Raw genomic sequence first — 57,671 nt, 5'->3', positions numbered from 1 at the left:
CGGTGACCATCTCAAGGCCGCCAGCGACCTCGGCGTACCGCTCATCGGCGTCGGGCTGCTCTACCGGCACGGCTACTTCCGCCAGTCCCTGTCGCGCGACGGCTGGCAGCAGGAGCACTATCCCGTCCTCGATCCGAACGAGCTGCCGCTCAGCCTCCTCAAGGAGGAGGACGGCAGACCCAGCCGCGTCGCGCTCACCCTGCCCGGTGGCCGGTCGCTGCGCGCGTGCGTCTGGCAGGCGCGCGTCGGGCGGGTGCCGCTGCTGCTGCTCGACTCGGACATAGAGGACAACGGGCCGTCCGAGCGCGAGGTGACCGACCGTCTCTACGGCGGCGGCAGCGAGCACCGGCTGCTCCAGGAGATGCTGCTCGGTATCGGTGGCGTCCGCGCCGTCCGCGCGTACTGCCGCCTCTCCGGCCACCCCGAGCCCGAGGTCTTCCACACGAACGAGGGCCACGCCGGCTTCCAGGGCCTGGAACGTATCCGTGAACTCAGCGACACGGGGCTCGGGTTCGACACCGCGCTGGAGGCCGTCCGGGGCGGCACCGTGTTCACCACCCACACCCCCGTGCCCGCCGGGATCGACCGGTTCGACCGCGAACTCGTCGCGCGCCACTTCGCCGAAGACGGCGAACTGCCCGGCGTCTCCACCGATCAGGTGCTGCGCCTGGGCAGGGAGACCTTCCCCGGCGGCGACCCGAACCTCTTCAACATGGCCGCCATGGGCCTGCGGCTCGCCCAGCGCGCCAACGGCGTCTCCACCCTGCACGGCGCCGTCAGCCGGCAGATGTTCGCCGGCCTCTGGCCGGGCTTCGACCCGCAGGACGTACCGATCACCTCGGTGACCAACGGCGTGCACGCCCCGACCTGGGTCGCGCCCGAGATCGCGCGGCTGGGCGACGGCGACGGTGGGGTGAGCGAGGTGCCGGACGCCGACCTCTGGGGCGTCCGGCGCACCCTGCGTGAGCGGTTGGTGTACGAGGTGCGGACGCGGCTGCGCGCCTCGTGGCACCAGCGGGGCGCGGCGGACGCCGAACTGGGCTGGATCGACGGAGTGCTCGACCCCGACGTCCTGACGATCGGCTTCGCCCGGCGCGTCCCCTCGTACAAGCGGCTCACGCTGATGCTGCGCGACCGCGACCGGCTGACGGAACTGCTGCTCCATCCCGAGCGGCCGATCCAGATCGTCGTCGCGGGCAAGGCGCACCCGGCGGACGACGGCGGCAAGCGGCTCGTGCAGGAGCTGGTGAGGTTCGCCGACGACCCGCGCGTGCGCCACCGCATCGTCTTTCTGCCCGACTACGGGATGGCGATGGCGCGGAATCTCTATCCGGGCTGCGACGTCTGGTTGAACAACCCCCTGCGCCCGCTGGAGGCGTGCGGCACGAGCGGGATGAAGGCCGCGCTCAACGGGTGTCTCAACCTGTCGGTGCTGGACGGCTGGTGGGACGAATGGTTCGAGCCGGACTTCGGCTGGGCCATCCCGACGGCCGACGGTTCGGCCGACGAGGACCGGCGCGACACGCTGGAGGCGAACGCCCTCTACGCGCTGATCGAGGACCGGGTCGCGCCCCGCTTCTACGACCGTACGGAGGCGGGAGAGGGGACGGGGACGGTCGACTCCCCGGCGCTTCCGGGGCGTTGGATCGAGATGGTCCGCCGCACCATGACCACCCTCGGCCCGAAGGTGCTCGCCGACCGCATGGTGCGTGAGTACGTGGAGCGGCTGTACACGCCCGCCGCCGACGCCCACCGCGCGCTGGACACCGCGACGGCAAGGGAGTTGGCCGACTGGAAGAACCAGGTCAGGGCCGCCTGGCCGGGCGTGGCCGTCGACCATGTGGAGGCCGTGTCGGCGACCACGGCGGGCGGCAGCGCGGAGCTGGGCTCGACCCTCGCGCTGAAGGTGCGTGTCACTCTCGGTCAACTCCGCCCGGACGATGTGGAGGTGCAGGCGGTCGCGGGCCGGGTGGGGGCCGACGACACGATCGCCGACGCGCAGATCTTCCCGCTGAAGCCGGCGGGCGGGCCCGATCAGGCGGGCCGTTGGGTGTACGAGGGTCCACTGGCCCTGGACCGTACGGGGCCGTTCGGCTACACCGTGCGGGTCATGCCCACGCATCCGATGCTGGCCGCCGCCGATCTCGGTCTGGTCGCGCTGCCGACCGAGGCGACGGGGGAGGGCGCGGGCGTGCTGATGCGCTGAGGTTGATATCCGTGGGGCCTGGCGGACATCGTCGACGCAGTTGGTTAATTCGGGCTCGTGCGTTTCGCCCCGTCGGATTTATCCGGCGGGGCGGAGTGCTGCGAAACCTGTTCGTCGCCTGGGAGTCGCTGACGCACGCGAACAACCCGGCGTGAACTGGTAGCTGGTCGTGAAGCTCTGACGATCCGTCAGGACTTCATCCAGGTGCCGGTCTCGTAGTTGTGTCGGTACAGGCCGTCGGAGCCCGACGCGCTTGTACGGAACGGCCGGCCGCCGCCGTCGATACGTGTGACGCCCGTACGGTCCCCGGCCGCCCAGCGCAGCTCCACGTACCAGTCGCAGTCACAGCCGTCGGTGCTCGCCTCGATCTTCAGCACGAGCGGTTCGCTCGACGTCACCTGATACGGAAGCCTGGGCGCCGGCAGCGGCCCCTCCTCGCTCGCACCGTCCACCGGCCGCGCGACCGGCCGCGACGCGTCCAGGTCGACGGTGAAGACGGCCGGAGTGATCGAGCCGCCGCAGCCGTTGCTCATGTCGTACGCGTTCCAGTCGAGCGGCGCCCGCCGCCCCACCACCCGGACGAACACCTCCTGGACGACGACCGGTCCCGCACCCGCCGCCGCGCGCACCGTGGCCTGCGTGATCGAGGAGTCGCCGTGCACCGCGTCGAGCGCTGTCGCCCACGGCCGCGCGTCCTGGGCGGTGGGCGGCGGCGGTACGGCGGAGGGGGCGCGGTTGATCAGATACGTATGGCCGCAGTCCAGCTGCCACTTGTGGCTGTCCGCGCTCCACACCAGCGGCTGCGTCCGGCCCGCTCCCGCCCCCGCTCCGGGCTTCGCGCCGGCCGCACCGGCGCCACCGTCACCGCCGCCCCCGGCCTCGCCGGAACCGGCGGACCCGGACGGCAACGCCTTCTTGCCGCCGGGGGCTGTTGTCGGGCTCGCCTTCGGGGACGGAGCGCCCGACCGGGCGGACGGCGCCAGGGGATCCGCCGGTCCGTCCGGGCCGGGGTCGGGGAGGCGCGGACCGCTGTTGTCGGTGCGCGCGTCGGGGCGCCCGAGGTCGGCCGCGACGACGACGGTGCCGCCGAGGACGGCGACGACGGCGATCGCGGCGCCGACGACCCGCCGACGGCGCAGCCGCGAGGCGCGGGGACGGGACAGGGGCGGGGGTGGGGTGGTGGGTGAGGTCGTGACGGCGGGCGGCGGATCCGGATCCGGATCCGGGTCCGGATCCGGATCCGGGTCCGGGTCGGGGTCCGGGTCGGGGTCCGGGTCGGGGTCGGGCTCCGGTTCGCGTACGGGATCCGGCTCACGTAACGGCTCACGTACCGGCGGCTGTTCGGCGACCGCGACCGCGACGGCAACCGCGTCCCCGTCCCCGTCTCCGTCCTCCGTACGCGCCGCGTGCGCCCGCAACCACAGGCGGTGCAGCTCCACGCGCTCGGCCGACGTCGCGCCGACCACCCGGGCCAGCCGCTCCACCGGGGCGTAATCGACGGGCAGCGCGTGCCCGTGGCAGTAGCGGTGCAGTGTCGAGGTGCCGAGGTGCAGTTGGGTGGCGAGCGATCCGTAACTGCGGTCGGTTCTCTCCTTCAGAGCGCGCAGCCGTTCCGCGAATTCGGCGGTCTCCGCCGGGATCTTCTCCGACCGGCCCATTGCACGTCCCCCTCCGGCCCGCCACGCCGTTCCGCGCTCGTTCCAGGCACTTGTCGTTCCCCCAGGCCAGCGTACGCGCCGGCGTTCCAGGCGTTCCGCACTTCAGCCGGGTTGTTGCCCGGGGACCGATCACCGCCCAACCTGAGATCACCGGCCGGGCAACCGGTGCACAGAGGACGACCAGGGGGATTCACTCATGACCACAGGTAGGAACAAGCGAAGAAGCACGCCCCGCCGGGCACTCACCTCGGTGACGACCGCCGCACTCGCCGGGGTACTCACCTCGGTGGCGACCGCCGCACTCGCCGGCGCACTCGCGCTCTCGGTGTCCGGCAGCGTCCAGGCCGTACCGAAGGCGGCCACGCCCGGCTTCCTCGTGGCGAAGGACATGCCGCAGGCCGCGGGCAACGTCTGGACCGCGGGCAAGGTGACCGCAGGCGCTCCGGAGTGGGACCCGTTCTGCCTGGAGAAAGTGCTGCCGGCCCAAGGAACCACCTGGCACCGGCAGTTCGGCACCGACCTCGACACCGGCGGCGTGCAGGTGAGCGTCCAAGCGGCGAGCGCCGCAGCGGCGAAGAAGCTCGCCGCGTCGGCCGAGGCGTCGGCGGCGGCCTGCGCCGCCGACTGGCTGCGCGCCACTCCCGGCGGCACGGCCTCGTGGGACGACTACGGCAGGATCGCCGTGGAGGAGGGCGCCCGGGTCATCGGTGTCGCCACCTCGATCCCGGACTCCGGCCCCGGCGTGCATCTGCTGGGCATCGGCCGGGACGGTGACACCGTCACGATTGTCACGTGGGGCCAGATCGGGAATCTGAGCCACGCTCCGGTCGCGGCGTTCAAGAAGACCACCACCACGGCGGTGAACAAGCTCCGTTAGGAGCTGACGCCGAGGTGGAGGGCGCGGGCGACGGGGGAAGCGGCGCATCGGGCCGGAGGATCGGTGGCAGTGAGGGAGCGGGGGAGCCGTCGCGACGTGGTCGGCGACGGTCGGTCTCGGCGCTGTCCACATTGACCACGATCCTCCGGTCCGCGAGCCGGTCGTCTGTGACACACCGCCGGTGGACGGACATCGTGACGCACCCCTTGACCGGGAGTGCACGGGGGAGAGTCCGCACCGGCCGGTTCCCGGTCCACCCCTTCGGGCGCGCCTTCGAGGGGGTGGCCGGGAATTCGCCCGACGAGACGACGCGGAACCGCCCGGGTCCTGGGGACCCGGGCGGTTCTCGTCAGTTCAACGCGTCGTCAGTTCGACGCGTCGTCACTTCACACGCGTTGGCGTGCCGCTCAAGGGAACGTGAGCTTCACGCTGTTGATGCGGCCGGTGTCCTGCGCCGCGACGTCCTGCACCCGCAGCTTCCAGGCGCCGTTCGCCGCCTCCGACGAGGCGTTGACGGTGTACGTCTCCACGACGTTGTCCGCCGAGTCGCCGCTGCTGGAGCTCTTCAGCGGGTAGACCGTCCCGTCCGGGGCGATCAGGTCGACGACCAGGTCACCGCGCCAGGTGTGCGTGATGTCCACGCCGACCGGGAGGGCGGCGGGCGCGTTGCCCGTACGGCCGGTGACGTTGACGGTCGAGGTGACCGCCGCGCCGTTGTCCGGGATCGCGACCGCCGCGGTGTTCTCGAAGACCGTGCCGCCGCTGCCGCCGGGGCGGGTGCCGACGGCGATGCCGGCCCACGCGTCGGCGACCGACTTGTACTCAGCGCTCGTCGTGCCGTACAGCTCACCGGCGACCGCGAGTGTGCCGGTGCGGGCCGCCGCGTAGTTGGTCGTGGAGGTGAACTTCGTGGCGAGGGCCTTGAACCAGATCTGCTCGGCCTTGGCCCGGCCGATGCCGGTCACCGGCAGCCCGTCGGACGTCGCCGAGTTGTAGCTGACGCCGTTGATGGTCTTGGCGCCGCTGCCCTCGGAGAGCAGGTAGAAGAAGTGGTTCGCCGGACCCGACGAGTAGTGGACGTCGACGCTGCCGATGCCCGAGTACCAGTAGTCCTTGGACGCCCCGTCCTTGCTCGGCTTGTCCATGTAACGCAGCGGGGTGCCGTTGCCGTTGATGTCGATCTTCTCGCCGACCATGTAGTCGCCCACGTCCTGGGCGTTGTTGGCGCTGAACTCGACGGCGGCGGCGAAGATGTCCGAGGTCGCCTCGTTGAGGCCGCCGGACTCGCCGCTGTAGACGAGGCCCGCGGTGTTGGCGGTGACGCCGTGCGACATCTCGTGCGCGGCCACGTCGATGGACGTCAGGGGCTTCGCGTTGCCCGCGCCGTCGCCGTACGTCATGCAGAAGCAGCTGTCCTGCCAGAAGGCGTTGACGTAGTTGTTGCCGTAGTGCACGCGTGAGTACGCGCCGACGCCGTCGCCCCTGATGCCGCTGCGGCCGTGCACGTTCTTGAAGTAGTCCCAGGTGAGCGCGGCACCGAAGTGCGCGTCGGCGCCGGCGGTCTCCGCGTTGGAGGCGGCGCCGTTGCCCCAGACGTCGTCCGGACCCGAGAAGAGGGTGCCGGTGCCCGAGGTGCCGCGGTTCAGGTTGTACGTCTTGTGGTTCCCGCGCGTGGTGTCCGTCAGGGTGAACGAAGGGGCCGTGCCGAGGGTGACCTGGCCGCTGTACTGGGTGTTGCCCGTGCCCTCGTGGACGGCCTGCCACTCGTACAGCTTCTCGCCGGTGGCGGCGTCGGTGACGACGTGCAGCTCGTTCGGGGTGCCGCCCTTCTGGATGCCGCCGACGACCGTCTCGTACGCGAGGGTCGGCTTGTCGTTCGCCATCCAGACGACCTCGCGCGGCGCGCGTTCGGTCGCGGCCTTCGTCGAGCCCTCGGCCTTCGCGGCGGACAGTGCCTGCTTTGTGGCGGCGGCGGCCGGGACGTCGGCGTTGGTGTCGACGGACCTGAGGTCCGCCTTGGACGCCTTGCTGACGCCCTCGGTGACGCCCGCCTTCGTGGTGGCGACGACAAGGTCACCGCCGAGGACGGGGAGGCCGGCGTAGGTGCGCTCGTAGCGGGTGTGCGTGGTGCCGTCGCGGTCCTGGACGACATCGCGTACGACGAGCTTCTCCTGCGCGCCGAGGCCGAGTTCGCCGGCCGTCGCCGCCTTGGTGGCGTTGGCCTCGCGTATCAGCTCGGCGCGCTGGGCGGGGGAGAGCGCCTTGGGGAGCGCGCCGGGGTCGGCCTTGCCGGCGACCGGTGCCGAGGGTGTCGCGGGTGCCGCGTCGGGCGCGGCGGCGGCGCTGCCGGCCTGGACTCCGACGGCGAGAAGGGCGGTGACAGCGATCAGAGCGCCGGTCGCGGTGGTGCGACGGCTGGGCTTGGGTCTCACGCGAACTCCTTCTGCGAGGGGGGTACCGGACCGCGCTCGGGTGGGCGGCCCGGACAGTGCGGGAGCAAGGTGGAGCACGAGCTGCGGTGTGGGTGGTGCGGTGGAGCGGGTGGTGCGGTGGAGCGGGTGGTGCTCAGAACGGAGGAAGAGTCGCAGGAATGCGGCCTTCCTGTCAGGAGCGCGTCAACAAGTTGGCCGGAAATCGTCCGCTGCGCGAACTGCCGTGTTCGTTAAGCGAAATCCACGCCCCTGTTGCGGCCGTGTTACTCGGGCGCGCGCCGGGCCATGACGATGATCTCCGGGCTCGCGTCGGTCGGCGGGCCGCCGTCCCAGTCGCCGTACCACTCGTCCACGGCCAGCCCCGCTTCGGTCAGGAACGCGGTGAGTCGGTCGGCGCCGAGGAACCGCAGAGTGCTGTCGCCGTGCTGCGGGGCGCGCTCGCCGGGGAGGTCGAGGGTGGTCCGGAAGGAGACCGTCTCGCCGTCCACAGAACGGACTTGACGGGTCATCCGCACCGTGGCCGCGCTGCCGTGTGCGTCCGCCGGCGCGGGCACGTCGACGGGTACGTCCGTCGTCCACGACTCCCACGCCCGCGCGAGCGGATTGCGCGTCTCGAAGCCGAACCGTCCGTCGTCGGTCAGCGCCGCGCGTACGGCGGCCAGCGCGGCGCGCAGTTCGGCGTCCCCGAGCAGCTCCTGGAACGCATGCCCGGTCATCACCACGAAGTCGAACTCACGCTCCCAGGAGGTGGATTCGAGATCCCCGAGAATCCACTCGATGTCCAATTCCGGCCACCGGCGGGCTTGTTCCAGCATCCCGGCACCGGGATCAAGACCACAGAGCCGCCCCTGATGCCCGGCCTCCCGCGCGAGGCGCAGCAGAGTCCCCGTACCGCAGCCGACGTCGAGCACGGACCGCGCGGACATGAGGTGGGGCAGATAGAAACCGAAGTCGCTCCGCTCGTCGGTGGGGCACAGCACGTCGTACCAGGAGGCGAGCGCCGGATCGGCGAAGAGACGGTCGACCATCGCCCGACTGTAGGACGGCCGTCGCTGGGGGCGCATCCCCATTTCGACCGGTCCCCCGAGGTGGTGATTGTTCAAGCCCGGAGGCCATGTCGGGGAAGACCCTGGGCCAACCCCGAAGTCGGGCTCGCGGCCTGTCGCCGACGCTGTCGCGGTGCCAGCCTCAGGTTCGTGCCCTGAAGGGGGTGGCCCCGCGCATCGGATAGCCGCCCGGTAAGGACTCGCGCCCGGGCTGTCGTGCGGGCTGTCACCCGGGCTCTCGCGTGGACGTCGATGGCCCCGTCGCCGATGCCCGGTACTGCCCCGGGGTCGTACCGAATTCCCGGCTGAAGGCATGGGAGAGGGCGTACGGGGTGCCGTAGCCGGCGCGGCGAGCGATGGTGGCCAGCGGGTCCAGGGTGTCGCGGAGCAGCTTGGCGGCGAAGGTCAGGCGCCACCAGGTGAGGTATGTCATCGGCGGGCGGCCGACCAGGGTGGTGAAGCGGCGGGCCAGGGTGGCGCGGGACACGCCCGCCTCGGCGGCCAGCCGGTCGTTGGTCCACGGGGCGGCCAGGTCCGAGTGCAGCGCCCGCAGGGCGGCGGCCACCACCGGGTCGCCCAGTACGGCCGGCCAGGTGCCGCTGCCACGGGCCGCCCAGGCGCGGATCATGTAGACGAGGAGGAGGTCGAGCAGGCTGGGCACCGCGATGCAGGCGCCGGGCCTCTGTGCGCCCAGCTCGTGGCCCAACAGGTCGACGGCGGCGCGCAGTTCGGCATGCGCGCCCACGCGGTTCGGCAGGTGGACGACCTTCGGCAGTTCCGCCATGAGCGGGTGTACGCGGCTGCGGTCGAGCCGGTACTTGCCGCACAGCATGTCCACGTTGCCGGAGCCGGCTCGGGTCCGCAGTGGCTCATGCCCGGCGAACCACCGCTCGAACGACACCGCCTGCGCCACGGTCGCCGCGTCGGCGGGGGTGTCGGCGATCACATGTCCCGTGCCGTGCGGCAGCAGCACCACATCACCCGTGCCGAGCGAGACCGGGGCGCCACCGTCGGGCAGCAGCCAGCAGCTGCCCTCCAGCACCACATGGAAGCCCGCACCGTCGTACGGGGCGAGCCGCGTGCACCAACTCCCGCTCACCTGCATCCGGTTCGAGAAAGGCCGCCCGATGCGTACGGCCGAGACCGCGTCGCTCACCACATCCATCCAGCCAGGGTATCCGTGGCATCAGCGTTGAGACGCAGACGTATTCGAACGAGCTGAACAGGCATTGAGAGGCTCATCTGCCCTTCCTAGAGTCGAGCGCATGAAGAACGAGAGCAGGCAGAGCACCAGCACCAGCACCAGCACCAGCACCAGCACCAGCTTCGTGCTCGGCGATGTCGAGGTCACCCGAGTCGTCGAGTGGCAAGGGGCGTTCGCGCCCGCTCGCGGGCTGGTTCCGGAGTCCGGTGCCGAGGTGTGGAAGGGCAACGAGGACTGGCTGGCGCCGGATCACTGGGAACCGGACGGCGACAGCGCGGTGGGGGTGGTGCAGACCTGGGTGCTGCGCAGCCGTGGGCGGACGGTCCTGGTCGACACCGGGGTGGGGAACGGGCGCGAGCGGCCCGGCATGGCGCACTTCCACCACTGGCGTGGTGACTTTCCGGTTGCGCTGGCGAGGGCCGGCGTCCGGCCGGAAGATGTCGACGTCGTCGTCAACACCCACGTCCACGCCGATCACGTCGGCGGGAACACCGTGGGTGTGGACGGAGGGTGGCAGCCGGCGTTCCCCAACGCCCAGTACCTCGTCCCGGCCGCGGACGACTTCCACTTCGGCCCGGACAACGCGTACGGGAACGGTCACCAGGAGGATGACCGGCTGATCTACCAGGACAGCGTCGCGCCCGTCCACCGGGCCGGGCAGAGTGTCCTGTGGGACGGCACGCACCGCATCGACGAACACCTCACTCTGGAGTCTGCGCCGGGCCACACGCCCGGCTCATCCGTACTGCGGCTCGTGTCCGGGAGCGACCGGGCGGTCTTCGTCGGCGATCTTGTGCACAGCCCGGTGCAGATCCTCGCCCCCGCCGCCAACAGCTGCTTCTGTCTGGATCCGGAACAGGCGGTGGCCAGCCGCCGCCGGATTCTCGAACGTGCCTCCGAAGAAAGGGAGTTGGTCGTCCCAGGGCACTTCGGCGGGGCAGGTGCCGTGGAAGTGCGGCAAGAGCGCGACGGCGGGTTCACCCTCGGACCGTGGGCGGCCTACGGTACGGAGCGGGTCGCGTCGGCCGTAGCGGCACCCGTCCCGCCCTTGGCGCCATGAGCCGCAGCCCGCAGCCCGGTGGCCGTCAGGCCAGGCTGTCCCGCCACGCGCGGTGCAGGCCCGCGAACCGGCCGACGCCGGCTATCAGTTCGGCCGGGGTGCCGTCCTCGACCACGCGGCCGTGCTCCATCACCAGCACCCGGTCGGCTATCTCCACCGTCGACAGGCGGTGCGCGATCACCACCGCCGTACGGCCGTTGAGCACCGTGTCCATCGCCCGCTGCACAGCACGCTCGCCGGGGATGTCGAGGGAGCTGGTCGCCTCGTCCAGGATCAGTACGGACGGGTCGGCGAGCAGCGCGCGGGCGAAGGCCACCAACTGGCGCTGGCCGGCCGATATCCGGCCGCCCCGTTTCCGTACGTCCGTGTCGTACCCCTCCGGCAGACCACTGATGAACTCGTGCGCGCCGATCGCCTTCGCGGCCCGCTCGATGTCGTCGCGCGACGCGTCGGGACGGCCGATCGCGATGTTCTCGGCGACCGTGCCGGAGAACAGGAACGCCTCCTGGGTCACCATCACGACACCACGCCGCAGTTCGGGGGTGTCCAGGTCGCGCAGGTCGGTGCCGTCGAGCAGGACGCGGCCCTCGGTGGGGTCGTAGAACCGGGCCAGCAGCTTGGCCAGGGTGGACTTGCCCGCGCCCGTCGAACCGACGACGGCGACGGTCTGGCCGGCCGGGATCGTCAGGTCGAAGCGGGGCAGGATCTCGCCGCCCGTGCGGTACGAGAAGCTGACCGTCTCGAACACGACCTCCCGGCCCGGGTGCCCGCCCGTCAGCTCCGGCAGCGGGCGCGGGGCCGTCGCCTCCGGCACGGACGGGGTCTGGGCCAGCAGACCCGCGATCTTCTCCAGCGAGGCCGCCGCCGACTGGTAGGAGTTGAGGAACATCCCGAGCCGGTCGATCGGGTCGTACAGCCTGCGCAGGAACAGCACCGACGCGGCGAGCACCCCGAGGGCGAGTGTCCCGTCGGCGACCCGGAAGGCGGCCCACACCACGATGGCGACCAGGGCCACGTTCGCGGTCAGCCGTGAACCGACCACGTAGCGCGCCATTTCGAGTATGGCGTCGCCGTTGGTGCGCTCGTGGTGGTGGTTGAGCGCGTGGAAGTCCGCGTCGTTGGCGGCCTCGCGGCGGAACGCCCGTACGGGCCTGATGCCGTTCATCGTCTCCGCGAACTTCACGATGACCGACGCGATGGCGGTGGAGCGCCTGCCGAATATGGCGCCCGCGCGGCGCTGGTAGAGCCGCACCAGCGCGTACAGCGGTACGAAGGAGAGCACCGCGAGCCCGCCGATGCCCAGGTCCAGGTAGAGCAGCATCGCCGAGATGTAGACGAAGGCGAGGATGACCGCGATCAGCTCTTGGAGCCCCTCGGCGAGCAGTTCGCGCAGAGACTCGACATCCGTGGTGGAGCGGGAGATCAGCCGGCCCGAGGTGTAGCGCTCGTGGAAGTCCACGCTCAGCGCCTGGGCGTGGCGGAAGATCCGGCCGCGCAGATCGAGGAGTACGTCCTGGTTCACCCGGGCCGACGAGCGGATGAAGGCGTACTGGAAGATCCCGGCTCCGGCGGCGCAGAGCAGATAGCCGACGGCGACCGCGATCAGCGGGCCGTTGTCGTCGGCGCGGAAGGCGGGCACGCCCCGGTCGATGGCGTACGCGACGAGCAGCGGGCCCGCCTGCACGGCGGCCTGCTGGAACAGCAGGAACAGCGCGGCGAGCGCTACCCGGCCGCGCCGGGCGCGCAAAAGCGACCGCAGCAGCGCGCCGGTGGCCCCGCGCGGGGCGGGCAGCGCGTCCTGCGCGAAGGGGTCGTCGTCCGGGGACGCGGGCCGGTGCTCGACGGGGGAGCGGGGGGCGGGGGGCGCCGCGGCCGGCGCACCGGTGGGCGCCTCGCCGACCGCACCGACCGCGCTGTTCGCACCGACGGCCCGGCCTGTCTTCAGCCCGGCGCCCGTGCCCGCGGCAGGTCCCGTATCCGTGCCCGCGGCAGCAGTTGGTCCCCGTACGGCGCCGCGGTTCGTGTCGTCGTCCGCGGCCGTACGTGTGCTCGCGTCCGATCCCGGTCCGGCGTCCGCTCTCGTGCCGGACCCGGTACCGCGTCCCACGACAGACCCGGCCTCCGGCCGGCGGTCCTCGGCGGCCGCCGCGCCCCGTTCCGTCGGGTCGTTCCTTCTCGTCGGTGGATACGACGTCACCGCATGCTCCCCTCGACGGTGTCGGCCGCCATGTCGCTTCCCGCTTCACCGTCGGCCCCCGACATCAGCCACGCGTACCGCGCGTTGCCCCGCAGCAGTTCGTGGTGCGTCCCCACGGCTGTGATCCGCCCGTCCGAGATCAGCGCCACCCGGTCCGCCAGCAGCACCGTCGACGGCCGGTGTGCCACGACGAGCGCCGTCGTCTCCTCAAGAACCCGGCGCAGGGCCGCCTCGACCAGCGCCTCCGTGTGTACGTCGAGTGCGGACAGCGGATCGTCGAGCACCAGGAAGCGCGGTCTGCCGACCACCGCCCTGGCGAGCGCGAGCCGCTGCCGCTGGCCACCGGAGAGGCTGAGCCCCTGCTCGCCGACCTGCGTGTGGACACCGTGCGGCAGGTCTTGGACGAAGTCGGCCTGCGCCACGTCCAGCGCCCGCAGCAGCGCCACGTCGTCGGCGCTCTCCGCGCCCATGCGGATGTTGTCGCCGACGGTCGCGGAGAAGAGCGTCGGTTCCTCGAAGGCCACCGACACCAGTTCACGCAGCCGCTGCCGGGTCATCAGCGTGATGTCCTCGCCGTCGAGCGTGATCCGCCCGCCCGTCACCTCGTGCAGCCGGGGCACCAGCGCGGTGAGCGTCGTCTTCCCGGAGCCCGTCGCCCCGACGAGGGCCATGGTCTCGCCGGACCTTATGTGCAGGTCCACCTCCGCCAGTACGGGCACGGACCCGGCCTCGGCGTCGGGATACCGGAAGGACACGCCCTCGAAGCGCAGCCCGTCGGGCTCCCTCCGTACGGCGGTGCCGTCCGCCGCCACGGCCGGGTCCGCCGTCTCCTCCTCGGCGTCCATCACCTCGAAGTACCGGTCCGTCGCGGTCGCCGACTCCTGGCTCATCGCCAGCAGGAAGCCGATCGACTCCACCGGCCAGCGCAGCGCCAGCGCCGTCGACAGGAAGGCGACCAGCGTGCCCGTGGACAGGTGCCCGTCGGCGACCTGGATCGTGCCGAGCACCAGCGCCGCGCCGATCGCCACCTCGGGGATGATCATGATCAGCGCCCAGATGCCCGCGAGCAGCCGGGCCTTGCCCAGCTCCGTGGCGCGCAGCCGCCGGGCCAGCGCCCGGAAGGCGAGAGCCTGGCTGCGGTGCCTGCCGAAGCCCTTCACGATCCGTACGCCGAGAACGCTCTCCTCGACCACCGTCGTCAGATCGCCCACCTGGTCCTGCGCCTTGCGCGCGACCAGTGAGTACTTCGCCTCGAAGACCGAGCAGAGGATGACCAGCGGCACCACCGGCACCAGCAGCACCAGCCCCAGCGTCCACTCCTGCATCAGCAGAATCAGGAATCCGACCAGGATCGTCGTCCCGTTCACCAGCAGGAAGGTCAGCGGAAAGGCCAGAAACATACGGAGCAGCATCAGGTCAGTCGTGCCGCGCGACAGCAACTGGCCGGAGGGCCACCGGTCGTGGAAGGCGATCGGCAGCCGCTGGAGATGCCGGTAGAGATCGGCCCGCATCGCCGCCTCGACCCCCGCCAGCGGCCTGGCCACCAGCCACCGCCGGAAGCCGAAGAGCACGGCCTCGACGATCCCGAGCAGCAGCAGGAACAGCGCGCCGAGCCAGATGCCGCCCCTGTCGCCGTCCGCGATCGGGCCGTCGACCATCCACTTCAGGACGAGGGGGATGACCAGGCCCAGACACGAGGCCAGCACCGCGACGAACGCGGCGCTGAACAGGCGCACCCGCACCGGCCGCACGTACGGCCACAGCCTGAGCAGCGAACGCACGGCGGAGCGGTCCTGGACGGTGGCGGGCTCCTTGGCGGAAGGGTCCTTGGTAGTTACATCTTCGGAGGTCGACATCAGGGCGAGCCTACGTATCAGCACTGACAGCGCCCACCGATTTCCGGCTGACGTCCACATCGGCCGAGGTCGGCGTCGGCGTCGGCATCGGCATCGGCCGGAGTTGACGTCGGCATCGGCCGAGGACGACGTCCGCATCGGCCGGGGTTGACGTCGGAATCAACCGATCGGCTGATACGAGGTCGAGCGCGATGGCCGATGCCGCTCCCGACCACGGGCAGCCATGCTGCTGCCATGGCGATCATCGAAGTACACGGCCTGCGCAAGGCCTACGGGGGCAAGCCCGCCGTCGACGGTGTGAGTTTCGCCGTCGAGGAGGGCGAGATCTTCGGGATCCTCGGTCCCAACGGAGCGGGCAAGACCACAACCGTCGAGTGTGTCGAGGGGCTCAGGATCCCCGACGCCGGCACGGTCCGCGTCGCCGGACTCGATCCGGTCGGTGACCACCACCAGGTCACCCAACTCCTCGGCGCACAGCTCCAGGAGAGCGAACTCCAGCCGAAGCTGACGGTGCGCGAGGCGCTGGAGCTGTACTCCGCCTTCTACCCGAAGCCCGTCGACTGGCGTCCGCTCGCCGCCCGCCTCGGACTTGAGGCCAAGCTCTCGACGCCGTTCGCGAAGCTGTCCGGCGGGCAGAAACAGCGGCTGTTCATCGCGCTGTCCCTGATCGGCGGCCCGCGTGTGGTCGTGCTCGACGAGCTGACCACCGGTCTGGACCCGCGCGCCCGCCGTGACACCTGGGGTCTGATCGAGGAGGTCAGGGACTCCGGGGTGACCGTGCTGCTGGTCACCCATTTCATGGAGGAGGCGCAGCGGCTCTGCGACCGGATCGCCGTGATCGACCGGGGGAAGGTCGCCGCGCTCGACACCCCGTCCGGGCTGATCGCACGCTCGGCCGCGTCCACCGTCATCTCCTTCACCCCGTCGCCGCCCCTGCGCGACGAGGATCTGGCCGCGCTGCCCAAGGCGGTGTCCGTCGAGACGAAGGGCGACCGGATCGTCATCAACGGCACCGACGAGACCGTCAACGCGGTCATCACGCTGCTCGCCCGCCACCGCGTCACCGCGCACCAGCTCCGGGTCACCGAGGCGACGCTGGACGACGCCTTCCTCGACCTCACGGAGACCGCCATCGGTACGGACACCGGTACCGGTACGGACGCCAGGACCGATGCCGACGTCACCGCCACCGCCACCGCTCCCGCCTCCGCCTTCCAGCCCGAAGAAAGGGTCTGACATGGCCTCCGCGTCCACCGCCGTCCTCAAGGCCGAGGCACGCCTGCTGACCCGCGAGCCGGGGACGCTCTTCTGGATCACCGTCTTCCCGACCCTCCTCATGGTGATCCTCGGCCTGATCCCGAGCTTCGGCGAAGCCGACCCCAAGCTCGGCGGCCGGCGGGTCATCGATCTGTATGTCCCCGTCGCCGTCCTGCTCGCCGTGATCATGGCCGGACTCCAGGCCATGCCGCCGGTCCTGATCGGCTACCGCGAGCGCGGCATTCTGCGCCGTATGTCCACGACGCCCGTGCGGCCCACCACACTGCTCGTCTCGCAACTCGTCCTGCTGGGCGGTGTCGCGCTCGTCTCGGCCGCGCTGGTGATCGCGGTCGGCAAGATCGCCTTCGACGTGGCGCTGCCCGAACAGATCGCCGGATACCTGCTGGCGCTGATCCTCGCGACGGCCGGCGCCCTGGCGCTCGGTGGCCTGATCTGCGCGGTGGCCGGTACGCAGAAGTCGGGCCAGGCCATCGGTTCGGCGCTGTTCTTCCCGTCGATGTTCACGGCGGGCGTGTGGCTGCCGGTCCAGTCGATGCCCGGCCTGCTGCGGGACATCGTCGGCTACACGCCCCTGGGCGCCGCGTCCGAAGCCCTCGACGCCGCCATGCGCGGCGGCTGGCCGCACTGGGCGGACCTGGGCGTGATGGCCCTGTGGTCGGTCGTGCTGACCGCCTGCGCGGCCCGCTGGTTCCGCTGGGAATGACCACCGCCGGGCGGACGCCGGGGCGGGACGAGGAGTCCGGGGCGGGTGTGGACCACGAGGGAGTCCGCACCCGCCCCGGGCGCCTTCGGGCGCCTTCGGGCGTCTCCGGAGACGGGGCACACTGTGGGGATGACGACAGCCAGGGCGCCGCGCGGGCCGGTCTCCGTGGAGGAGCGGTGGGACCAGTTCTTCCGGTGGGGCCCGTACGCACTGTTGGCGCTCGCCACCGCGATCTCGGCCGTCACCGTGCACGCCTTCGCCATGAGCCGCACCGAGCAGACCGCCGCCGGGGCGCTGGTCGTCGTCGCCGTCGCCGTCCAGCTGTGCTGGGGCCGGATGGTGCGGGCCCAGCCGCGGCGCGCGAGCGAGCCGTCGGCCGGCGGACTGGTCTACTACGTCCTGCGGACCGTCCTCACCTTCGTCCTCACCTGGCTCAACCCGCTGTTCTCCATCTACGCCGTCATCGGCTACTTCGACACCAACGTCATCCTGCCGAGACGGGCCGTGCGGGCCGGGCTTCTCGTCACCTCCGTGACCATGGCGGGCGCGCAGTCGGGCGGTCTGCCGCCCGACGGCACCCTCCAGTGGACCCTGTTCAGCGGGGTTCTGCTGCTCAACGGATCCCTCACCCTCGGCTTCGCCCATATCGGCCGCAGAGAGGTAGAGATAGCCGCCGAGCGGGCCGCGACCATCATCGAGCTGGAACAGACCAACGCCCGCCTGGAACAGGCCCTGGAGGAGAACGCCGGGCTGCACGCCCAACTCCTCGTCCAGGCGCGGGAGGCGGGCGTCGCCGACGAACGCCGCAGACTCGCCGCCGAGATCCACGACACCATCGCCCAGGGGCTGACCGGCATCATCGCCCAGCTCCAGGCGGTCGCCGCCACCCCCGACCCCGAGCTGGCCGGCGAGCATCTGACGCGCGCCGCCGGCCTCGCCCGCCACAGCCTCGGCGAGGCGCGCCGCTCGGTACGCAACCTCGGCCCGTCGGCGCTGGACCACGACACCCTGGCCGAGGCCCTGAAGAAGACCGTCGCCGAGTGGTCCGAACGCAGCGGTGTGGTGGCCGCGTTCACCGTCACCGGCACCGAGGAGCCCCTGCACGACGAGGTCGCCGCCACGCTGCTGCGCATCGCCCAGGAAGCCCTCGCCAACACCGCCAGGCACGCCGCCGCCCGCCGGGCCGGCGTCACCCTCTCGTACATGGGCCACGAGATCACCCTCGACGTACGGGACGACGGCCGCGGCTTCGACCCCCTCGTGCTGCCCCCGCGCTCCGGCTCGAACGGCTTCGGACTCGACGGCATGCGGGCCCGCGCGGAGCGCATCGCGGGCACCGTCACCGTGGAGTCGGAGGCCGGCGGCGGCACGGCCGTCTCGGCTCGCGTACCTTTGGTGCGTCATGCCACAGCGGACCATCACCCTGATCGTCGTCGATGACCATCCCGTCGTACGGGACGGTCTGCGCGGCATGTTCGAATCGGCCACCGGCTTCGAGGTGCTGGGCGAGGCGTCCGGCGGCGTCGAGGGCGTCGAGCTGGCGCTCCGCCTGGACCCGGACGTGGTCCTGATGGACCTGCGGATGCCGGACGGCGGGGGAGTCGACGCCATCGCGGCGCTCACCCGGCACGGCGCCCGCTCCAAGGTGCTCGTCCTCACCACGTACGACACGGACTCCGACACGATCCCCGCGATCGAGGCGGGCGCCACCGGCTACCTCCTCAAGGACGCGCCGCGCGAGGAGTTGTTCACGGCGGTACGGGCGGCGGCCGAGGGACACACGGTCCTCTCGCCGGCGGTCGCGTCCCGGCTGGTCTCCCGTGTCCGTACGCCCGTCGCCGGCAACGAACCGCTCTCGGCGCGCGAGCGCGAAGTCCTCGAACTCGTCGCGCGGGGCACGTCGAACCGCGGGATCGCCGCGGAGCTGTTCATCAGCGAGGCGACGGTGAAGACCCATCTCACCCATATCTACGCCAAGTTGGGTGTCAAGGACCGGGCGGCGGCGGTCGCCGTGGGATACGACCGCAAGATCCTGGGCTGAGCCCTCCACCTCCTTCAGGAGGGCGCGCGGCTCACCCCCGTACCCGCAGCAGCAGCACCGACCGCGCGGGCACCGCCGCGACCGTGTCCCCGTCGAACACCGTCCCCGGCTTCTCCTGCTGGTCCTCCGACGAGGTGTCGACCACCAGCTCGTACGACCGCGCCCACGGCTCGCCGGGCAGCGCGAAGTCCACCGGCTCCGCGCCCGAGTGCAGCACCGCGAGGAAGCTGTCGTCGGTGATCCTCCGCCCGCGTGCGTCGCGCCCCGGGATGTCGCGCCCCGACAGGAACAGTCCGAGCGTCGAGGCGGGCGCGTACCAGTCCCCCTCGGTCATCTCCTTCCCGTCGGGCCTGAACCACGCCAGGTCGCGCAGCCCGTCGGGGGCCTGTGCGCGGCCGGAGAAGAACGCGCGGCGGCGCAGCACCGGATGGGCCTGCCGCAGTGCCAGCAGGCGCCTGGTGAGCCGGTGGAGGCCCTGGGAGCCGGGCCGGCCGAGCAGGGACCAGTCGAGCCAGCTGGTCTCGTTGTCCTGGCAGTACGCGTTGTTGCTGCCGCCCTGCGTACGGCCCAGCTCGTCGCCCGCCACCAGCATCGGCACACCGGTCGACAGCAGCAGGGTGGTGAGCAGATTGCGCTGCTGGCGCCGCCGCAACGCGTTGACCTGGGGGTCGTCACTCTCGCCCTCCACGCCGCAGTTCCACGCGCGGTTGTCGTCCGTGCCGTCCCTGTTGCCCTCGCCGTTGGCCTCGTTGTGCTTGCGCTCGTAACTGACGAGGTCGCGCAGGGTGAAGCCGTCGTGCGCGGTGACGAAGTTGACGGACGCGTACGGCCGCCGGCCGCCCCACGCGTACAGATCGCTCGACCCGGACAGCCGGTAGCCCAGATCCCGTACGTCGGGCGTGGCGCCGCGCCAGAAGTCGCGTACGGCGTCCCGGTACCGGTCGTTCCACTCGGTCCACAACGGCGGGAACGCCCCCACCTGGTAGCCGCCGTCGCCGACGTCCCACGGCTCGGCGATGAGCTTCACCCGCCGCAGCACCGGGTCCTGCGCGATCACCGCCAGGAAGGGCGACAGCATGTCGACGTCGTGCATGGAGCGGGCGAGCGCCGCCGCCAGGTCGAAGCGGAAGCCGTCGACGCCCATCTCGTTGACCCAGTACCGCAGCGAGTCCGTGATCAGCCGCAGCACCTGTGGCTGGACGACGTGGAGGGTGTTGCCGCAGCCCGTGTAGTCGGCGTACTTGCGGGCGTCGGGCTGGAGGCGGTAGTAGCCGCGGTTGTCGATGCCCCGCAGGGACAGCGTCGGGCCGAGTTCGCCCGCCTCCGCCGTGTGGTTGTAGACGACGTCGAGGATGACCTCGATCCCGGCGTCGTGCAGGGCGCGCACCATCTGCTTGAACTCGCCGACCTGCTGTCCCCGGGTGCCGCCCGCGGCGTAGTCGGCGTGCGGGGCGAAGTAGCCGATGGAGTTGTAGCCCCAGTAGTTGCGCAGCCCGCGCCGCAGCAGATGGTCCTCGTGCGCGAACTGGTGCACCGGCAGCAGCTCGACCGCGGTCACCCCGAGCCGTACGAGATGCTCGATCGCCGCCGGGTGGGCGAGGCCCGCGTAGGTGCCGCGCAGCTCGTCGGGGATGCCCGGGTGGCGCATGGTGAAGCCGCGTACGTGCAGCTCGTAGATGACCGTGTCCGCCCACGGTGTCTTGGGGCGCCGGTCGTCGGCCCACGCGTCGTCGGGGGAGTCGTCGTGGACGACGACTCCCTTGGGGACGTACGGCGCGGAGTCGCGCTCGTCGCGCACCGTGTCGGCGACCTGCTGCTGAGGCCAGTCGCGCACATGGCCGTACACCTCGGGCGGCAGCCGGAAGTCGCCGTCGACGGCGCGTGCGTACGGGTCGAGCAGCAGCTTCGCCGGATTCCAGCGGGCGCCCGTCCAGGGGTCCCAGCGGCCGTGCACACGGTAGCCGTACCGCTGTCCGGGGCGTATGCCGGGAACGAAGCCGTGCCAGATCTCGTGCGTCAGCTCGGTCAGCGGGAGGCGGGTCTCCACTACACCGCCTCCTACAGAGGCGGTGTCGGAGGCGTCGTCGAAGAGGCACAGCTCGACGGCCTCGGCGCCGCCCGCCCAGAGGGCGAAGTTCGTCCCCGCGACTCCGTCGGGACCGACCCGGAACCGGGCACCCAGCGGTGTCGGGGCTCCCGGCCACACCTCGTGCGGGGGAGCGGCGGAGGCCGCCTCCCCGACGGCCTCCGCCGCACTCCCGACCTCATGCCCGACCTCATGCGCGGCGTCCGTCCGGACGTCCGTCCCGGCGTCCGTCCCGACCCCTGACTCGACCTCTTCGACCGGATCTCTCACGTGATCCATCATCGGATCCGGGACCCGTTCCCGCACTGTCTCCCGCTCGGCTGCGCTCGCCACCTGTCAGGCCTCCCGGCTCTTCGGCCTCGCGCGTCCGGCAGCCGCGGCGTCCCGGCCGTGGCTGTCCCCCCGCGTGGTCCTCCCACGGGTTCTGCCCGCCGGACGGCCCGCACTCACGTTTCCCCCGTAGGGGGGTCGTCGTTGGGCGGTCGTGACGCATGTACTGAAGCGGGCAGGGACCGGCATCGCCGCCGCCCTGACATGGGCAGGACTGATGGCGGGGCTGGCCGGACTGACGGGATGCACCGTCGGCGAGACCTTCACCGAAAGCAAGTCCCGGGCGCCTGGGGACACGATCCGGATCAGCCCCGACGACGGGGCCAGGAACATCAAGCGCGGCGACCGGATCGAGGTGAGGATCCCGGACGGCCGGCTGGAGCGGGTCGAGGTCGCGCAGGTCGACAACGCGCAGCGCACCGAGCTGCCGGGCCGGATCTCCGACGACGGGCTCGTCTGGACGCCGGGGGCGGACACGCGTGTCGTGCTGGCCGCCAAGTACAGCGTCGACGTCGTCGCCGTGGACGGCGAGGGCCGCCGCTCGGCCCGGCACTCCACCTTCACCACCGCCGTACCGAAGCACCGTTTCATCGGCTACTTCAAACCCGAGAACCGCTCGACCGTCGGCACCGGCATGATCGTCTCCTTCGACTTCAACCGGAAGATCGAGAACCGCGCCGCCGTCCAGCGCGCCGTCCGTGTCACCTCGGTCCCGCCGGTCGAGGTCGTCGGCCACTGGTTCGGCGACCAGCGACTGGACTTCCGGCCCCGGGAGTACTGGAAGCCGGGCACCAAGGTCACGGTCGACCTGCGGTTGCGCGACGTCCAGGCGGCGCCGGGGGTCTTCGGCATCCAGGAGAAGACCGTGGGCTTCACGGTCGGCCGCTCCCAGGTGTCCCTCGTGGACGCGGAGAAGCACACCATGGAGGTACGGCGGGACGGTGCGCTGGTCTCGACGGTGCCGATCACGGCGGGGGCGCCCAAGACCACCACGTACAACGGGAAGATGGTCGTCACCGAGCTGTACGACGTGACGCGGATGAACGGCGCGACGGTCGGTTTCGGCGGTGAGTACGACATCAAGGACGTGCCGCACGCGCTGCGGCTGACGACGTCGGGGACGTTCCTGCACGGCAACTACTGGGCCACGCCGGACACCTTCGGTTCGACCAACGTCAGCCACGGGTGCGTCGGTCTGCGCGACGTCAAGGGTGGCAGCGCGGACACCCCGGCGGGCTGGTTCTTCGACAGGACGCTCGTCGGCGATGTCGTGGAAGTGGTCAACTCCCGCGACAAGACAGTCGATCCGGACAACGGACTGAGCGGCTGGAACCTCGACTGGCGCAAGTGGACGGCGGGTTCCGCGATCACCGGCTGACCCGCGGGACCCGCGCGGCCGACGCCCAGGAGCCGCGCGGTCTCCCCGCACCCACCCCCACCTGCGTGGCCGTCCCTGATTCCGGGAGACGTTGGAACGGAACAGTGACAATCCCGGGGAGTCCGGGACGGCTCGCGGTGTGATTATCTAGCGCCGTGCGCGCGAGCAAAGCGCGCGGGGGTGTGGAGCCCGGTCGTGCGTCGTTCGCACCCGGCTCCGAGGCCGAGGCGGGGCCCGGCCGTGTGAGGGGAGACGACCATGAACGGGCAGCCGGTATCGGGGACTTCTGCGGGAGCCGGCCGTCGACGGGGCAGCGGGCTGACGGCGTTCGCGCTGGGGGGCCTGCTCCTGTTCGTGACGGCGTGCGGCGGTGGCGGCGAAAGCGGCGGCGGGGGCGGTGACGGGAAGGGCGACAAGGGCAGCGGGAAGGTCGAGAACGCCGCCTCGCGGGCCGTCGTGACGGTCGCTCCCAAGGACGGCGCGAAGTCGGTCGCCACGAGCGGCGCGCTCAAGGTGACCGCGAGCAAAGGCAAGTTGACGACCGTCACCGTCGAGGACGGCAAGGGCAACACGGTCGACGGCAAGATAGCCGCCGGCGGCACGGCCTGGGAGCCGGCCCGGCATCTGGCCGGTGCCACCAAGTACACGGTGCACGCGATCGCCAAGGACTCCGAGGGCCGGGTGTCGGCGAGGGACACCACCTTCACCACCCTCGTACCGAAGAACACCTTCATCGGCCACTACACGCCCGAGGACGGCTCGACGGTCGGCGTCGGCATGCCGGTCTCGCTCAACTTCACGCGCGGGATCACCGATCCGGAGGCCGTGGAGAAGGCCATCAAGGTGACTGCCGAGCCGTCGGTCCCCGTCGAGGGGCACTGGTTCGGCAACGACCGGCTCGACTTCCGGCCGGAGAAGTACTGGGCCGCCGGTACGAAGGTGACCGTGGAGCTGAACCTCGACGGTGTCGAGGGACGGCCCGGGGTGTACGGCGAGCAGACCAAGAAGGTGGAGTTCACCATCGGCCGCTCCATGGTCTCCACGGTGGACGCCAGGGCCAAGACGATGAAGGTCGTCAAGGACGGCAAGGAGATCAAGAAGGTCGCGATCACGGCGGGCGCGCCGTCGACCACGACGTACAACGGCGAGATGGTCATCAGCGAGAAGCACAAGGTGACGCGGATGAACGGCGCCACGGTCGGCTTCGGCGGTGAGTACGACATCAAGGACGTGCCGCACGCGATGCGGCTGTCCACGTCGGGCACCTTCCTGCACGGCAACTACTGGGCGTCCGCCGGGACGTTCGGCTCGGCCAACGTCAGCCACGGGTGCGTCGGACTGCGCGACGTGCGGGGCGGCTACGACAAGAACCTGCCGGCCGCGTGGTTCTACGACCAGTCGATCATCGGTGACGTGGTGATCGTGAAGAACTCCGACGACAAGAAGATCGCCCCGGACAACGGCCTCAACGGCTGGAACATGTCCTGGGCCGAGTGGACGAAGTAGTCCGCCGCGAGAAGCGCTGGCCGGCCCGGCACACCCCGACCAGGTGTGCCGGCCCGGCCTTCCGCGTACGGCGCCCTCGCGGGAGCAGGATCTAACCTGCCTGGTATGTCATCTGTGAATCTCGAAGTCTCCGGCGGCGTCGGCACCATCCGGCTGGACCGCCCGCCCATGAACGCGCTGAACATCGCGATCCAGGACCGGCTCCTCGAACTGGCCGCGGAGGCCGGCCGCCGCGACGACGTCAGGGCCGTGATCCTGTACGGCGGCGAGAAGGTGTTCGCCGCGGGCGCGGACATCAAGGAGATGCGCGACATGGACCACGCGGCGATGGTCGTACGCTCCCGGGCACTCCAGGAGTCGTTCACCGCCGTGGCCCGGATCCCGAAGCCCGTGGTCGCCGCCGTCACCGGCTACGCGCTGGGCGGCGGCTGCGAGTTGGCGCTGTGCGCCGACTTCCGGATCGCCGCCGACAACGCGAAGCTCGGCCAGCCCGAGATCCTGCTCGGCCTGATCCCGGGCGCGGGCGGCACCCAGCGCCTCGCCCGGCTGATCGGCCCCTCCAAGGCCAAGGACCTCATCTTCACCGGCCGTCAGGTGAAGGCGCCCGAGGCGCTGGCGCTGGGGCTCGTCGACCGCGTCGTACCCGCGGAGGAGGTCTACGAGCAGGCGCACGCGTGGGCCGCGAGGCTCGCCCGGGGGCCGGCCCTCGCGCTGCGGGCGGCCAAGGAGACCGTGGACGCGGGTCTGGAGACGGATCTGGAGACCGGGCTCGCGCTCGAACGCAACTGGTTCGCGGGCCTGTTCGCCACCGAGGACCGCGAGCGCGGCATGCGCAGCTTCGTGGAGGAGGGGCCGGGCAAGGCCAAGTTCCTCTGATCGCGCGGCGGTTGGACGACCGGGCCGGGTGCGTCAACCTGCTGCCCGGCTCGGCTCCGCCTTGGGGCGACCCTGAGGCGGAGCTGTCGATCACGGCTGGTGATCACCCGTGTGTGACGTGTTATCGCAGATCAGGGTGGGTAACAGAGGCGGCGCCCTGCCTCTGTCATATGCCAAACCCGCCCGTGCGGGTGCGCCGTTCGGGGGTGCCGATTCCCCGGGAACGCCCCCGAGAGCCCGTCTGGGCAGCCATGATGTACGCATGGCGGGCCTTGAGGGTGTGGAACAACCGCGGCACGGCGGCGACGTGGCCGCTACGCGATTGACGCCGACCGTCGAGGACGAACAGGCGCGCGGAGTGCTCGAACTGTTCGGCAATCCGGCGGACGGGGAAGTCCGCCTGGCGTCCCGCCCCGAGTCCGCCCTGGCGGCGCGCAGACTCACCCATATCGTGGTGCTGCGCCAGTGGGCGCTGTCTCCGCAGATGGCCGAGCACGCGGTGCTGCTCGTGTCCGAGCTCGTCGGCAACGCCGTACGGCACACCGGCGCACGCGTCTTCGGCCTGCGGATGCTGCGCCGCCGCGGCTGGATCCGCGTCGAGGTGCGGGACCCCTCCCGCGGCCTGCCCTGTCTGCTGCCGGTGCGCGAGCTGGACACCAGTGGGCGCGGGCTGTTCCTGGTGGACAAGCTCTCCGACCGGTGGGGCGTGGACCTGCTGCCGCGCGGCAAGACGACCTGGTTCGAGATGCGGGTCGCCGACCGCCGTCCCTGAGTGCTTCGCCGGGCCGCCGAGCGGGCCGCCGACCTGACCGCTGGGCGAGCTGCCGAGCGGGCTGCCTCCGAGGTGGCGGAGCCGTGCCGATAATCTGACCTCTGTCAGTAAGGCACGAGAAGGGGCGGAAGCAGTGGCGGACAACGAAGAGGCGCGCAAGGCGTTCGACCGTTTCGACGCGAACAGCGACGGGCTGATCACGGCGGCGGAGTACAAGAGCGCGATGGCGCAGCTCGGCGACTTCCATGTGACGGAGACCGTGGCCCAGGCCGTGATCAACGCCCACGACTCCAACAACGACGGCCAGCTCACGTTCGAGGAGTTCCTGGCCTCCCGCTCGCGCGGCTAGGCCCTGTCCGGCGGGTCTTCGGGGGTCCGGGGCGCCTGGCACGGCGCCTCGCTTCGTTGTCGGCGTTTTCGAAGGCATCCGAGTACGTCCAGTACGAGCACGATCCTCCGCCTTGCGACGCACCGCACCGGACGCCCCGAGCCGATCCCCGAAGATCCGCCGGACAGGACCTGGCTCTGAGCGGAAGCCTGTCCGGCGATTGAGGACGAATCGGCCACCGGGTGGACCCGGTCGAGCGAACCGGCCACACCGAATGGACCCGCCGGGAGGGGGAAAGGTGCCGACACGGGCCATGGCTCTGCGCACCGGCGGCGCCGTACTCGCGCTGCTCGTCGTGCTGTACGGCGCCGGCGTCGCCTCGCGCGGTACCGGCGAGCTGCGCATACCCGCCGCCGGCACCACCTCCCTCCTGCGCGCCGCGGTATTCGCCGCGCTCGCGCTGCACCTCGGCGAACTGGCCGGCGCCGCGCTCGCCCGCGCCGGCCCGCTGCCCCGCGCTCTGGCGCTCCCCGCCGCGCTGGCCGGAGCCGCGGCGTCGGCCGGGCAGATCGTGGTTCTCGCGGCGGTGAGTGACCTCGACATCCCGGCGACGTACGGCACCCGCGAGGGCGGTCTGCTGCTCGTCATGGCCAACGGCTTCCTGCTCGCCGCCGGATGCGTCGGCGTCGGCCGCCCCCGCTGGGCGCTCGTCCCGCTCGCCGGGGTGGTCCTCGCGGAGGCGCTGCGCGCCCACCCGGAGCCGTACTCCCCGGAGTGGGGCACGGCCCTCACCGTCGTCCATCTGACCGCCGCGTCCCTGTGGGCCGGCGGCCTCTGCCACGTCCTGCGCACGATGTGGCTGCGCCGCGCCGACCCGGCGGACGCCCGCGCCGTGCTGGCCCGCTACGCCCGCGGCGCCGTCTGGCTGCTGGTCGTGCTGGCCGCCACCGGCACGCTGTCCACGCTGCGCCGGCTGCCCGCCGACGTGGTGCTGACGTCGGCGTACGGCCGCGTCCTGATCGCCAAGCTCGGCCTCGTCGCGGTGGCGAGCACGCTGGCCCTGCTGGCGCGCCGGCGCCTCCTGCGCAGCCGCGACGCGCACGCGGCGGCCCGCGTCGAACTGGCCGTCCTGGCGGCCGTGGTGCTGCTCTCGGCCGTCCTCACGGTGGTCCCCGACCCGCACTGGCTCAGCACGCGCTGACCGCGGTGCCGTCGCGGCCATGTTCCCGATCCGGCCGGGCAGGCTGAAGCGGGAGGCGTCGGCCGCTACCTCGGTGCGGCATCCTCTGTTGGACGACGTGGACGAGTACGAGATGAGCGGCACGGCGAGGGAACACGGAACGTGAAAGCAGACAACACAGACATGCTGGCTTTTGTCCGGGCGCGCCTGGACGAGGAGGAACAGGTCGCGCTGGCGGCCGGCGGGGAGCGCTGGCGGTGCCCGCCCGAGGCGCCGGGCGAGGTCCACGACCGGTCCGGCGGGATCTCGTTCAGCGTGCGGACGCAGGGGTACGACCGCCATATCGCGCTCCAGGACCCGGCCCGTACGCTGCGCCGTATCGAGACGAGCAGGGTCCTGCTCAGCGAGTACGCGGAGGTCGCGCATCTGGACGTCGACCGCCCCGAGCACGACTTCCCCTCCGGCCGCGCAGTGGGGCTGGGCTTCGTCGTGCGGCAGTTGGCGGCCGAGCACGCCGGGCACCGCGACTACCAGGCGAGATGGCTGCCGCGTTTCGCACGGTAGGAAGCGTGCGGCAGGAAGCGCATGGCAGGAAGCGTGCGGTGAACGGCCCCCGGACCGGCCGCCCCGGCCCGGCTCGGGTCAACGGCCCCGGTCAACGGCCCCGGTACGAAACGGGCAGGTCACCGCCCGTGCGCGAGAAGCGACCACCCCCTTATGGTGATCGGATATACGATCAATCAACAATGTCTGGCACGGGGGTAGTTGACGAGCCATCCGCATAAAGGGCACCCGCCCACGAACCGCCGCGGACAACGCACCGCCGGACATTCGACTTCAGCCAACTCGAAGGTTTCCCATGGTCCGATCCCCCACCACCCCCGCATCCCCGCCGCGCGACCGCGCGGCACGGCTCCAGTGGCCGGCCGCGCAACTGCTGGCCCTGCTCGCCTTTGCCGCAGGCGTGGTGCCCATGGCCGACGTACACACCGGGGCGGCGGTGGCGTACGGCGCGGTCGCCCTGCTGGTCCTCGCCACGATGGAATCCCTGCGCAGAAAGCACCGTGACGCCGTGTCGGGCGCCGCGTCGGACGCCGCCGGGCGGCGTACCGAGGTCGAGCGTGTCCGCGCCGAGTCGGGCAGCCGCGAGGCCCAGTGGCACAACTACGTCCGGAGCCGGACCGAACTGGTGCGCTCGGAAGTCGAGTTCATCGTGACGAAGCGACTGCCCGCCGCCCTCGCCCGGACCGAGATCCCGCAACCGCAACACAGCGCGGACGAGTTGGGCGCGGGCATCGGCGAGTGGTTCGAACGGCTGCTGACCACCGTCACGGAGGCGGCCGACAACCGCGAGGAGTCGCAGCGGCTCGCACTGGTCGAGCTGGCGAGCCGGGTACAGACGTCGGCGCACCGGATCCAGGCGACCGTGACCGGTCTGGCCGACCGCTACCCCGGCGACGCGGACCTGCTGGAGACCACCATGCTGGTGGACCACGCCGCCACCCAGCAGGCCCGGCACGCGCAGAGCCTCAAGGTGCTGTGCGGCGAGTGGCCCGGCCAGCAGTGGCAGCGACCGCTCGCCCTGGTGGACATCGTCCGCGCCGCGTCCGGGCGTGTGGTGGCCTTCAAGCGCGTCGAGGTCAGCGGTGACCCCGACGTGGGCGTCACCCCGTCCGTCGTCGAACCGCTGATCCACCTCGTCGCCGAACTGCTCGCCAACGCCACGGAGTACTCGCCGCCGAAGACGGGCGTGCCCGTGACCGTCCGTACGGTGCAGCGCGGCGCGGTCATCGAGGTGGACGACGGCGGACTCGGCCTGGACGAGTACCGGCTCGCGGAGGCGCGCGAGATCGTCTCGGGCCGCCGGCTCCTCGGCGTCGGCGACGTCGGCGAGATCCCGCAGACGGGCCTCGCGGTGGTGGGCCGCTTCGCCGAACGGCACGGCTTCCAGGTCGACCTCGGGCCCTCGCCGTACGGCGGTGTGCGGGCCGTGGTCCTGGTGCCGGTGGACGTACTGGAAACGCTCGCGCCCGCCGGTACGCCGGCCGGGCGGGTGCTGCCCGCGACACAGCCGGTCCCGGAGGTGCCCGCGCCCGCCCCCGCGCCGCCGGCCACAGCACCCGAGGCCCCCCTCGCCCCCACCGAAGCGGCCCCCACCGCCCAGGTCACCCCGACCGCCCCGACCGCGCCGACCGCCCCCGCACAGGACGCGACTCCCGCCCCCGCGCCGGTGATCCCCCCTCCGGCCACCGCCCCCGTCCCGCCGCGCACCGGCCGGCGGCTCCCGCAGCGCCAGTCGCGGCGCGACGAGTACGCCTCCGGCTCCGCGGCGGTGCCCCCCGCCCCGTCCGCCGTCACCCCGCCGGGCTCACCGGAGCAGGCCGGCGACTGGATGGAGCAGTTCTTCGAGGGTGGTCGCTCGTGGCCGTCCCCCGACGAGTCCACGGCCGCGGACACAGCCGCGGACTCCGCCAATCCCCTCCCCTCAGAAGGACAGACGTGAGTATGAGCTACGTGGAGAACCCGGAGCAGCGCGGCTGGATGATCGCCGAGGTCGCCGTCGTACCAGGGGTCCGGTGCGTGATCGTCTTCAGCGCCGACGGACTGCTGCTGGCCAGTTCGGACGGCATGGACCGCGACTCCGCCGAGCGCCTGGCGGCCAGTTGCTCCGGGCTCCAGTCACTCGGCCGCAGTCTCGGCCGGGAGTTCGGCGAGGACGGCGGAGCCGTACACCAGCAGATGGTGGAGTTCAACGGCGGGTTCCTCTTCATGCGCAGCGCCAACGGTGCCCATCTCGCCGTCGTGACGGGACCCGTGGTGGACCCGAAGCTCGTCGCCAGACAGATGCAGGCGCAGGTGATGAAGATCGGTGCGGCCAACCTGAGCAGTCCGCCGCGGCAGGGCTCCGTATGACTGGGCGGGGAGAGGAGTACGACTCCGGCGCCGACACCGGCGCACTACGTCCGTACGTGATCACCAAAGGGCGCTCCCGGCCGACCCGCAACACCATAAGCATCGAGACGCTCCTCGTGGCGATCAGTCCGCCACGCGCCCTGCCGGTCTCGGCGACCAGAGAAGAACGCGCTCTGGTGCGGATGTGCGAGCGGCTGCTGTCGGTCGTGGAGGCCGCCGCCCATCTCGACCTGCCGGTGAGCCTGGTGAAGGTACTGGCGTCCGATCTCGTCGACAGCGGCCATCTGTCCGCCCGTTCGGGTGTGCCCAAGGCCGCACTGCCCGACCCGCAACTCCTCCAGGAGGTACTGGATGGTCTCCGTCGGCTCCGCTGACCGCTACCTGCCCGACACGGTCCAGCAGGCCGTCAAGATTCTCGTCGTGGGCGCGTTCGGCGTCGGCAAGACCACGCTGGTCGGTTCGGTCAGCGAGATCGAACCGCTGCGCACCGAGGAGGTCATGACGCAGGCGAGCGTCGGCGTGGACGACCTGGCCGGAATGAATACGAAGACCACGACGACCGTCGCCATGGACTTCGGCCGTATCACCCTCAACTCCCGCCTCGTCCTCTACCTGTTCGGGACTCCGGGACAGCGCCGCTTCTGGGATCTGTGGGAGGGGCTGGCGGAGGGCGCGCTCGGCGTCCTCGTCATCGTCGACACCCGCAGGCTGGAGGACAGCTTCGACGTCCTCGAACAACTGGAGCTGCGCGGGCTGCCGTTCGCGGTCGCGGTCAACCAGTTCCCCGACAGCGAGCAGTACGGCGCGGACGAACTGCGTGGCGCGCTCGACCTGTTGCCCGATACGCCGGTGGTGGTGTGCGACGCACGCAACCATGTGTCGTCCGTCGACACCCTGATCAGCCTCGTCGAGTATGTGTCGGCCGGCTCGGCACGCACCCCGGAGACCACCTCATGAGTTCCGCCCCGCAGCCCGCCTCCGCGTCCGACTTCCCGTCCGACTTCCCGTCCGACTTCACGTCGGATCCCATGTCGGGTTCCGTACCCCCGCCGCAGTGCCCGGCGCACCAATCCCACGGCGGCGGTACGGGGCTGCTTCCGCTCTCCGCCGCCGTGAGCGCGCCCGATCCGCGTGCCGTCTACCGCCAACTCCGCGCGGAGTGGGGCAACGTGGCCAAGGTGGAGCTCGAACCGGGCGTCCCCGCCTGGCTCGTGATGGGCTACCGCGAGCTGCTGACCATCACCCGGCAGGAGCAGATCTACTCCCGCGACGGCCGTAACTGGCGCCATATGTACGACGGCGTCGTCTCGGCCGACTCCGGCCTGCTGCCCATGATGGGCTGGCGCGCCAGCGTCATCGGCTCGGACGGCCCGGAGCACCGGCGGCTGCGTAAACCGCTGGACGACGGCATCGCCCAGATCGACCAGCGCAGGGTGCGCCGCCACGTCGAGGAGATCTGCACCGACCTGATCGCGAAGTTCTCCGAGCGCGGCAGCGCGGATCTGGTGAACGAGTACGCCACGATCGTCCCGATGCTCTCGCTGGCCTCGCTCTTCGGCCTCGACGCCATCGAGGGGCGGGAGTTGCTGGACGCGCTGATCGCGCTGTTCGGCAGCGCCGACGACTCGCAGGCGGGCAACAGGCACTTCGAGCAGATCCTGCTCGACACGGTGCGCGAGCGGCGGCGCAATCCGACCGACGACATGACGACGGTCTTCATCAACCACCCGAACCTGCTCAACGAGGCCGAGCGCCTTCAGTCGATCGTGGTGATGATCTCCGCCGGCAACGAGACCGTCACCGCCTGGATCGCGCACACGCTGCGCCTGATGCTCACCGACCCGCGGTTCGCCGCCCGGCTGCACGGCGGCCGGCTCGGGGTGGACGACGCGCTCGACCAGGCCCTGTGGCGGGACCCGCCGATGAACAACATGCCGGCCCGATACGCCCTGCACGACACGGAGTTGGGCGGCCGGTTCATCCAGCGCGGCGACTGCCTCATCCTCGGGCACGCCGCCGCCAACGACGACCCCGCGATCCGCGCCGACGACGGCGACGAGGAGTCGGGCAACCGCGCCCACCTCGCGTTCTCGGCCGGACCGCACGTCTGCCCGGCGCAGGTACCGGCACGGCTCATCACGCGTACGGCCGTGAACACCGCGTTGAACCTGCTGCCGGACATGAAGCTCGCCATCCCCGCCGAGGAGGTGGCCTGGCGCCCCTCACCCTGGACGCGGGTCCCCGTCGCGCTCCCCGCGGTGTTCTCCGCCGCACGGATTCTGAACCGCACCGGGCGGGGACGGTCCACAGTGTCCTGAACACACACGGAATACAGCGCGAAGACGGCGCGAAGACAGCGCGAGGGCAACACAGAAGACAGCGCGACGGCAGCGCGAGGACAGCACGAAGACAGACGGAACTTCCCAGAGATCCGCACACACCAGCCCGAGTTCTGGAGAAGCAACATGACCTTGCACGTGTCAGCCTCGTCCGAGGCGGAGATACCGGTCGTCACCCTCGACCCGCACGGCAGCGACCACCACGGCGAAGCGGCCCGGCTCCGTGAACTCGGCCCCGTGGTCCGTATCAAACTGCCCGGAGACGTCATGGCGTGGTCGGTGACCGACCACGCCCTGCTGAACGACATGATCGCCGACCCGCGCTTCAGCAAGGACTGGCGCAACTGGAACGCCATCCTGCGCGGCGAGATATCCGACGGCTGGCCGCTCATCGGCATGGTGAAGGTCACCAACATGGTCACCTCGGACGGCCAGGAACACCGCAGGCTGCGGAAGTTGGTCACCCAGACCTTCACGCCCCGCCGGGTCCAGGAGCTGCGCCCGCGTATCGAGCAGATCGTCAACGAGCTGCTGGACGCGCTCCCTTCGCACGCGGACGCCGACGGCAGCGTCGACCTCCGGCGCCACTTCGCCCACCCGGTGCCCATGCGGGTGATCTGCGAACTGTTCGGCGTGCCCGAGCACGAGCGGCCCCGGCTCAAGGAGTTGATGGACAACATCTTCCGCTCCGACCTGGCTCCGGAGGAGGTGACGGCCAGTCAGATCGAGCAGTACCAGCTGCTCGCCCGGGTGGTCGACACCTGCCGCAAGAATCCCGGCGGCGACCTGACCAGCGCGCTCATCGCGGCCCGCGACGAGGACCCCGACTCGCTCAGCGAGGAGGAACTGGTCGGCACGCTGCTGCTGATGCTCTCCGCCGGTCAGGAGACCACCCTCGGCCTGATCACCAACGCGGTACGCGCCCTGCTCACCCACCCCGACCAGCGGGCCCTCGCCGAGCGCGGCGACGAGGCGGTCTGGGCGGCCGTGGTCGAGGAGACCCTGCGCTGGGACGCGCCGATCGGCAACTTCCCCTTCCGCTACCCCCTTGAGGACGTCGAGATCGCGGGCGTACGTATCCCCAAGGGCGAGGCGATCATGGCCCCGTACAGCGCCGTCGGCCGCGACAGGGCCCAACACGGCGAGGCCGCCGACGCGTTCGACATCACCCGGGAGCAGCGCAAGCACCTGGCGTTCAGCCACGGCCCGCACTTCTGTCTCGGCGCCCCGCTGGCCAGGCTCGAAGCGGCGCTGGCCATCCCGGCGGTGTTCAAGAGGTATCCGGAGCTGGCGCTGGCCGTCGACCCGGCCGGCCTGATCCCCGTACCCTCGCTCTTCTCCAACAGCTCGGCCACGCTGCCGGTGCGGCTGGAAGCCTGACCGACCGGACACCGGCGCGCGCCGGTACGGCTGCCACGTAGCGCGTGACGCGTGTGGCCGCTGTACAGCCGTACCGGCGTGCCGACCGGCCGCGCGGCGCCGTTGGCGCGTGCGCGCCGAGCCGCGCACGCGAAGGCGCCGGCATCGCCGCCCCGACACGGATCATCAGCCCCAGGCCTCGCGGTCCTGGGGCTCCGTGCGTCCCGCGATCCGGTCAGAAGCCGTAAAAGAAGATCATTCTGCGTGCGTGGTCGAGGTGAGCGCCCCCATGCCCCACGAACGTGTGAACCCGTGCCCGCTGCCCGCTTCTGTGTGAGTCTCCGCAACCGGCATGCCATACATTGCGGGCGTAATCATCTTTTTCTGTCTGGGTTTGCCCTGCCGGCATGCGTGGGTTCGCGTCGGCGGTCGGTGACTGAACTGGAGTTGGTGTGGCAGCACAGCCCGGGTTTGAGGTCGGCGCCTCGCAGGAGAGCGACGACGACTCGTACGCGAACGAGCTGCCGGTACGGCGCAAGCGGCCCGGCTCCGTCGTCATCAAGTGGCTGACCACCACGGACCACAAGACCATCGGCACGCTCTACCTGATCACGTCATTCGCGTTCTTCGTGATCGGCGGAGTGATGGCACTGGTCATGCGCGCCGAGCTGGCGCGTCCCGGCACGCAGATCGTGTCGAACGAGCAGTTCAACCAGGCGTTCACGATGCACGGCACGATCATGCTGCTGATGTTCGCGACGCCGCTGTTCGCCGGATTCACCAACTGGATCATGCCGCTCCAGATCGGCGCGCCGGATGTGGCGTTCCCGCGGCTGAACATGTTCGCCTACTGGCTCTACCTGTTCGGCTCGCTCATCGCCGTGGCCGGCTTCATCACGCCGCAGGGCGCCGCGGACTTCGGCTGGACCGCGTACTCCCCGCTGTCGGACCCGGTCCGTTCGCCGAGCGTCGGCGCCGACCTGTGGATCATGGGTCTGGCCTTCTCCGGCTTCGGGACCATTCTGGGTTCGGTCAACTTCATCACCACCATCGTCTGCATGCGCGCGCCCGGCATGACGATGTTCCGGATGCCGATCTTCTGCTGGAACGTGCTGCTGACCGCCGTACTGGTCCTGCTCGCCTTCCCCGTCCTGGCCGGTGCGTTGCTCGCGCTGGAGGCCGACCGGAAATTCGGTGCGCACATCTTCGACGCCGCCAACGGCGGCGCGTTGCTGTGGCAACACCTGTTCTGGTTCTTCGGGCATCCGGAGGTGTACATCATCGCCCTGCCGTTCTTCGGCATCGTCTCCGAGATCATCCCGGTCTTCAGCCGCAAACCGATCTTCGGCTACATCGGTCTGGTCGGCGCGACGATCGCCATCGCCGGTCTGTCGGTGACGGTGTGGGCGCACCACATGTTCGTCACCGGCGCGGTGCTGCTGCCGTTCTTCTCGTTCATGACGTTCCTCATCGCGGTGCCGACCGGGGTGAAGTTCTTCAACTGGATCGGCACGATGTGGAAGGGCTCGCTGTCCTTCGAGACACCGATGCTGTGGTCGGTTGGCTTCCTGGTCACGTTCCTTTTCGGTGGTCTGACGGGTGTGATCCTGGCGTCGCCGCCGATGGACTTCCATGTCTCCGACTCGTACTTCGTCGTCGCGCACTTCCATTACGTCGTCTTCGGCACGGTGGTGTTCGCGATGTTCGCCGGCTTCCACTTCTGGTGGCCGAAGATGACCGGCAAGATGCTCGACGAACGGCTCGGGAAGATCACCTTCTGGACCCTGTTCGTCGGCTTCCACGGCACGTTCCTGGTCCAGCACTGGCTCGGTGCGGAAGGCATGCCGCGTCGCTACGCGGACTACCTGGCCGCCGACGGATTCACCGCGCTGAACACCATCTCCACGATCAGCTCGTTCCTGCTCGGCATGTCGATGCTGCCGTTCTTCTACAACGTCTGGAAGACCGCCAAGTACGGGAAGAAGATCGAGGTGGACGACCCCTGGGGCTACGGCCGGTCACTCGAATGGGCGACATCGTGCCCGCCGCCCCGGCACAACTTCCTCACCCTGCCGCGGATCCGCTCCGAATCCCCGGCCTTCGACCTGCACCACCCGGAGGTCATGGCTCTTGAGGACGCGCACAGCGCGGGCCGGCGGGACGCCGCGGACCCCGAGGCGGGCGCCGTCGCTCCACTGGGGGACGACAAGGGCCGGTCGTGACCGGCGAGTCCGCACCGTCGTCGGGCGAAGCCGCCTCCGGTATCCAGCAGTTGGAGGGCTATCTGTTGGCCCAGAGCCGGGTACGGGAGGCCCGTACGCACGCCGCTGTCTTCGCCGACCGCATGCCGTGGCTGACCAGCGCGCAGCACGAGGAAGTCGTCAGCCTCTACACGCAGGACCACATCGCCATGTCCCGCCGGGCGCTGGAGGCGGTGGTGGCGCGGGCGGGTGAGCTGAGGGCGGAGTACACGGCGCGGTACGAGCTGCTGAGGCGGCGGCTGTTGTGCGCGAGCCTCACCGCTCTGCTCGCCTTCGGCTGTGTGTTCCTGTGGCACGTCCCCCGCTGACGGGGACCGGGCAGGCGGGGGATCAGTGGAGGGAGTGGACGACGGCGTGGCCCTTGCCGCGGCCGATCATCCACTTGTTGACCGGCGTGGTGATCAGGAACGCGACGGCGAATCCGCCGAGGAGCGCGTACCAGAACAGCCCGTCGGACAGATGCGCGTCCAGCGCTCCGGGGGTGAGGGCGATGATGCTGTTGTCGACGATCTCCATGACGGCGATGGACAGGGTGTCGGCGGCCAGCGCGATCTTGATGGCGGACTTCCAGTCGACGCCGGCCCTGCGGACCGCGAACAGGGTGAACGAGTAGCCGAAGACGAAGGCCAGGAAGATCGCCAGGGCCATGGTGGGCACATTGCCCCACAGCAGGGCGGTGCCGATGACCATGCCGAGGATCTCGCCGATGGCACACCCGGTCAGGCAGTGCAGCGTCGCCTTGACCGCCATGCTCCAGGACGCGCCGCCCGCGTGGCCCGCGTCGGCCTCGCCGCCCGCGTCGGCCTCGTCGGCCGACATGTGCCCCGCGTGGTCCGTGTGGTCCGTGTGGTCCATGGATCTCGACCTCTCTCCGCTTCCGTAGGGAGGCCACAGCGCGGCCCGACACCGCGCACGATATGCCCCTCCGGGGTATCTGGGTGATATCCCGGAGGGGAGTGGCGTCCGTACGGACGGATCAGAGCCGGTCGAGGATCGTGTTCAGCTGCTCGATCTCGGCCGTCTGCGCCTTGATCACGTCGGCCGCGAGCTTCTTGGCCGTGGCGTTCTCGCCGTTCTTCCGCTCGTCCTGGGCCATGGCGACCGCCCCGTCGTGGTGGGCGATCATCAGCCGCGCGAACTTCTTGTCGAAGTCGGCGCCCTTGGCGGTGGTCAGGTCCCGCATGTCCTGGTCGGACATCATCCCGGCCGCGCCGCTCCCGCCGTCCTCGCCGCTCCCGCCGCCCGAGCCGTGGTCCATGCCGGGCATGCTCCCGTCGGCCGACTCCGGCTCGCCCCACGCCGTGAGCCAGGAACGCATGGTCGTGATCTCCGGGTCCTGCGCCTTCTCGATCTCCGCGGCCAGGGCCGTGATCTCCGCGTCGGAGGCGCGGCCGTCGGCCAGTTCGGACATCTCAACGGCCTGCTGGTGGTGCGGGATCATCCCCTGGGCGAAGGCGACGTCCGCGTCGTTGAACGCGCCCGGTGCCGGGTCGGCGCCGTCGCCGGCCTTCTTGGAGGCGGTGGGGGAGGGTTCGCTCCGGTGGTTCATGCCGTCCATGTCGTCGCTGCCGCACGCGGCGAGCAGCAGGGCCGTGGCGGTGATCGCGCCCGCGACCGCGAGGCGGCGCTTCAGGGAGCGGCGGGCGGCGTGCTTGATGGAGCTCATGTCGGTACACCTTGTGTGGTCGGTCTTACGGATGTGTCGTACGCGGCTTCGGGTCCGTGAGGACGGTTCGGCCTATATCCGCAGGACTGACAGCAGCGTCAACTCCGGGGTACGGGGCGGGGAGTTGGACCTCGGCGTGACGGAACCGCCCGCGAGCCGGTCGGTGAGCCGTCCCGGCCGCCGGGCGAGCGCCGACAGCAGGAGCGTCACGAAGGCCCAGGTGGTGAGCACCGCCACGCACAGCGAGGCCATGTCCATGCCCATGCCGTCCAGGCCCACGAACGGCCCGTCCGCCGGGGCCGGGTGGGGGAGGGCCTTGTCCGGTGGCGGAGCCGGTTCGGCGGAGGCGTGGGCCATCGAGCCCGCTCCCGCTCCCGGACCCGCCGTCGCGCCGTACGCCTCGTCGGGATGTCCGACCGTATGCATGGCGAACACGCCGAGCGCGACCACGACGACCAGCAGGAGGCGCGCCACGGCGCTCCCCACCCGTCCGTACCCGCTGGCGTCCATCACGGCTCTCCCCTCCCGCTCGGCTCTAGGGCGTGTTTCGAAAGTCCCGCCTGGCCGACGACGCCTGGCACGCGCACTCGCCGCGTTGTCGGAATCATCCAAGTACGTCCAGTACGAGAACGATCCTCCGCCTTGCGATCGCACGCACCAGACGCCGTCGGCCCCGCCCTTCGGGCGGACGGCGCTACTTTCGCAACACGCCCTAGAGCCGTACGCCCCACATGAACGGCATGCCGCTGCGCGCGATGGACTCGTAGCGCACATTGGCTCCCGGCTTCGGGGCGTGCAGGATCTGGCCGTTGCCGGCGTAGAAGCCGACATGGCTCAAGTCGGTGCGCATGATGATGAGATCGCCCGGCCGCAGGTCGCCGAGGGAGTTGATCCGTGTGCCGACCTCGGCCTGCTGCTGCGACGTCCGGGGTATGGAGATCCCCGCCTGCTTGAAGGCCCACGAGGTCAGCCCCGAGCAGTCGAACGAGTTCGGGCCGGACGCGCTCCACACGTACGGCATGCCCACCCGGCTCTTCGCGGCGCTGAACGCGGCGGCGCCGCGCGACGAGGCGCTGGCCTCGTTGCCCAGGTCGACCCGCTCACTGCTCCGGTCCGCGCGCTGCTCCTCCTCGGCCATCTTCGCCCGCTCCTCGGCCGACAGGGTGTTGAGGAGCCGCTGTGCCTCGGCGAGTTTGCCCTGGATCAGACGCTTCTTGGCGGCCAACTCCGCCCGGCTGTCGGCCAGTTCCCCGAGTTTCGCGGTGGCCTGGCGGCGCTGCTGGTCGAGGGAGCGCTGCTTGGCCTGGGCCTGGCGCATGACGCCGGCCTGCCGACTGCTCACCCGCTCCAGGTTCGACGCCTTGCCCAGGTAGTCGTCCGGTTCGGAGGACAGGAGCAGTTGGAGGGAGGGATCGAGGCCGCCGCCCCGGTACTGCGCGCTCGCCACCGACCCCAGGCTGCTCCGGAGCGAGTTCAGCTCCTCCTGGCCGCGAGCCACGCTGTCCTGGAGTGTGTCGGCCTGCTTCCGCAGAGTCTTCTGCTTCTCCTTCGCCCCGTTGTACGTCTCCGTCGCCTGCGTAGCTTGTTCGTAGAGCCGGTCGACCTGTGCCTTGACGCCCTTCTTCGTGGGGTCGGGCAGGGGGTCGGCCTGCGCGGACTGCGCGGAGATCGCCAGAGCCGCCGCCGTGGCGGCGAACACGGTCGGATACGCACGTTTCTGCTGCTGAGGACGGCGGTGGGACGCCACGGGATGAACTCCTTCTGCTTCCTCCGCCCGCCACCGCGATTCGGCGGCCGACCGCCGCGAAGGGCGAAGCCAGAGCCTAACTGCTAAGCAGTTTAGTGACAACGTGAGGAGGTAAGGGAGACATAGGATGGGCGGTCGCGGTCACTGACGACACAGGGCCGTACGGCCTCAAGGCCGGGGTGAGAGGAGCGGGGTTTGCGTCAACTGGGAGAGCTGGAGGCGGAGATCATGCACCGCCTGTGGTCCTGGGGACGCCCCACGACCGCTCGCGACGTGCTCACGGACATCAACACACAGCGGCCCATCGCCTACAGCACCGTCAAGACCGTGGCCGACATCCTGTACCGCAAGGGCATGCTCCGACGCGAGAAGGAGGGGCGGGCCTGGCTGTACGAGCCGACCTGCACGCGCCAGCAGTACACCGCGGCCCTCATGCAGGAGGCGCTCGGCGGCAACCCGGACCCGGCGGGCGCCCTCCTCAGCTTCGTGGAGCAGATCTCACCGGGCGAGGCCGACGCGCTGCGCGAAGCCCTTCGGGTGGCGAAGCGCCGGAAAGGCACGCCGTGACCACGGCCGCCGTACTGGCCGGCTACACCCTCCTGATCGGGACCGCGGCCCCGTACCTCCTCGTACGGGCGAGCTGGCTCCACCGCGCCCCGACCGCCGCGATCACCGCCTGGCTCGCCCTGGCCGCGACGTTCGTCGTCTCCGGCGCCCTGGCCTGCTACCACCTGCTGCTCTCCGAACCGCACGTGCACGACGGCCTCGTCGGGCTGCTCACCGCCTGCGGCCTGATGACGGGCGGCCCGGCGCGGGACACGCCGCCGACCCCCGGCGACCTCGCGGCGGTCCTGCTCCCGGCGGCTCTCGTGCTGCTCCCTGCGCTCTGCCTGGTGCGGATCTCCTGGCGTACGCACCGAGCCCGGCGCCGTCAGCGCGACATGCTCACCCTGGTCGGCAGCCCCGCGCCCCGGTACGGCGCCACGGTCGTGGACCACGCGGTGCCGGCCGTCTACTGCCTGCCCGGCCGTGCCCCGCGCATCGTCATCACCAGCGCCGCGCTGCGGGCCCTGTCCGACGGCCAACTGCGCGCCGTACTGGCACACGAGCACGCCCATATCGCGGGGCACCACCACCTGGTGCACGCCGCCGCGGAGGCCTTCGCCCGCGCCTTTCCCGGCCTTCCGCTCGCCCGGCTGGCCAAGGAGCAGACGGCGCTCCTGCTGGAGATGGCGGCGGACGACCGGGCGCTGCGCGGCCACCCGCGCGAGGTGCTCGCCGCGGCCATGTACGAGGTCGCGGCCGGACAGACCCCGCGTCTCGCGATGGGAGCGGGCGGCTCGGGCTCGCTCATCCGGATCCGCCGTGTCCTCGACCCGCCCCCGAAGCCCCGCCGCGCGACGGCACCGGCCGTCGTCCTAGCCTCGGCCGCCGCACCGCTGCTGCCCCTGCTGATCGCCTGCGGGCCGCTGGCCTGACCCGGCGCGCAGCCCGCGTCCGCGTCCGGGGCCGGGTCCGCCTCCGGCGTCCGGACCTGGCCCCGTCAGCACTCGATGATGTTCACCGCGAGCCCGCCCCGCGCGGTCTCCTTGTACTTGACCGACATGTCCGCGCCGGTCTCCTTCATCGTCTTGATGACCTTGTCCAGGGACACCTTGTGGCTGCCGTCGCCCCGCAGCGCCATCTTCGCCGCCGTCACCGCCTTGACCGCCGCCATGCCGTTGCGCTCGATGCACGGGATCTGTACGAGGCCACCGACCGGGTCGCAGGTCAGGCCGAGGTTGTGTTCCATGCCGATCTCGGCGGCGTTCTCGACCTGTTCGGGGCTGCCGCCCAGTACCTCCGCGAGGGCGCCCGCCGCCATCGAGCAGGCCGAGCCGACCTCGCCCTGGCAGCCGACCTCGGCGCCCGAGATGGAGGCGTTCTCCTTGAAGAGCATGCCGATCGCGCCCGCCGCGAGCAGGAAGCGGACGATGTCGTCGTCCTTCTCGGCGTCCGTGTGGCCGGCCGCGGCGAAGTTCAGGTAGTAGTGCAGAACGGCCGGGATGATGCCCGCCGCGCCGTTGGTGGGGGCGGTGACGACCCGCCCGCCCGCCGCGTTCTCCTCGTTGACCGCCATCGCGTAGAGGGTGATCCACTCCATCGCGCGGGCCGCCGGGTCGCCCTCGGCGCGCAGTTGCCGGGCCGAATTCGCCGCGCGGCGGCGGACCTTGAGGCCGCCGGGCAGGATGCCCTCGCGCGCCATGCCGCGCGCCACGCACGCCCGCATGGCGTGCCAGATCTCCAGCAGGCCCTCGCGGATCTCGGTCTCCGTGCGCCACGCCTTCTCGTTCTCCATCATCAGCGCGGAGATCGAGAGCCCGGTCTCGCGGGCCAGTCGCAGCAGTTCGTCACCGCTGCGGAAACGGTACGTCAGCACCGTGTCGTCCAGCTTGATGCGGTCCTCGCCCACGGCGTCCTCGTCCACGACGAAGCCGCCGCCGACCGAGTAGTACGTCTTCTCCAGGAGGGTGGAGCCGTCGGCGTCGTACGCGAAGACCGTCATGCCGTTCGCGTGGTACGGCAGCGCCTTGCGCCGGTGCAGGATCAGGTCCGCGTCGAAGTCGAAGTCGATCTCGTGCATCCCGAGCAGACTGATCCGGCCGCCGGTGCGGATCGCGTCCACCCGGGCGTCGGCGGACTCGATGTCGACCGTACGGGGCGACTCGCCCGCGAGGCCCAGCAGCACCGCCTTGGGCGTGCCGTGGCCGTGTCCGGTGGCGCCGAGCGAGCCGAACAGCTCGGCGCGTACGGAGGCGGTGTGGGCCATCAGGCCCTCGTTCTTCAGCCGCCGGGCGAAGAGGCCGGCCGCGCGCATGGGGCCGACCGTGTGGGAGCTGGACGGGCCGATGCCGATCGAGAACAGGTCGAAGACCGAGATGGCCACGAGGGACTCCTAACTGGTGGTAGACGCCGTTGTCTGCCGGGGTGGTGCGGGTCTGCCGGGGTGGTGCGGAAACCGCAGGTGTCAGGTGTGGCGGTACGGGGCACCGCACGCGCCGGTCGGGTGCGCGCGGTGCCCCCTGGCACGGCCTACAGGCCGGGGTACAGCGGGTGCTTCGCCGCCAGCGCCGTCACGCGCGCCGCCAGGGCGTCACGGTCGAACTCGGGCTTCAGCGCCGCCGCGATGACGTCCGCGACCTCGGTGAAGTCCTCGGTGGTGAAACCGCGGGTGGCCAGCGCCGGGGTGCCGATCCGCAGACCGGACGTGACCATCGGGGGGCGCGGGTCGTTCGGGACGGCGTTGCGGTTGACCGTGATGCCGATCTCGTGGAGCCGGTCCTCGGCCTGCTGGCCGTCCAGCTCCGAGTTCCGCAGGTCGACCAGGACCAGGTGCACGTCCGTACCGCCGGACAGGACCGAGACGCCGACCTTCGTGACGTCGTCCTGGACCAGGCGCTCGGCGAGGATGCGGGCGCCGTCCAGCGTGAGCTGCTGGCGCTGCTTGAACTCCTCGGTCGCCGCGACCTTGAAGGACACCGCCTTCGCCGCGATGACATGCTCCAGCGGACCGCCCTGCTGCCCGGGGAAGACCGCCGAGTTGATCTTCTTGGCCAGCTCCCGCGTGGACAGGATCACGCCACCGCGCGGACCGCCCAGGGTCTTGTGCGTGGTCGTGGTGACGACATGCGCGTGCGGCACCGGGCTGGGGTGCAGCCCCGCCGCCACCAGACCGGCGAAGTGCGCCATGTCGACCATCAGATAGGCGTCGACCTCGTCGGCGATCCGTCGGAACGCGGCGAAGTCGAGCTGACGCGGGTACGCGGACCAGCCGGCCACGATGAGCTTCGGGCGCGACTCCTTGGCCAGGCGCTCGACCTCGGCCATGTCGACCTGACCGGTCTCCTCGTCGACGTGGTAGGCGACCACGTTGTAGAGCTTGCCGGAGAAGTTGATCTTCATGCCGTGCGTCAGATGACCGCCGTGGGCGAGGTTCAGGCCCATGATCGTGTCGCCGGGCTTCAGCAGCGCGAACATCGCCGCGGCGTTGGCCTGCGCGCCGGAGTGCGGCTGCACGTTGGCGTGCTCGGCGCCGAACAGCGCCTTCACACGGTCGATCGCGATGTTCTCGATCACGTCGACGTGCTCACAGCCGCCGTAGTAGCGGCGGCCCGGATAGCCCTCGGCGTACTTGTTGGTGAGGACGGAGCCCTGCGCCTCCATGACGGCGACCGGGGCGAAGTTCTCCGACGCGATCATTTCGAGCGTCGACTGCTGGCGGTGGAGTTCGGCGTCGACGGCGGCGGCGACGTCGGGGTCGAGCTCGTGGAGAGAGGAGTTGAGGAGCGACTTCGAAGACATCACAGTCCCTGGGGTGTCAGTTGCCGGAGAATTCGGTGTACTCGTCGGCGGAGAGCAGGTCCTTCGGCTCCTCCGCGACGCGTACCTTGAACAGCCAGCCGCCCTCGAAGGGTGCGGAGTTCACCAGCGAGGGGTCGTCCACGACGTCCTGATTCGCCTCGATGACCTCACCCGTCACGGGGGAGTACAGGTCGCTGACCGACTTGGTCGACTCCAGCTCGCCGCAGGTCTCGCCCGCGGTCACCGTGTCACCGACCGCGGGGAGCTGGGCGTACACGACGTCGCCGAGGGCGTTCGCCGCGTACTCCGTGATGCCGACCGTCGACACACCGTCATCGGTGGTCGACAGCCACTCGTGCTCCTTGCTGTAGCGCAGCTGCTGGGGGTTGCTCATGTCGTGAATTCTCCTGTACGCGGGGGAGTGGTGGTGAACACGTGTCTTGCCCAGTGAGATACGGACGCGGTACCTGCGCGGTACCGGGGAGTTACTTCCGCCGCTTGTAGAAGGGCAGCGCGACGACGTCGTACGGCTCGATCGAGCCCCGGATGTCGACCCCGACGCCCGCCGTGCCCGCCGCGGCGTGCGACGCGTCCACATAGGCCATGGCGATCGGCCGGCCCAGCGTCGGCGACGGCGCGCCCGAGGTGACCTGACCCACCACCTGACCGCCGGCCACCACCGGGTACCCGGCGCGCGGCACCCGGCGGCCCTCGGCGATCAGCCCGACCAGCTTGCGCGGCGGCGCGCTCTCGGCGCGCCCGGCCGCCGCCTCCAGCGCCGTACGGCCCACGAAGTAGCCCTCCTTCTCGAACTTGACGACCCTGCCGAGACCCGCGTCGAAGGGCGTGAGACCGGTGGTCAGCTCCTGCCCGTACAGCGGCATCCCCGCCTCCATACGGAGAGTGTCGCGGCACGAGAGCCCGGCCGGTACGAGTCCGGCGGACGCGCCCGCGGTCATCAGGGCCCGCCACAGCCCTTCCGCGTACCGGGGCGCCACGAACAGCTCGAAGCCGTCCTCACCCGTGTAGCCGGTACGGGCGATCAGCGCGGGCACCCCGGCGACGGTGCCGGGCAGCCCGGCGTAGTACTTGAGCCCGGCCAGATCGGCGTCGGTCAGCGAGCCGAGGATGCCGGGCGACTCCGGGCCCTGGACGGCGAGCAGCGCGTACGCGTCGCGGTCGTCGCGCACCTCGACGTCGAAGTCCGCGGCGCGGCCGGTCAGCTCGTCCAGCACCACCTGGGCGTTGGACGCGTTCGCCACGACCATGAACTCGGGGGCGCCGTGGGTGTCGAGGCGGTACACGATCAGGTCGTCCAGGATCCCGCCGTCCTCCTGGCAGATCATGGTGTAGCGGGCGCGGCCCACGGCGAGGGAGCCGATGTTGCCGACCAGCGCGTAGTCCAGCGCCTCGGCCGCCTGCGTGCCGGTGACGGTGATCTCACCCATGTGGGAGAGGTCGAAGAGCCCGGCCTTCGTACGGACGGCGAGGTGTTCCGCGCGCTCGCCGGCGTAGCGCAGCGGCATGTCCCAGCCGGCGAAGTCGGTCATCGTGGCGCCCAGCGAGCGGTGCGTGGCGTCGAGCGCGGTACGGCGCGGGGCGTCGGGACCGGCCGCTTCGGGGGCGGGGGTGTGAGACGTATTGCTCATAGGTGTGGCTCCCAGGGCATGACAGAGAGGACAATCCTCCCCATCTGTCATCGGAACCTGAGAGGTTCATCACGACCGTACGTACACACACGCATACGGAGGTCGTGACTTGCACCTTGGGTGGAACCGCCTGACGGCGATTCGCTTTTCAGATCTGCCTCGTCCGCGCGGTACTGGGCCTGAGAGATTCAAGGGAGGAACTTGCTCCTTCGGCGCCCGGCACCCATGGTGACCAGGACTCTCCCGCGCGGACTCGAACGGCCGGTATGGAGTTGGCGCGCACATCATCGCACGCGTCGGCCTCCGTGGGGAGGGAGGGCGGTGGAGAGGTCCCCCCGGCCTCCCGGACGGGCCGACAGGGCCGTGATCAGCAAAACGCTTGTGCCGTATTACCGGTTCTTTACACTTCATGGGTGAGGGTCATCGGCTACGGCGATGGACCCGACAGGGGGAGGGCGATGACGTTGCAGCGGTCCCGCGCAGGTGCGTACGCGACCACCGCGGGGGTGCCCGCCCGGCCGGCAGCGGTCCCCCGCCAGGCCCTGGCGGCGGTCCCGCCGGTCATCCGCGACCTGCGGGAACGGGCGAGCCGGGGGCCCCGGCGCCTGGCGTTCGGCGACGGCGACCTGGTCGTCGTCTCCGGCCTGCCGGGCAGCGGGAAGTCCACACTGATCGGCCGGGCCGCCGCCGGCCGGGGGATCGACTCGCAGGACACCCGCGACCGCTGGGCGCGCCGGCTGCCCGCGCGGCTGCCGTACGCCGTCTACCGGCCCCTCGTACGCCTCGCGCACTACGCCGGGCTGCGGCGTGCGCTGCGCTCCGGCGAGAGCGTCGTCGTGCACGACTGCGGCACCCAGGCGTGGGTACGGCGCTGGCTGGCGCGCGAGGCGCGCAGGCGCGGCAGACGGCTCCATCTCGTGCTGCTCGACGTGACCCCGAAGACCGCCCGCGCGGGCCAGCGTGAGCGCGGGCGCGGGGTGTCCGGCTACGCCTTCGCGCGCCACCGGCGCGCGGTGGGCCGGCTTGTCGCGGACGCGGAGGAGGGGCGGCTCCCGGCGGGCTGCGCGTCGGCGGTCCTGCTGGACCGCGACGCGGCGGGCGCGCTGCTCGCGATCGACTTCCCGTGACCGAATCCGGCGCCGGCCGGGCCGGGCCGACGCCTGCCCTCAATCGCCGGACGGGCCGCATGAGCGGCCCCGTCCGGCGATTGAGGACACACCACCCACCGGCGCTAGGGTTTCCGCGGCGGACAGCACGCACGGGCGGACAAGCGGGAGAGAGTTCAGTGAACACAGCATGGCCGGGCAACGAGTTGGAAGAGGTGCTCGCCGCCTCGCTCGGGAACGCGTCGGCCGGTGGGCGGCTCGTCGAGGTGCTCGGCCGCAGCCAGGTCTGGGTGCCGCTGCCCAACGGCGGCGGACCCGACAGCCCCGGACTCGATCTGCCGACCATGGAGATCGAGGGCGCGCCGTACGTCCCCGTCTTCAGCTCCGAGCAGCAGTTCCTCCAGTGCGTCGGGGCCCACATGCCCTTCACCGTCGCCCCGGCCCGCGAGTTCGCCCGCGGTCTGCCGCCGCGCCTCGGTATCGCCGTGAACCCCGGCGGCATGGTCGGCGCGCCGCTGCCGCCGCTCGCCGTCGCGGAGCTGTGCCGGGTGGGCCGTACGCCGCTGGACGGCCCCGCGAGCGGCGGGCGGGTGCGGCTCTTCGAGCCCGACTGGCAGGAGGACCCCGTCGACTTCCTCAACGCGGCGGCCGAGGAGTTCGAGGCGTCCGGCGTCGTCCTCACCGCGCGCCGCGGTCTGGCGAGCATCGAGGGCGAGTCCCCGGTGCTCTTCGTCGGCGTGCGGCTCTCCTCCTGGGAGGCCGCCGAACGCAACGCGCCGATGGACGCGCTCGGCAGGGCGCTCGGCCGGGTCCAGGTCGGCTGGCCGGTCAATCTCGTTCTGCTGGACGCCACCCAGGACCCGGTCGGCACCTGGATGCTGGAGCGGGTGCGGCCCTTCTACCAGCGGCCGGCCGGGCCGCCGGCGTAACACGCCGTCGTGGACCGACCCAGGATCCGGCCATGACCCGCCGGTCTAAGCTGGTTTGATGGCCTGGCCGGTACCGGCCCGAAGCGGGGGAGGCCGGTGGCGAAGAGTGGATCGACGAGGGGCGGGACCAAGAGTGAGCGCGTCAGGCACCGCGGCGACGGGGCAGGTCGAGCACATGCTGCGCCAGGTGACGCCAGGACGCTACGACGCCTACGAGGCGCTGCTCCAGGCACTCGCCGACGGCACGGCGGGCCAGGTGTGGATGCTGCTCTGGCACGGCCGCGCGGGCTCGCCCGACGCGCAGTACGGGAACATGGAGGTCGACGGCCTCGGTTACGCGCCCTGCGTCACCTCCGCCCAGGAACTGTCCGTCAGTGGCTGGAACCGCGCGCACGAGGTGGTGGCCGGCCGCGACATCGCCCGCGCCCTCTACCCCGAACGCTGGGGAATCTGGCTGAACCCGCACGCCCCGGGCGGCGGCGTCGGCATCCCGTGGCTCGATCTGCGCCGGATCGCCACCGGTCTCGACCGGATGCCGGCCGGACCGCTGCGGCTGTCCGAACCGGCCGTGGAGATCCCGCAGTTCTACGCGCTGCTCACACAGAACGCCCACCGCACCCCCGCCGTACGGTCGTTGCGCCGCGCGTGGGTCCACCCCGCGCTGGGCGCGCCGTATCTCACCATCGGCCTGGATCTGTACGACACGAGCCCGGCGTCCGTCGACGCGGTGCACGCGATGATGCGGCAGTCGATCGGCGCGGTCCCCGAAGGGCTGCCGGTGTCGACCGTCGCGATGTCCGACGAGTACGACCCGGTCACGATGTGGCTGCGGGCCAACTCGCGGCCGTTCTACGACCGGGAGGCCCACGGGGCGCCGCAGGCCGCGTCCGGTTACGGCTACCCGCCGGCCGCGCCGCGCGCCTACTGACCCGCCTCCCCGGGCGCATCGAGCGGTACTGACCAGTACGGGGCGCCCGTGGCGGTACGATCCCCGGACATCGCGAGCCGTACCGAAACGTAGCGAAAACGGCCCTCCGTTCCGCTCAGGCGATCACAACGTCCGGATAACGGCGGGTGTCTGACTCCATCACGTTTGAGCAAACATTCCCCTTGCCCTCTGGCGGGTGATCACTACGGACATGAAGACTCCCCGCAGCGGGGACCGTCGGTCCTCCGTGCGAGCAGTCCGGCATCGCTCGCCGGGAAGCCCTTGACGGGACGCTTCCGCGACAACGGCACCGATGTGTGCGCCAACTGATGCGAGACAGGCCGTTACAACGGCGGGTACGGGGCCGGCGACCGCCGGCCAGGAGGGGTCGAAGACGTTGTGACCGCACCGATCGAGACCACCAAGTCGGCTGCCGAAGTGCGGCCGGAGGCAGTGCTCACGGGCGCCAAGCAGAGCCAGATCGAAGGACGTTCGCTCGGCCGAATAGCCTGGACGCGCTTCAAGCGCGACAAGGCCGCCGTGGCGGGCGGCATCGTTGTCATCCTCCTGGTGCTCCTCGCGATCCTGGCCAAGCCGATCCAGGCCGTCTTCGGTCTCGACCCCAACGCGCTGAACCAGGACCTGGTGGACCCGCAGCTCCTCGCACCCAAGGGCGCCTGGGGCGGCACGAGTTGGGACCACCCGCTCGGTGTGGAGCCCGGTCTCGGCCGCGACCTCCTCGCCCGCATCATCGAGGGCTCCTGGGTCTCGCTCCTCGTCGCCGCCGGAGCCACCCTGCTCTCCGTGGCGATCGGCACCCTCCTCGGCGTCATCGCCGGTTACTACGGAGGCTGGGTCGACGCCGTCGTCAGCCGGCTGATGGACACCTTCCTCGCCTTCCCGCTGCTGCTCTTCGCGATCTCGATCTCCGCCGCCCTCCAGGACGGCGCCTTCGGGCTCAGCGGACTTCCCCTGCGGATCGGTGTGCTGATCTTCGTGATCGGCTTCTTCAACTGGCCCTACATGGGGCGGATCGTGCGCGCTCAGACGATGAGCCTGCGCCGCCGCGAGTTCGTCGACGCGTCCCGGAGTCTGGGCGCCAGAGGGCCGTTCATCCTCTTCCGGGAACTGCTGCCGAACCTCGTGGCGCCGATCCTCGTCTACTCGACGCTGCTGATCCCCACCAACATCCTCTTCGAGGCCGGTCTGAGCTTCCTCGGAGTGGGCATCGCCCCGCCGCAGGCCTCGTGGGGCGGCATGCTCACCACCGCGGTGGACCTGTACGAGGTCGATCTGCACTACATGTTCGTGCCCGGCATGGCGATCTTCATCACCGTGCTGGCATTCAACCTGCTGGGTGACGGGCTGCGTGACGCACTCGACCCCCGCAGCAAGTAACCACCACGCAGCACCCAGCACCATCCACAGCGGCCGACCTTGAGCTCCGTGCCGTATCCATTGATAGAGGGGCTTTCCTCAGGATGAAGACCAAGAAAGCGACAGCTGTCCTGGCGACAGCCATCGTGCTGGCGCTCAGCGCGTCGGCGTGCGGCGGCTCGGACAGCAAGGACGACAAGAAGAGCAACGGCGCCGGCATCGACGCCGGACTGACGTCGATCGTCAACAAGTCCGACAAGAAGGGGGGCACCGTCACCCTTGAGCACTCGGACGTGCCGGACTCCCTGGACCCGGGCAACACCTACTACGGCTGGGTGAACAACTTCTCGCGCCTGTACGGCCGTACGCTCACGACCTTCAAGCCGGCCGCCGGCAAGGAAGGTCTGGAGGTCGTTCCCGACCTCGCGGAGTCGCTGGGTGAGGCGAGCGCGGACGCCAAGACGTGGACGTACAAGCTGCGCAAGGGCGTCAAGTTCGACGACGGCAGCCCCGTCACGTCCAAGGACGTCAAGTACGCGATCGAGCGCAGCAACTTCGCGCCCGAGGCCCTGTCGAGCGGCCCGAAGTACTTCTACGAGTACCTCGAAGGCGGCAAGGAGTACAAGGGTCCCTACAAGGACAAGTCGCCCGAGGGCCTGAAGTCCATCGAGACCCCGGACGACCAGACCATCATCTTCAAGCTCAACAAGCCGTTCGCCGACTTCGACTACCTGGCGACCTTCTCGCAGACGGCCCCCGTGCCGCAGGCGAAGGACAAGGGCGCCGAGTACGTCAAGCAGATCTCGTCGTCGGGCCCGTACAAGTTCGAGTCGTACAACGAGGGCCGCAGCGCGACCCTCGTGCGCAACCCGCACTGGGACAAGGCCACCGACCCGATCCGCCCGGCGCTCGCCGACAAGATCACCATCAAGTTCAAGGTCAACCCGACCACGGTCGACCAGCACCTGATGAGTGACAACATCACGGTGGACGCCGCGGGCACCGGCCTTCAGACGAAGACCCAGCCCAAGGTCCTCACCAAGCCGAGCGAGAAGGCCAAGACGGACAACTCGTACGCCGGCGCCACCTCGTACCTCGCGCTGTCGACGAAGGTGAAGCCCTTCGACAACGCGGACTGCCGCAAGGCCGTCCACTACGCGATCGACAAGGCGTCCGTCCAGGCCGCGCTCGGTGGCGACACCAAGGGCGACGTGGCGAGCACGCTGCTGCCGCCGACGGTCAACGGGTACCAGAAGTTCGACCTGTACCAGACCGAGGGCAACAAGGGCGACGTCGCCAAGGCCAAGGCCGCGCTGACCGACTGCGGTCAGCCGGACGGCTTCAAGACCAACCTGACGGCCCGCTCCGACCGCCCCGACGAGGTGCAGATGGCGACCGCCATCCAGGCCTCGCTGAAGAAGGTCGGCATCCAGGCCGAGATCAAGCAGTACCCGTCGGGCAAGTACTTCGGTAACTTCGCCGGTGTTCCGAGCTACGTCAAGGAGCACGACCTCGGCATGATGATGATGGCGTGGGGCGCCGACTGGCCGACCGGCTTCGGCTTCCTCGACCAGATCGTCAACGGCTCCGCCATCAAGCCCTCGGGCGGCAACAACCTGATGGAGCTGGACGACCCGAAGATCAACAAGGCGCTGTCGGACGGTATCGCGCAGACCGACGACGCCGCCCGCACCAAGGCGTGGGGCGAGGTCGACAAGATGGTCCTCGAAAACGCCTCGGCCGTGCCGCTGATCTACCGCAAGAACCTGCTGTACCGCCCGGACTCGGCGACCAACGTCACCGTGACCCAGGCGTACCTCGGTATGTACGACTACCTGCTGATCGGCTCCACCACCTAATCCAGCGGTAGAGCTTTCCCAACCCCCGAAATGCCTGAAAGGCAGGTGAAGGCATCGGGTCCGCCGGCCGGGTCACCCCCGGCCGGCGGACCCGGCGCCGATCGGCTGTGACTGCGTACATCATCCGACGCGTGATCGCCGCGGTAATGCTGTTGCTGGTGGTCAGCGCAGTCACCTTCGCGATCTTCTTCCTTGTCCCACGGCTCGGTGGGCAGACGATCGACCAGCTGGCGGTCCAGTACGTCGGTAAGGACGCCAACCCCGACTCGATCGCCGCCGTCAAGGCGAACCTGGGGCTCGACCAGCCCCTCTACACGCAGTACTTCGACTTCATCAAGGGCATCTTCGTCGGCGCCGAGTACAACTTCGGCCCGGACCCGTCCATGTGCAACGCGCCCTGCTTCGGCTACTCGTTCAAGACGCACGTCGAGGTGTGGCCCGAGCTGATGGAGCGGGTGCCGGTCACGTTCTCCCTGGCCATCGGTGCCGCGGTGATCTGGCTGGTCTCCGGTGTCGCCATCGGCGTCCTCTCGGCACTCAAGCGCGGCTCGATCTTCGACCGCCTCGCCATGACGCTGGCCCTCGCGGGCGTCTCGCTGCCGATCTTCTTCACCGGCATGCTCGGCCTCGCCCTGCTCACCGTCCAGTGGCCCCTGTGGTCGGACGGTGTCAACTACGTCCCGTTCGCGGACAATCCGGCGGACTGGGCATGGAACCTGATCATCCCCTGGTGCAGCCTCGCCTTCCTCTACTCCGCCCTGTACGCCAGGCTCACCCGGGCCGGCATGCTGGAAGTGATGGGGGAGGACTACATCCGTACGGCACGGGCCAAGGGCCTGCGGGAGAGCACGGTCGTCGCCAAGCACGGACTGCGGTCCGCGCTGACGCCCATCGTCACGATCTTCGGTATGGACTTCGGCCTGCTGCTCGGCGGCGCCGTCATCACCGAACAGGTCTTCTCCCTCCAGGGCATGGGCGCGTACGCGATCCAGTCGGTGAAGGACGCCGACCTGCCGATCGTGATGGGCGTGACCCTGTTCGCCGCCTTCTTCATCGTCTTCTGCAATCTGCTGGTGGACCTGGTGTACGCCGCCATCGACCCCAGGGTGAGGTACTCGTGAGCGAGGTTTCCAAGGAGCAGTCCGCGCGGCGGTCAGCCGCACGGGTTCCCTCTCCCGCCGCCGCGCCGGGCGAGCCGGTGGCCGCCAAGGCCGCGGGGGCGCCCGGGTCCGCCGGTCCGGGGGAGCCCTTCCTCTCCGTACGTGACCTGCGCATCCACTTCGACACCGACGACGGTCTGGTGAAGTCGGTCGACGGCGTCAGCTTCGACGTCCACGCCGGCCAGACCCTCGGCATCGTCGGTGAGTCCGGCTCCGGCAAGTCGGTCACCTCGCTCGGCGTGATGGGCCTGCACCGCTCCGCCAACGCCGCGATATCAGGCGAAGTCTGGCTGGACGGCGAGGAGTTGGTCGGGGCCGACCCCGACCACGTACGGCGGCTGCGCGGCCGGAAGATGGCCATGATCTTCCAGGACCCGCTCTCCGCGATGCACCCGTACTACCGCATCGGCGCGCAGATCGTGGAGGCGTACCGGGTCCACCACAAGGTCAGCAAGAAGATCGCCCGCGCACGGGCGGTCGAGATGCTCGACCGGGTCGGCATCCCCGAGCCGCACAAGCGCGTCGACAGCTACCCGCACGAGTTCTCCGGCGGTATGCGCCAGCGCGCGATGATCGCGATGGCCCTGGTCAACAACCCCGAACTGCTCATCGCCGACGAGCCGACGACCGCCCTGGACGTGACCGTCCAGGCGCAGATCCTCGACCTCATCAGGGACTTGCAGAAGGAGTTCGGCTCCGCCGTCATCATGATCACGCATGACCTCGGGGTCGTCGCCGAGATGGCCGACGACCTGCTCGTCATGTACGGCGGCCGGTGCATCGAGCGCGGACCGGCCGAGAAGGTGTTCTACGAGCCGCAGCACCCCTACACCTGGGGACTGCTCGGCTCGATGCCCCGGATCGACCGTGAGCAGACCGAACGGCTCATCCCCGTCAAGGGACAGCCGCCGTCGCTCATCAACGTGCCGGAGGGCTGCGCCTTCAACCCGCGCTGCCCGTACGCGGATGTGCCCAAGGGCGGCATCACGCGCACGGAGCGCCCCGAGCTGAAGCAGGTCGGCACCGGGCACCACTCCGCCTGCCACATGTCGCAGGAGGAGCGGACCAAGATCTGGACCGAAGAGATTGCGCCGAAGCTGTGAGCGCCGAAGCCGCGCGCCCCGACGCCGCGCGCCCCGACGCCGTGAGCCCCGACGCCGCGCGCCCCGAAGCCGTGAGCAACGCAAAGGATCCCGCTGTGGCGGACAGGCCGGAGAAGGCGAACAGGGCGGCGAAGGACAGGGCCGGTGAGCCGCTGCTGAGGGTGGAGGGGCTGGTCAAGCACTTCCCCGTCAAGAAGGGGCTGTTGCAGCGCCAGGTCGGCGCCGTCAAGGCGGTCGACGGGCTGTCGTTCGACGTCCATCCCGGCGAGACGCTCGGCATCGTGGGCGAGTCCGGCTGCGGCAAGTCGACCATGGGCCGGCTGATCACGCGGCTGGACGAACCGACCGGCGGGCGCATCGAGTTCCAGGGCCACGACATCACGCACATGTCGGCGGGCAGGATCCGGCCGCTCCGCCGCGACGTGCAGATGATCTTCCAGGACCCGTACTCGTCGCTGAACCCGCGCCACACGATCGGCACGATCGTCGGCGCGCCGTTCAAGCTCCAGAACGTGCAGCCCGAGGGCGGCGTCAAGAAGGAGGTCCAGCGTCTCCTCGGCCTGGTGGGTCTGAGCCCCGAGCACTACAACCGCTACCCGCACGAGTTCTCCGGCGGCCAGCGCCAGCGCGTCGGTATCGCGCGGGCCCTGGCGCTCAGCCCGAAGCTGGTCGTCGCCGACGAGCCGGTCTCCGCGCTGGACGTGTCGATCCAGGCGCAGGTGGTGAACCTGCTGGACGACCTCCAGGACGAGCTGGGGCTCACGTACGTGATCATCGCGCACGACCTCTCGGTCATCCGCCATGTCTCGGACCGGATCGCCGTGATGTACCTCGGCAAGATCGTCGAGCTGTCGGACCGCAAGTCGCTTTACGAGCGGCCGATGCACCCGTACACGAAGGCGCTGCTGTCCGCGGTGCCGGTGCCGGACCCGAGGCGGCGCGGGGTCAAGAGCGAGCGGATCCTGCTCAAGGGCGATGTGCCGTCGCCGATCTCGCCGCCGAGCGGCTGCCGGTTCCACACCCGTTGCTGGAAGGCGACGGAGGTGTGCCGGACGGTGGAGCCGCCGCTGGTCCAGCTGGAGCCGGGGCACGAGGCGGCCTGCCACCACCCGGAGAACGCGCCGGACCAGATTCCGGACGACACGAAGGTGCTCGCCTCGGCGCGCGAGGCGATCGCGCTCGTGGGTGAGGCGGTCGCACCAGCGGTCGCACCGGCGGCCCCCGAGGCGCCGAAGGGGCTCGCCAAGGAGTAGCCCCGCGGCAGCGGCCCGCCGTCCGAACGGCACGCACGCCCCCCGCTTCGCATGGTCCACCATGCGGACGGGGGGCTTCTGCGTCGTACGAGAGGTTCACCCGGTTCGCCCACCCTGCCGCGGTCCACCTGGCATGACGTGACCGGCTGGGGCGCGATGTCCAGAAGTCTGGGCATTTGTTCGAGTGTCCGGATCTCAGGTCTGCAACTCCGCATTGCGGCCTGTTCATTTGGCACTTTCCTGACGGTAATGTTCGGCCGTCAAGACCGAGTTCAGGACTCGTCGGATCCCTGGGGTGGACCATGCGAATAATCAAGTCCCGAGCCGCTGGAGCGATCGTCACGGCATTGGCCGTCGCGCTGATCGCCACCGGCTGCTCCAGCGACCGCGACGAGGCAGGTGACTCGGGCGGTGCGAAGGACACCTTCGTCTTCGGCGGCCCCGGTGACCCGGGCTCGCTCGACCCCGCGCTCGCGAGCGACGGCGAGACCTTCCGGGTCACCCGTCAGGGCTTCGAGGCCCTGCTGAAGCACGAGTCGGGCGGCAGCACGCTGGCCCCCGCCCTCGCCGAGAAGTGGTCGAGCGACGCGGCCGGCAAGGTCTGGACGTTCAACCTCCGTAAGGACGTGACCTTCCACGACGGCGAGAAGTTCAACGCCGCCGCCGTGTGCGCGAATTACGACCACTGGTTCAACTGGAAGGGCACGTACCAGTCCAGCGCGGTCTCCTACTACTGGCAGACCATCATGGGCGGCTTCGCGGCCAACGAGGACCCGGAGACGCCGAAGGCGAACTACAAGTCCTGCACCGCGAAGGACGACAGCACCGCCGTCATCGAGGTCAACGAGCCCTCCGCGAACCTTCCGGGCGGCTTCTCCCTCCAGGCGCTGGCGATCCACTCGCCGAAGGCCCTGAAGGAGTACGCGAAGCAGGACGCCACCGCCAAGGGTGACGCCATCACGTACCCCAAGTACAGCCAGGTGGCGGGCACGGTCGCGGGCACGGGACCGTACAAGATCACCGAGTGGAACAAGGGCAACAAGGAAGTCTCCCTGGAGCGTTACGACGACTACTGGGGCACCAAGGCGAAGATCAAGAAGCTGGTCTTCCGCACCATCGACACCGAGGACGGCCGCCGCCAGGCCCTCCAGGCCGGTGACATCGACGGCTACGACCTGGTCGCGCCCGCCGATGTGAAGACCCTGGAGAACGACGGGTTCCAGGTCCCCACGCGTGACGTCTTCAACATCTTCTACGTCGGCATGAGCCAGGAGAAGAACAAGGCGCTGAAGAAGCCAGAGGTCCGCCAGGCCGTCGCGCACGCCATCGACCGCGAGAACCTGGTCAAGACCCAGCTGCCCGAAGGCGGCGTCGCGGCAACGCAGTTCATGCCCGACACGGTCGCCGGCTACTCGGACGCCGTACAGAAGTACCCCTTCGACACCGCCAAGGCCAAGTCGCTGCTCAAGGGCGCGGGCGAGAGCGCCCTGAAGGTCGACTTCTGCTACCCGACCGAGGTCACCCGGCCGTACATGCCCGCTCCGCAGGACATGTTCGAGCTGATGAAGGCCGACCTGGAGAAGGCCGGGATCGCCGTCACCCCCAAGCCCATGAAGTGGGCGCCGGACTATCTCGACGCCACCGAGGCGGGCGGCTGCGAACTGCACATGCTGGGCTGGACCGGTGACTTCAACGACGGCTACAACTTCATCGGCACCTGGTTCGCCGAGTACGACAAGCAGTGGGGCTTCAAGGACAAGGGCATCTTCGACGCGATGAAGGCCGCGTCGACCGAGACCGACCCGGCCAAGCGGACGGACCTGTACAAGAAGGCCAACGAGACGATCATGGCGTACCTGCCGGGTGTGCCGATCTCCTCGTCGCCGCCGGCGATCGCGTTCGCCGACGACATCAACCCGCCGAAGGTCTCCCCGCTGACGCAGGAGAACTTCGCCGAGACGTCCTTCAAGTAACAGCACCCAGTGCGGGTCCGCCCGGCCGGCGGCGTACGAAACGCGGCCGGGCGGACCCGTCCTACTTTTCGAAAGGGGCAAGCGGGGTGCTGCGACTCGTCGCACGACGACTGCTACAGCTGATACCCACCCTGCTCGGTCTGTCGGTTCTGCTCTTCCTGTGGCTGAACCGGCTGCCCGGCGGACCCGCTTCGGCGATCCTGGGCGAACGGGCGACCGAGGCCGAAGTGGCCCGTATCAACCGGGCGCTGGGACTCGACGAACCGGTCTGGGTCCAGTACGGACGGTTCATCAAGCGAATCTTCCAACTCGACCTCGGCACCTCCACACAGACCGGCCAACCGGTGTGGGAGGAATTCACCCTGCGCTTCCCGGCCACCGTCGAACTCGGCGTCGCCGCCATGGCCATCGCGATCGTGGTCGGCATCCCGCTCGGCTACTTCGCGGCCCGGCGCCGCGGCAGCTGGCTCGATGTGACCGCCGTGTCGGGCTCGCTGATCGGCATCTGTATCCCCGTCTTCTTCCTGGCGCTGCTCCTCAAGGGCCTGTTCGCCGTCGAACTCGGCATCTTCCCGAGCTACGGCCGCCTCTCGACCGGCATCGACGCGACGTCAGTCACCGGATTCGCCGTTCTGGACGGCCTGTTGACCGGTGAGCTGGACGCCTCGTGGGACGCGATCATGCATCTGGTGCT

At 70.5% G+C, this 57,671-nt stretch carries 49 protein-coding genes and 1 riboswitch (2 of these 50 cut by a window edge); of the genes, 34 read left to right on the top strand and 15 right to left on the bottom strand.

Annotation, left to right across the window (positions count from 1 at the left end; translation table 11 throughout):
- Positions 1-2,206, top strand: the 3' portion of a protein-coding gene (glgP, locus tag OG700_RS10295) for an alpha-glucan family phosphorylase (RefSeq protein WP_405612045.1). Its footprint begins 401 nt before the window's first position; only the last 2,206 of its 2,607 coding nucleotides appear in the window; the start codon falls outside the window, past its left edge; the stop codon is at positions 2,204-2,206.
- A 188-nt stretch (positions 2,207-2,394) separates the two neighbouring features.
- On the opposite strand, the gene OG700_RS10290 is transcribed toward glgP, so the two are convergent.
- Complete coding sequence (locus OG700_RS10290; RefSeq protein ID WP_405612043.1) at positions 2,395-3,864, bottom strand: helix-turn-helix domain-containing protein; 1,470 nt, start codon at positions 3,862-3,864, stop codon at positions 2,395-2,397.
- 196 nt (positions 3,865-4,060) lie between these two features.
- On the opposite strand from OG700_RS10290, the gene OG700_RS10285 reads away from it, so the two are divergent.
- Complete coding sequence (locus tag OG700_RS10285; RefSeq protein ID WP_405612041.1) at positions 4,061-4,741, top strand: hypothetical protein; 681 nt, start codon at positions 4,061-4,063, stop codon at positions 4,739-4,741.
- A 407-nt stretch (positions 4,742-5,148) separates the two neighbouring features.
- On the opposite strand, the gene OG700_RS10280 is transcribed toward OG700_RS10285, so the two are convergent.
- The 3 genes from OG700_RS10280 to OG700_RS10270 form a co-directional block, all read right to left on the bottom strand.
- Positions 5,149-7,173, bottom strand: a complete 2,025-nt coding sequence (locus OG700_RS10280) for a M4 family metallopeptidase (RefSeq protein WP_405612039.1) — start codon at positions 7,171-7,173, stop codon at positions 5,149-5,151.
- 263 nt (positions 7,174-7,436) lie between these two features.
- Entirely contained in the window at positions 7,437-8,201 is a 765-nt protein-coding gene (locus OG700_RS10275; protein WP_405612037.1) for a class I SAM-dependent methyltransferase, read from the bottom strand.
- A 244-nt stretch (positions 8,202-8,445) separates the two neighbouring features.
- Entirely contained in the window at positions 8,446-9,384 is a 939-nt protein-coding gene (locus OG700_RS10270; protein ID WP_405612035.1) for an AraC family transcriptional regulator, read from the bottom strand.
- Positions 9,385-9,484: 100 nt separating this feature from the next.
- On the opposite strand from OG700_RS10270, the gene OG700_RS10265 reads away from it, so the two are divergent.
- The gene (locus tag OG700_RS10265) at positions 9,485-10,483 is read left to right on the top strand and encodes an MBL fold metallo-hydrolase (protein WP_405612033.1); all 999 of its coding nucleotides are present in this window, start codon (positions 9,485-9,487) and stop codon (positions 10,481-10,483) included.
- 25 nt (positions 10,484-10,508) lie between these two features.
- Here OG700_RS10265 and OG700_RS10260 read toward each other — a convergent pair whose 3' ends face one another.
- Positions 10,509-12,428, bottom strand: a complete 1,920-nt coding sequence (locus OG700_RS10260; protein ID WP_405621577.1) for an ABC transporter ATP-binding protein — start codon at positions 12,426-12,428, stop codon at positions 10,509-10,511.
- A 248-nt stretch (positions 12,429-12,676) separates the two neighbouring features.
- Positions 12,677-14,536, bottom strand: a complete 1,860-nt coding sequence (locus OG700_RS10255) for an ABC transporter ATP-binding protein (protein ID WP_405612031.1) — start codon at positions 14,534-14,536, stop codon at positions 12,677-12,679.
- A 234-nt stretch (positions 14,537-14,770) separates the two neighbouring features.
- Here OG700_RS10255 and OG700_RS10250 point away from each other — a divergent pair, with 234 nt between their 5' ends.
- The 4 genes from OG700_RS10250 to OG700_RS10235 all read left to right on the top strand — a co-directional run bounded on the left by OG700_RS10250 (position 14,771) and on the right by OG700_RS10235 (position 18,558).
- On the top strand, positions 14,771-15,772 hold the full coding sequence (locus OG700_RS10250; protein WP_405612029.1) for an ABC transporter ATP-binding protein: 1,002 nt from the start codon (positions 14,771-14,773) through the stop codon (positions 15,770-15,772).
- 1 nt (position 15,773) lies between these two features.
- Positions 15,774-16,517 (top strand): ABC transporter permease, encoded by a 744-nt coding sequence (locus OG700_RS10245; protein WP_405612027.1) that lies wholly within the window; start codon positions 15,774-15,776, stop codon positions 16,515-16,517.
- A gap of 129 nt (positions 16,518-16,646) precedes the next feature.
- Positions 16,647-17,957 carry a sensor histidine kinase gene (locus OG700_RS10240; RefSeq protein WP_405612025.1) on the top strand — a complete coding sequence of 437 codons (1,311 nt, stop codon included), beginning with the start codon at positions 16,647-16,649 and terminating at the stop codon, positions 17,955-17,957.
- Entirely contained in the window at positions 17,920-18,558 is a 639-nt protein-coding gene (locus OG700_RS10235) for a response regulator (RefSeq protein ID WP_405612023.1), read from the top strand. The genes OG700_RS10240 and OG700_RS10235 overlap by 38 nt, the downstream gene beginning before the upstream one ends.
- Positions 18,559-18,589: 31 nt before the next feature.
- On the opposite strand, the gene glgX is transcribed toward OG700_RS10235, so the two are convergent.
- Positions 18,590-20,977, bottom strand: a complete 2,388-nt coding sequence (gene glgX, locus OG700_RS10230) for a glycogen debranching protein GlgX (protein ID WP_405612021.1) — start codon at positions 20,975-20,977, stop codon at positions 18,590-18,592.
- Positions 20,978-21,128: 151 nt separating this feature from the next.
- On the opposite strand from glgX, the gene OG700_RS10225 reads away from it, so the two are divergent.
- The 15 genes from OG700_RS10225 (at position 21,129) to OG700_RS10155 (ending at position 36,194) form a co-directional block, all read left to right on the top strand.
- Entirely contained in the window at positions 21,129-22,352 is a 1,224-nt protein-coding gene (locus tag OG700_RS10225) for an Ig-like domain-containing protein (RefSeq protein WP_405612019.1), read from the top strand.
- 258 nt (positions 22,353-22,610) lie between these two features.
- On the top strand, positions 22,611-23,858 hold the full coding sequence (locus tag OG700_RS10220) for an Ig-like domain-containing protein (protein WP_405612017.1): 1,248 nt from the start codon (positions 22,611-22,613) through the stop codon (positions 23,856-23,858).
- A gap of 105 nt (positions 23,859-23,963) precedes the next feature.
- Positions 23,964-24,734, top strand: a complete 771-nt coding sequence (locus OG700_RS10215) for an enoyl-CoA hydratase/isomerase family protein (RefSeq protein ID WP_405612015.1) — start codon at positions 23,964-23,966, stop codon at positions 24,732-24,734.
- 262 nt (positions 24,735-24,996) lie between these two features.
- A complete protein-coding gene (locus OG700_RS10210; protein ID WP_405612013.1) occupies positions 24,997-25,506 on the top strand; it encodes an ATP-binding protein in 510 nt (169 codons plus the stop codon).
- A gap of 133 nt (positions 25,507-25,639) precedes the next feature.
- Positions 25,640-25,855: an EF-hand domain-containing protein gene (locus tag OG700_RS10205; RefSeq protein ID WP_405612011.1), complete on the top strand. Its 216-nt coding sequence runs from the start codon at positions 25,640-25,642 to the stop codon at positions 25,853-25,855.
- Positions 25,856-26,108: 253 nt separating this feature from the next.
- Positions 26,109-27,035, top strand: coding sequence for a CopD family protein (locus tag OG700_RS10200; RefSeq protein WP_405612009.1), 927 nt, complete (start codon positions 26,109-26,111; stop codon positions 27,033-27,035).
- A gap of 162 nt (positions 27,036-27,197) precedes the next feature.
- Positions 27,198-27,578: a DUF6221 family protein gene (locus OG700_RS10195; protein WP_405612007.1), complete on the top strand. Its 381-nt coding sequence runs from the start codon at positions 27,198-27,200 to the stop codon at positions 27,576-27,578.
- 295 nt (positions 27,579-27,873) lie between these two features.
- Positions 27,874-29,517 carry an ATP-binding protein gene (locus tag OG700_RS10190; protein ID WP_405612005.1) on the top strand — a complete coding sequence of 548 codons (1,644 nt, stop codon included), beginning with the start codon at positions 27,874-27,876 and terminating at the stop codon, positions 29,515-29,517.
- Positions 29,518-29,519: 2 nt separating this feature from the next.
- Positions 29,520-29,927, top strand: coding sequence for a roadblock/LC7 domain-containing protein (locus OG700_RS10185; protein WP_405621574.1), 408 nt, complete (start codon positions 29,520-29,522; stop codon positions 29,925-29,927).
- A complete protein-coding gene (locus OG700_RS10180; RefSeq protein ID WP_405612003.1) occupies positions 29,924-30,301 on the top strand; it encodes a DUF742 domain-containing protein in 378 nt (125 codons plus the stop codon). Before OG700_RS10185 ends, OG700_RS10180 begins: the two co-directional genes overlap by 4 nt.
- Positions 30,279-30,884, top strand: a complete 606-nt coding sequence (locus OG700_RS10175) for a GTP-binding protein (protein WP_405612001.1) — start codon at positions 30,279-30,281, stop codon at positions 30,882-30,884. The genes OG700_RS10180 and OG700_RS10175 overlap by 23 nt, the downstream gene beginning before the upstream one ends.
- Positions 30,885-30,955: 71 nt before the next feature.
- The gene (locus tag OG700_RS10170; RefSeq protein ID WP_405621571.1) at positions 30,956-32,245 is read left to right on the top strand and encodes a cytochrome P450; all 1,290 of its coding nucleotides are present in this window, start codon (positions 30,956-30,958) and stop codon (positions 32,243-32,245) included.
- Positions 32,246-32,392: 147 nt separating this feature from the next.
- A complete protein-coding gene (locus tag OG700_RS10165) occupies positions 32,393-33,646 on the top strand; it encodes a cytochrome P450 (RefSeq protein WP_405611999.1) in 1,254 nt (417 codons plus the stop codon).
- Positions 33,647-34,077: 431 nt separating this feature from the next.
- Positions 34,078-35,847 (top strand): cytochrome c oxidase subunit I, encoded by a 1,770-nt coding sequence (gene ctaD, locus OG700_RS10160; protein WP_405611998.1) that lies wholly within the window; start codon positions 34,078-34,080, stop codon positions 35,845-35,847.
- Positions 35,844-36,194 carry a hypothetical protein gene (locus OG700_RS10155; protein ID WP_405611996.1) on the top strand — a complete coding sequence of 117 codons (351 nt, stop codon included), beginning with the start codon at positions 35,844-35,846 and terminating at the stop codon, positions 36,192-36,194. The genes ctaD and OG700_RS10155 overlap by 4 nt, the downstream gene beginning before the upstream one ends.
- Before the next feature lie 22 nt (positions 36,195-36,216).
- Here OG700_RS10155 and OG700_RS10150 read toward each other — a convergent pair whose 3' ends face one another.
- The 4 genes from OG700_RS10150 to OG700_RS10135 all read right to left on the bottom strand — a co-directional run bounded on the left by OG700_RS10150 (position 36,217) and on the right by OG700_RS10135 (position 39,299).
- Entirely contained in the window at positions 36,217-36,741 is a 525-nt protein-coding gene (locus OG700_RS10150; protein WP_405611994.1) for a DUF4396 domain-containing protein, read from the bottom strand.
- A gap of 121 nt (positions 36,742-36,862) precedes the next feature.
- The gene (locus tag OG700_RS10145; RefSeq protein WP_405611992.1) at positions 36,863-37,552 is read right to left on the bottom strand and encodes a DUF305 domain-containing protein; all 690 of its coding nucleotides are present in this window, start codon (positions 37,550-37,552) and stop codon (positions 36,863-36,865) included.
- Positions 37,553-37,624: 72 nt separating this feature from the next.
- Positions 37,625-38,062 (bottom strand): DUF6153 family protein, encoded by a 438-nt coding sequence (locus OG700_RS10140; protein WP_405611990.1) that lies wholly within the window; start codon positions 38,060-38,062, stop codon positions 37,625-37,627.
- A gap of 202 nt (positions 38,063-38,264) precedes the next feature.
- Entirely contained in the window at positions 38,265-39,299 is a 1,035-nt protein-coding gene (locus OG700_RS10135) for an NlpC/P60 family protein (protein ID WP_405611988.1), read from the bottom strand.
- 195 nt (positions 39,300-39,494) lie between these two features.
- Here OG700_RS10135 and OG700_RS10130 point away from each other — a divergent pair, with 195 nt between their 5' ends.
- Entirely contained in the window at positions 39,495-39,866 is a 372-nt protein-coding gene (locus OG700_RS10130) for a BlaI/MecI/CopY family transcriptional regulator (protein ID WP_405611986.1), read from the top strand.
- Positions 39,863-40,777 (top strand): M56 family metallopeptidase, encoded by a 915-nt coding sequence (locus OG700_RS10125; RefSeq protein WP_405611984.1) that lies wholly within the window; start codon positions 39,863-39,865, stop codon positions 40,775-40,777. Before OG700_RS10130 ends, OG700_RS10125 begins: the two co-directional genes overlap by 4 nt.
- Positions 40,778-40,842: 65 nt before the next feature.
- Here OG700_RS10125 and OG700_RS10120 read toward each other — a convergent pair whose 3' ends face one another.
- From OG700_RS10120 to gcvT, 4 genes are all read right to left on the bottom strand, one after another.
- A complete protein-coding gene (locus OG700_RS10120; RefSeq protein WP_405611982.1) occupies positions 40,843-42,225 on the bottom strand; it encodes an L-serine ammonia-lyase in 1,383 nt (460 codons plus the stop codon).
- A 146-nt stretch (positions 42,226-42,371) separates the two neighbouring features.
- Positions 42,372-43,640 (bottom strand): serine hydroxymethyltransferase, encoded by a 1,269-nt coding sequence (gene glyA / locus OG700_RS10115; RefSeq protein WP_405611980.1) that lies wholly within the window; start codon positions 43,638-43,640, stop codon positions 42,372-42,374.
- A 16-nt stretch (positions 43,641-43,656) separates the two neighbouring features.
- Positions 43,657-44,034: a glycine cleavage system protein GcvH gene (gcvH, locus tag OG700_RS10110; protein ID WP_405611978.1), complete on the bottom strand. Its 378-nt coding sequence runs from the start codon at positions 44,032-44,034 to the stop codon at positions 43,657-43,659.
- Positions 44,035-44,125: 91 nt separating this feature from the next.
- Positions 44,126-45,289, bottom strand: coding sequence for a glycine cleavage system aminomethyltransferase GcvT (gcvT, locus tag OG700_RS10105; protein ID WP_405611976.1), 1,164 nt, complete (start codon positions 45,287-45,289; stop codon positions 44,126-44,128).
- A gap of 158 nt (positions 45,290-45,447) precedes the next feature.
- A riboswitch (glycine riboswitch) is annotated at positions 45,448-45,545 on the bottom strand.
- 202 nt (positions 45,546-45,747) lie between these two features.
- Here gcvT and OG700_RS10100 point away from each other — a divergent pair.
- The 10 genes from OG700_RS10100 to OG700_RS10055 form a co-directional block, all read left to right on the top strand.
- Positions 45,748-46,416 carry an AAA family ATPase gene (locus OG700_RS10100; protein ID WP_405611974.1) on the top strand — a complete coding sequence of 223 codons (669 nt, stop codon included), beginning with the start codon at positions 45,748-45,750 and terminating at the stop codon, positions 46,414-46,416.
- A 158-nt stretch (positions 46,417-46,574) separates the two neighbouring features.
- Positions 46,575-47,324, top strand: coding sequence for an enhanced serine sensitivity protein SseB (locus OG700_RS10095; RefSeq protein ID WP_405611972.1), 750 nt, complete (start codon positions 46,575-46,577; stop codon positions 47,322-47,324).
- Between the two features lie 133 nt (positions 47,325-47,457).
- Positions 47,458-48,252: an enhanced serine sensitivity protein SseB C-terminal domain-containing protein gene (locus OG700_RS10090; RefSeq protein WP_405611970.1), complete on the top strand. Its 795-nt coding sequence runs from the start codon at positions 47,458-47,460 to the stop codon at positions 48,250-48,252.
- 399 nt (positions 48,253-48,651) lie between these two features.
- A complete protein-coding gene (locus OG700_RS10085) occupies positions 48,652-49,650 on the top strand; it encodes an ABC transporter permease (protein WP_405611968.1) in 999 nt (332 codons plus the stop codon).
- Positions 49,651-49,733: 83 nt separating this feature from the next.
- Entirely contained in the window at positions 49,734-51,488 is a 1,755-nt protein-coding gene (locus OG700_RS10080; protein ID WP_405611966.1) for an ABC transporter substrate-binding protein, read from the top strand.
- A gap of 107 nt (positions 51,489-51,595) precedes the next feature.
- Positions 51,596-52,609, top strand: coding sequence for an ABC transporter permease (locus tag OG700_RS10075; RefSeq protein WP_405611964.1), 1,014 nt, complete (start codon positions 51,596-51,598; stop codon positions 52,607-52,609).
- Between the two features lie 77 nt (positions 52,610-52,686).
- Positions 52,687-53,751 (top strand): ABC transporter ATP-binding protein, encoded by a 1,065-nt coding sequence (locus OG700_RS10070; protein WP_405621568.1) that lies wholly within the window; start codon positions 52,687-52,689, stop codon positions 53,749-53,751.
- 95 nt (positions 53,752-53,846) lie between these two features.
- A complete protein-coding gene (locus OG700_RS10065; protein ID WP_405611962.1) occupies positions 53,847-55,004 on the top strand; it encodes an ABC transporter ATP-binding protein in 1,158 nt (385 codons plus the stop codon).
- Between the two features lie 302 nt (positions 55,005-55,306).
- On the top strand, positions 55,307-56,977 hold the full coding sequence (locus OG700_RS10060) for an ABC transporter substrate-binding protein (protein WP_405611960.1): 1,671 nt from the start codon (positions 55,307-55,309) through the stop codon (positions 56,975-56,977).
- Positions 56,978-57,063: 86 nt separating this feature from the next.
- Positions 57,064-57,671, top strand: the 5' portion of a protein-coding gene (locus OG700_RS10055; protein ID WP_405611958.1) for an ABC transporter permease. 397 nt of this gene lie beyond the right edge of the window; 608 of the gene's 1,005 nt are visible here — the first part of the coding sequence; the start codon lies at positions 57,064-57,066; its stop codon lies off the right edge, out of view.

Origin of the sequence: Streptomyces sp. NBC_01508 (assembly GCF_045040315.1) — a bacterium.
In the GTDB taxonomy this organism is placed as follows: Bacteria; Actinomycetota; Actinomycetes; order Streptomycetales; family Streptomycetaceae; genus Streptomyces.
This window is presented reverse-complemented; position numbering and strand designations above follow the sequence as displayed.

Coding starts and splice junctions, on each gene's coding strand:
- OG700_RS10275 (WP_405612037.1), bottom strand. CDS start 8,201: ATGGTCGACCGTCTCTTCGCCGATCCGGCGCTCGCCTCCTGGTACGAC.
- OG700_RS10215 (WP_405612015.1), top strand. CDS start 23,964: ATGTCATCTGTGAATCTCGAAGTCTCCGGCGGCGTCGGCACCATCCGG.
- OG700_RS10140 (WP_405611990.1), bottom strand. CDS start 38,062: ATGGACGCCAGCGGGTACGGACGGGTGGGGAGCGCCGTGGCGCGCCTC.
- OG700_RS10150 (WP_405611994.1), bottom strand. CDS start 36,741: ATGGACCACACGGACCACACGGACCACGCGGGGCACATGTCGGCCGAC.
- OG700_RS10240 (WP_405612025.1), top strand. CDS start 16,647: ATGACGACAGCCAGGGCGCCGCGCGGGCCGGTCTCCGTGGAGGAGCGG.
- OG700_RS10060 (WP_405611960.1), top strand. CDS start 55,307: ATGCGAATAATCAAGTCCCGAGCCGCTGGAGCGATCGTCACGGCATTG.
- OG700_RS10165 (WP_405611999.1), top strand. CDS start 32,393: ATGACCTTGCACGTGTCAGCCTCGTCCGAGGCGGAGATACCGGTCGTC.
- OG700_RS10220 (WP_405612017.1), top strand. CDS start 22,611: ATGAACGGGCAGCCGGTATCGGGGACTTCTGCGGGAGCCGGCCGTCGA.
- OG700_RS10235 (WP_405612023.1), top strand. CDS start 17,920: ATGCCACAGCGGACCATCACCCTGATCGTCGTCGATGACCATCCCGTC.
- OG700_RS10080 (WP_405611966.1), top strand. CDS start 49,734: ATGAAGACCAAGAAAGCGACAGCTGTCCTGGCGACAGCCATCGTGCTG.
- OG700_RS10190 (WP_405612005.1), top strand. CDS start 27,874: ATGGTCCGATCCCCCACCACCCCCGCATCCCCGCCGCGCGACCGCGCG.
- OG700_RS10170 (WP_405621571.1), top strand. CDS start 30,956: ATGTCGGGTTCCGTACCCCCGCCGCAGTGCCCGGCGCACCAATCCCAC.
- OG700_RS10285 (WP_405612041.1), top strand. CDS start 4,061: ATGACCACAGGTAGGAACAAGCGAAGAAGCACGCCCCGCCGGGCACTC.
- OG700_RS10250 (WP_405612029.1), top strand. CDS start 14,771: ATGGCGATCATCGAAGTACACGGCCTGCGCAAGGCCTACGGGGGCAAG.
- OG700_RS10210 (WP_405612013.1), top strand. CDS start 24,997: ATGGCGGGCCTTGAGGGTGTGGAACAACCGCGGCACGGCGGCGACGTG.
- OG700_RS10265 (WP_405612033.1), top strand. CDS start 9,485: ATGAAGAACGAGAGCAGGCAGAGCACCAGCACCAGCACCAGCACCAGC.
- OG700_RS10255 (WP_405612031.1), bottom strand. CDS start 14,536: ATGTCGACCTCCGAAGATGTAACTACCAAGGACCCTTCCGCCAAGGAG.
- gcvH (WP_405611978.1), bottom strand. CDS start 44,034: ATGAGCAACCCCCAGCAGCTGCGCTACAGCAAGGAGCACGAGTGGCTG.
- OG700_RS10195 (WP_405612007.1), top strand. CDS start 27,198: ATGCTGGCTTTTGTCCGGGCGCGCCTGGACGAGGAGGAACAGGTCGCG.
- OG700_RS10100 (WP_405611974.1), top strand. CDS start 45,748: ATGACGTTGCAGCGGTCCCGCGCAGGTGCGTACGCGACCACCGCGGGG.
- OG700_RS10175 (WP_405612001.1), top strand. CDS start 30,279: ATGGTCTCCGTCGGCTCCGCTGACCGCTACCTGCCCGACACGGTCCAG.
- gcvT (WP_405611976.1), bottom strand. CDS start 45,289: ATGAGCAATACGTCTCACACCCCCGCCCCCGAAGCGGCCGGTCCCGAC.
- OG700_RS10185 (WP_405621574.1), top strand. CDS start 29,520: ATGAGCTACGTGGAGAACCCGGAGCAGCGCGGCTGGATGATCGCCGAG.
- OG700_RS10290 (WP_405612043.1), bottom strand. CDS start 3,864: ATGGGCCGGTCGGAGAAGATCCCGGCGGAGACCGCCGAATTCGCGGAA.
- OG700_RS10180 (WP_405612003.1), top strand. CDS start 29,924: ATGACTGGGCGGGGAGAGGAGTACGACTCCGGCGCCGACACCGGCGCA.
- OG700_RS10145 (WP_405611992.1), bottom strand. CDS start 37,552: ATGAGCTCCATCAAGCACGCCGCCCGCCGCTCCCTGAAGCGCCGCCTC.
- OG700_RS10200 (WP_405612009.1), top strand. CDS start 26,109: ATGGACCCGCCGGGAGGGGGAAAGGTGCCGACACGGGCCATGGCTCTG.
- OG700_RS10270 (WP_405612035.1), bottom strand. CDS start 9,384: ATGGATGTGGTGAGCGACGCGGTCTCGGCCGTACGCATCGGGCGGCCT.
- glyA (WP_405611980.1), bottom strand. CDS start 43,640: ATGTCTTCGAAGTCGCTCCTCAACTCCTCTCTCCACGAGCTCGACCCC.
- OG700_RS10245 (WP_405612027.1), top strand. CDS start 15,774: ATGGCCTCCGCGTCCACCGCCGTCCTCAAGGCCGAGGCACGCCTGCTG.